Origin of the sequence: Labedaea rhizosphaerae, assembly GCF_004362825.1 — a bacterium.
Lineage (GTDB): Bacteria > Actinomycetota > Actinomycetes > Mycobacteriales > Pseudonocardiaceae > Labedaea > Labedaea rhizosphaerae.
In genome coordinates this window covers 1-50,541 of the sequence record NZ_SNXZ01000013.1, presented here as the reverse complement: position 1 = coordinate 50,541, position 50,541 = coordinate 1, and the positions used below count along the sequence as shown (strand labels likewise).

General features: G+C 70.9%; 49 protein-coding genes. 11 read left to right on the top strand and 38 right to left on the bottom strand.

What is annotated here, in order from left to right; translation table 11 throughout:
* Positions 1–539: 539 nt before the first annotated feature.
* The 12 genes from tyrS to EV186_RS37840 all read right to left on the bottom strand — a co-directional run bounded on the left by tyrS (position 540) and on the right by EV186_RS37840 (position 12,076).
* Positions 540–1,814: a tyrosine--tRNA ligase gene (gene tyrS, locus EV186_RS37895; protein ID WP_133854385.1), complete on the bottom strand. Its 1,275-nt coding sequence runs from the start codon at positions 1,812–1,814 to the stop codon at positions 540–542.
* A gap of 82 nt (positions 1,815–1,896) precedes the next feature.
* Positions 1,897–2,508 (bottom strand): DNA-3-methyladenine glycosylase, encoded by a 612-nt coding sequence (locus tag EV186_RS37890; RefSeq protein ID WP_133854390.1) that lies wholly within the window; start codon positions 2,506–2,508, stop codon positions 1,897–1,899.
* Between the two features lie 2 nt (positions 2,509–2,510).
* Complete coding sequence (locus EV186_RS37885) at positions 2,511–3,080, bottom strand: VOC family protein (RefSeq protein ID WP_133854384.1); 570 nt, start codon at positions 3,078–3,080, stop codon at positions 2,511–2,513.
* Between the two features lie 136 nt (positions 3,081–3,216).
* On the bottom strand, positions 3,217–4,683 hold the full coding sequence (gene argH, locus EV186_RS37880; protein WP_133854383.1) for an argininosuccinate lyase: 1,467 nt from the start codon (positions 4,681–4,683) through the stop codon (positions 3,217–3,219).
* The gene (locus EV186_RS37875; RefSeq protein ID WP_133854382.1) at positions 4,635–5,831 is read right to left on the bottom strand and encodes an argininosuccinate synthase; all 1,197 of its coding nucleotides are present in this window, start codon (positions 5,829–5,831) and stop codon (positions 4,635–4,637) included. Before EV186_RS37875 ends, argH begins: the two co-directional genes overlap by 49 nt.
* Positions 5,824–6,351: an arginine repressor gene (locus EV186_RS37870; protein ID WP_133854381.1), complete on the bottom strand. Its 528-nt coding sequence runs from the start codon at positions 6,349–6,351 to the stop codon at positions 5,824–5,826. The genes EV186_RS37875 and EV186_RS37870 overlap by 8 nt, the downstream gene beginning before the upstream one ends.
* Positions 6,348–7,271, bottom strand: coding sequence for an ornithine carbamoyltransferase (argF, locus tag EV186_RS37865; protein ID WP_133854380.1), 924 nt, complete (start codon positions 7,269–7,271; stop codon positions 6,348–6,350). Before argF ends, EV186_RS37870 begins: the two co-directional genes overlap by 4 nt.
* Entirely contained in the window at positions 7,271–8,404 is a 1,134-nt protein-coding gene (locus EV186_RS37860) for an acetylornithine transaminase (protein WP_243754536.1), read from the bottom strand. The genes argF and EV186_RS37860 overlap by 1 nt, the downstream gene beginning before the upstream one ends.
* A gap of 44 nt (positions 8,405–8,448) precedes the next feature.
* Positions 8,449–9,345 (bottom strand): acetylglutamate kinase, encoded by an 897-nt coding sequence (argB, locus tag EV186_RS37855; protein ID WP_133854378.1) that lies wholly within the window; start codon positions 9,343–9,345, stop codon positions 8,449–8,451.
* The gene (argJ, locus tag EV186_RS37850; protein ID WP_133854377.1) at positions 9,342–10,505 is read right to left on the bottom strand and encodes a bifunctional glutamate N-acetyltransferase/amino-acid acetyltransferase ArgJ; all 1,164 of its coding nucleotides are present in this window, start codon (positions 10,503–10,505) and stop codon (positions 9,342–9,344) included. Before argJ ends, argB begins: the two co-directional genes overlap by 4 nt.
* Positions 10,502–11,536: an N-acetyl-gamma-glutamyl-phosphate reductase gene (gene argC, locus EV186_RS37845; protein WP_133854376.1), complete on the bottom strand. Its 1,035-nt coding sequence runs from the start codon at positions 11,534–11,536 to the stop codon at positions 10,502–10,504. Before argC ends, argJ begins: the two co-directional genes overlap by 4 nt.
* A 51-nt stretch (positions 11,537–11,587) precedes the next feature.
* On the bottom strand, positions 11,588–12,076 hold the full coding sequence (locus EV186_RS37840) for a pyridoxamine 5'-phosphate oxidase family protein (RefSeq protein WP_243754535.1): 489 nt from the start codon (positions 12,074–12,076) through the stop codon (positions 11,588–11,590).
* A 62-nt stretch (positions 12,077–12,138) separates the two neighbouring features.
* Here EV186_RS37840 and EV186_RS37835 point away from each other — a divergent pair, with 62 nt between their 5' ends.
* The 3 genes from EV186_RS37835 to EV186_RS37825 are packed head-to-tail and all read left to right on the top strand — an operon-like array spanning position 12,139 to position 14,073.
* Positions 12,139–13,053: a phosphotransferase gene (locus tag EV186_RS37835; protein ID WP_166659529.1), complete on the top strand. Its 915-nt coding sequence runs from the start codon at positions 12,139–12,141 to the stop codon at positions 13,051–13,053.
* Positions 13,054–13,057: 4 nt separating this feature from the next.
* Positions 13,058–13,624, top strand: coding sequence for a GNAT family N-acetyltransferase (locus tag EV186_RS37830; protein ID WP_133854374.1), 567 nt, complete (start codon positions 13,058–13,060; stop codon positions 13,622–13,624).
* A complete protein-coding gene (locus EV186_RS37825) occupies positions 13,621–14,073 on the top strand; it encodes an NUDIX hydrolase (protein WP_133854373.1) in 453 nt (150 codons plus the stop codon). The genes EV186_RS37830 and EV186_RS37825 overlap by 4 nt, the downstream gene beginning before the upstream one ends.
* Positions 14,074–14,095: 22 nt before the next feature.
* Here EV186_RS37825 and EV186_RS37820 read toward each other — a convergent pair whose 3' ends face one another.
* On the bottom strand, positions 14,096–15,679 hold the full coding sequence (locus tag EV186_RS37820) for an alpha/beta hydrolase (RefSeq protein ID WP_166659528.1): 1,584 nt from the start codon (positions 15,677–15,679) through the stop codon (positions 14,096–14,098).
* Between the two features lie 141 nt (positions 15,680–15,820).
* Between EV186_RS37820 and EV186_RS37815 the strand changes: the two genes are divergently transcribed.
* Positions 15,821–16,528, top strand: a complete 708-nt coding sequence (locus EV186_RS37815) for a DNA alkylation repair protein (RefSeq protein WP_243754534.1) — start codon at positions 15,821–15,823, stop codon at positions 16,526–16,528.
* Positions 16,529–16,537: 9 nt separating this feature from the next.
* On the opposite strand, the gene pheT is transcribed toward EV186_RS37815, so the two are convergent.
* The 7 genes from pheT to EV186_RS37780 form a co-directional block, all read right to left on the bottom strand.
* Positions 16,538–19,063 (bottom strand): phenylalanine--tRNA ligase subunit beta, encoded by a 2,526-nt coding sequence (gene pheT / locus EV186_RS37810; protein WP_133854371.1) that lies wholly within the window; start codon positions 19,061–19,063, stop codon positions 16,538–16,540.
* Positions 19,060–20,130, bottom strand: coding sequence for a phenylalanine--tRNA ligase subunit alpha (gene pheS, locus EV186_RS37805; protein WP_133854370.1), 1,071 nt, complete (start codon positions 20,128–20,130; stop codon positions 19,060–19,062). Before pheS ends, pheT begins: the two co-directional genes overlap by 4 nt.
* Before the next feature lie 170 nt (positions 20,131–20,300).
* Positions 20,301–21,122 (bottom strand): TrmH family RNA methyltransferase, encoded by an 822-nt coding sequence (locus tag EV186_RS37800; RefSeq protein WP_133854369.1) that lies wholly within the window; start codon positions 21,120–21,122, stop codon positions 20,301–20,303.
* Entirely contained in the window at positions 21,119–21,511 is a 393-nt protein-coding gene (gene rplT / locus EV186_RS37795) for a 50S ribosomal protein L20 (protein ID WP_133854368.1), read from the bottom strand. The genes EV186_RS37800 and rplT overlap by 4 nt, the downstream gene beginning before the upstream one ends.
* A 68-nt stretch (positions 21,512–21,579) precedes the next feature.
* Positions 21,580–21,774 (bottom strand): 50S ribosomal protein L35, encoded by a 195-nt coding sequence (gene rpmI, locus EV186_RS37790; protein WP_133854367.1) that lies wholly within the window; start codon positions 21,772–21,774, stop codon positions 21,580–21,582.
* Positions 21,775–21,788: 14 nt separating this feature from the next.
* Positions 21,789–22,385, bottom strand: coding sequence for a translation initiation factor IF-3 (infC, locus tag EV186_RS37785; protein WP_166659527.1), 597 nt, complete (start codon positions 22,383–22,385; stop codon positions 21,789–21,791).
* A 291-nt stretch (positions 22,386–22,676) separates the two neighbouring features.
* On the bottom strand, positions 22,677–23,141 hold the full coding sequence (locus tag EV186_RS37780) for an SRPBCC family protein (protein WP_133854365.1): 465 nt from the start codon (positions 23,139–23,141) through the stop codon (positions 22,677–22,679).
* A 66-nt stretch (positions 23,142–23,207) separates the two neighbouring features.
* Between EV186_RS37780 and EV186_RS37775 the strand changes: the two genes are divergently transcribed.
* A complete protein-coding gene (locus tag EV186_RS37775) occupies positions 23,208–24,509 on the top strand; it encodes a hypothetical protein (protein WP_133854364.1) in 1,302 nt (433 codons plus the stop codon).
* Between the two features lie 373 nt (positions 24,510–24,882).
* Here EV186_RS37775 and uvrA read toward each other — a convergent pair whose 3' ends face one another.
* On the bottom strand, positions 24,883–27,762 hold the full coding sequence (gene uvrA, locus EV186_RS37770) for an excinuclease ABC subunit UvrA (RefSeq protein ID WP_133854363.1): 2,880 nt from the start codon (positions 27,760–27,762) through the stop codon (positions 24,883–24,885).
* Positions 27,763–28,045: 283 nt separating this feature from the next.
* Here uvrA and EV186_RS37765 point away from each other — a divergent pair, with 283 nt between their 5' ends.
* The 3 genes from EV186_RS37765 (at position 28,046) to cspE (ending at position 29,963) form a co-directional block, all read left to right on the top strand.
* Positions 28,046–28,831 (top strand): maleylpyruvate isomerase family mycothiol-dependent enzyme, encoded by a 786-nt coding sequence (locus EV186_RS37765; RefSeq protein WP_133854362.1) that lies wholly within the window; start codon positions 28,046–28,048, stop codon positions 28,829–28,831.
* Positions 28,832–28,841: 10 nt separating this feature from the next.
* Positions 28,842–29,519 carry an MBL fold metallo-hydrolase gene (locus EV186_RS37760; RefSeq protein ID WP_133854361.1) on the top strand — a complete coding sequence of 226 codons (678 nt, stop codon included), beginning with the start codon at positions 28,842–28,844 and terminating at the stop codon, positions 29,517–29,519.
* Positions 29,520–29,759: 240 nt separating this feature from the next.
* A complete protein-coding gene (gene cspE / locus EV186_RS37755; RefSeq protein WP_133854360.1) occupies positions 29,760–29,963 on the top strand; it encodes a transcription antiterminator/RNA stability regulator CspE in 204 nt (67 codons plus the stop codon).
* A gap of 22 nt (positions 29,964–29,985) precedes the next feature.
* Here the strand turns inward: cspE and EV186_RS37750 are convergent, their stop codons facing one another.
* From EV186_RS37750 to EV186_RS37715, 8 genes are all read right to left on the bottom strand, one after another.
* Entirely contained in the window at positions 29,986–31,239 is a 1,254-nt protein-coding gene (locus EV186_RS37750) for an MFS transporter (protein ID WP_133854359.1), read from the bottom strand.
* A complete protein-coding gene (locus tag EV186_RS37745) occupies positions 31,230–31,721 on the bottom strand; it encodes a MarR family winged helix-turn-helix transcriptional regulator (RefSeq protein ID WP_243754533.1) in 492 nt (163 codons plus the stop codon). The genes EV186_RS37750 and EV186_RS37745 overlap by 10 nt, the downstream gene beginning before the upstream one ends.
* A gap of 19 nt (positions 31,722–31,740) precedes the next feature.
* A complete protein-coding gene (locus EV186_RS37740) occupies positions 31,741–32,214 on the bottom strand; it encodes a GNAT family N-acetyltransferase (RefSeq protein WP_243754532.1) in 474 nt (157 codons plus the stop codon).
* Between the two features lie 42 nt (positions 32,215–32,256).
* Complete coding sequence (locus EV186_RS37735) at positions 32,257–33,783, bottom strand: FG-GAP-like repeat-containing protein (protein ID WP_166659526.1); 1,527 nt, start codon at positions 33,781–33,783, stop codon at positions 32,257–32,259.
* 69 nt (positions 33,784–33,852) lie between these two features.
* Positions 33,853–34,428: a TIGR03086 family metal-binding protein gene (locus EV186_RS37730; protein WP_133854357.1), complete on the bottom strand. Its 576-nt coding sequence runs from the start codon at positions 34,426–34,428 to the stop codon at positions 33,853–33,855.
* A complete protein-coding gene (locus EV186_RS37725) occupies positions 34,409–34,915 on the bottom strand; it encodes a maleylpyruvate isomerase family mycothiol-dependent enzyme (RefSeq protein WP_133854356.1) in 507 nt (168 codons plus the stop codon). Before EV186_RS37725 ends, EV186_RS37730 begins: the two co-directional genes overlap by 20 nt.
* Positions 34,912–35,841: a sigma-70 family RNA polymerase sigma factor gene (locus EV186_RS37720; RefSeq protein ID WP_133854355.1), complete on the bottom strand. Its 930-nt coding sequence runs from the start codon at positions 35,839–35,841 to the stop codon at positions 34,912–34,914. Before EV186_RS37720 ends, EV186_RS37725 begins: the two co-directional genes overlap by 4 nt.
* Before the next feature lie 10 nt (positions 35,842–35,851).
* Positions 35,852–36,235, bottom strand: a complete 384-nt coding sequence (locus EV186_RS37715; protein ID WP_133854354.1) for an SgcJ/EcaC family oxidoreductase — start codon at positions 36,233–36,235, stop codon at positions 35,852–35,854.
* Positions 36,236–36,327: 92 nt separating this feature from the next.
* Here EV186_RS37715 and ligD (EV186_RS37710) point away from each other — a divergent pair, with 92 nt between their 5' ends.
* On the top strand, positions 36,328–37,296 hold the full coding sequence (gene ligD, locus EV186_RS37710; RefSeq protein WP_133854353.1) for a non-homologous end-joining DNA ligase: 969 nt from the start codon (positions 36,328–36,330) through the stop codon (positions 37,294–37,296).
* 222 nt (positions 37,297–37,518) lie between these two features.
* Here ligD (EV186_RS37710) and ligD (EV186_RS37705) read toward each other — a convergent pair whose 3' ends face one another.
* Positions 37,519–38,469 (bottom strand): non-homologous end-joining DNA ligase, encoded by a 951-nt coding sequence (ligD, locus tag EV186_RS37705; RefSeq protein WP_133854352.1) that lies wholly within the window; start codon positions 38,467–38,469, stop codon positions 37,519–37,521.
* Between the two features lie 63 nt (positions 38,470–38,532).
* Between ligD (EV186_RS37705) and EV186_RS37700 the strand changes: the two genes are divergently transcribed.
* Entirely contained in the window at positions 38,533–39,039 is a 507-nt protein-coding gene (locus EV186_RS37700; protein WP_133854351.1) for a mycothiol transferase, read from the top strand.
* On the opposite strand, the gene EV186_RS37695 is transcribed toward EV186_RS37700, so the two are convergent.
* Genes EV186_RS37695 through EV186_RS37685 form a run of 3 tightly spaced genes read right to left on the bottom strand, consistent with a single transcriptional unit; the run spans position 39,036 to position 42,507 of the window.
* Positions 39,036–41,549: an ABC transporter permease gene (locus tag EV186_RS37695; protein ID WP_133854350.1), complete on the bottom strand. Its 2,514-nt coding sequence runs from the start codon at positions 41,547–41,549 to the stop codon at positions 39,036–39,038. The genes EV186_RS37700 and EV186_RS37695 overlap by 4 nt on opposite strands.
* Complete coding sequence (locus EV186_RS37690; RefSeq protein WP_133854349.1) at positions 41,546–42,289, bottom strand: ABC transporter ATP-binding protein; 744 nt, start codon at positions 42,287–42,289, stop codon at positions 41,546–41,548. Before EV186_RS37690 ends, EV186_RS37695 begins: the two co-directional genes overlap by 4 nt.
* Positions 42,286–42,507: a hypothetical protein gene (locus EV186_RS37685; RefSeq protein WP_133854348.1), complete on the bottom strand. Its 222-nt coding sequence runs from the start codon at positions 42,505–42,507 to the stop codon at positions 42,286–42,288. Before EV186_RS37685 ends, EV186_RS37690 begins: the two co-directional genes overlap by 4 nt.
* Before the next feature lie 168 nt (positions 42,508–42,675).
* Between EV186_RS37685 and EV186_RS37680 the strand changes: the two genes are divergently transcribed.
* Complete coding sequence (locus EV186_RS37680; RefSeq protein ID WP_243754531.1) at positions 42,676–43,404, top strand: TetR/AcrR family transcriptional regulator; 729 nt, start codon at positions 42,676–42,678, stop codon at positions 43,402–43,404.
* Between the two features lie 416 nt (positions 43,405–43,820).
* On the opposite strand, the gene EV186_RS37675 is transcribed toward EV186_RS37680, so the two are convergent.
* The 5 genes from EV186_RS37675 to EV186_RS37655 all read right to left on the bottom strand — a co-directional run bounded on the left by EV186_RS37675 (position 43,821) and on the right by EV186_RS37655 (position 50,453).
* Positions 43,821–44,345, bottom strand: a complete 525-nt coding sequence (locus EV186_RS37675; protein ID WP_133854346.1) for a snapalysin family zinc-dependent metalloprotease — start codon at positions 44,343–44,345, stop codon at positions 43,821–43,823.
* Positions 44,346–44,400: 55 nt separating this feature from the next.
* On the bottom strand, positions 44,401–45,558 hold the full coding sequence (locus EV186_RS37670) for a VWA domain-containing protein (protein ID WP_133854345.1): 1,158 nt from the start codon (positions 45,556–45,558) through the stop codon (positions 44,401–44,403).
* A 121-nt stretch (positions 45,559–45,679) separates the two neighbouring features.
* A complete protein-coding gene (locus EV186_RS37665; RefSeq protein WP_133854344.1) occupies positions 45,680–47,899 on the bottom strand; it encodes a DUF5682 family protein in 2,220 nt (739 codons plus the stop codon).
* Positions 47,899–48,987, bottom strand: a complete 1,089-nt coding sequence (locus tag EV186_RS37660; protein ID WP_133854343.1) for an ATP-binding protein — start codon at positions 48,985–48,987, stop codon at positions 47,899–47,901. The genes EV186_RS37665 and EV186_RS37660 overlap by 1 nt, the downstream gene beginning before the upstream one ends.
* Positions 48,984–50,453: a DUF5691 domain-containing protein gene (locus EV186_RS37655; RefSeq protein WP_133854342.1), complete on the bottom strand. Its 1,470-nt coding sequence runs from the start codon at positions 50,451–50,453 to the stop codon at positions 48,984–48,986. The genes EV186_RS37660 and EV186_RS37655 overlap by 4 nt, the downstream gene beginning before the upstream one ends.
* Positions 50,454–50,541 lie beyond the last annotated feature (88 nt).

Below are 50,541 nucleotides of genomic sequence, written 5' to 3'. Positions count from 1 at the left end.
CTCAAAGGAAACCCCTGACAGGGGGTTTCATACATAAGCTCTACTGGCTTAAGTTTATCGGCACACTGTTGAGTTCTCAAACAACACACGCGCAAACGTTCAACATCGATTGATGTATTCCGCAGGGCTTGTACTGCAGGTCTTCGGTTTTGGCGCGAACAGTACCGCATCTACTTCTCATCGAAGGATGTGGACCGCTCGTCCCGAGGTCACCCACTCTACCACGTCTGCGGGAGCTTGGTTCGTGACCCCTGTCGCGCCCGGTTCCGGTTTTCCCGGCCCCGTTCCGCGCTGACTTGGAATAAGTTACACGGGCGCGAACTGGAGGTCAAATCGACCCCCCTTAAGCCCGGCACAGGGTGAAACCGCAGGTCATCGCCCCTGTGTCGGGCTTAAGAACACCGTAGCGGACCCCGTGGCGCCGCGCGCTGTGACGGCCGTCACACCAAGAAGTTTCGACACCACGTTTGACCTGCGAAAACACGATGACCGCCGATCCGTGAGGACGGATCGGCGGCCATTAGCGCAGGTCAGAGGGGTCAGGGCGCGACTCGAACCCCGGCGGTGTTCCGCTTGCCCCGGCGCAGCACCAGCCAGCGACCGTGCAGGAGATCCTCCGGAGCCGGTGTCCACTCCTCGCTGCTGACCTTGGTGTTGTTCACGTAGGCGCCGCCTTCGTTGACCGTGCGCCGCGCCGCGCCCTTGCTGGGTGCGAGGCCGGCGGAGACCAGCAGGTCGACGATCGACGGCTTGTCGGCCAACCGCGCTTCCCCGGTCGGCGCCTGGGCCATGGCGGCGTCCAACGTCGCCTCGTCCAGCTCGCGCAGCTCTCCCCGGCCGAACAACGCCTCGCTCGCCGCGACCACCCGCCTGGTCTGCTCCTCGCCGTGCACCAGGTCGGTGAACTCCTGCGCGAGCCGGCGCTGGGCCGCACGCAGGTGCGGCCGTTCCTCGGTCTCGCGGGCGAGCTCGTCCACCTCCTCACGCGAGAGGAAGGTGAACATGCGCAGGTACTGCAACGCGTCCTGGTCGCCGGCGTTCAGGAAGTACTGGTACCAGGAGAACGGCGAGGTCATCTCCGGGTCGAGCCACACGTTCCCGCCACCGGTGGACTTGCCGAACTTGCGGCCCTCGGAGTCGGTCACCAGCGGCGCGGTGAGGGCGTGCGCCGAACCCCCGTCGACCCGCCGGATCAGCTCGACCCCGCCGACGATGTTGCCCCACTGGTCGGAGCCGCCGACCTGCAGCCGGCAGCCGTGCTGCCGGTAGAGCTGCAGGTAGTCGTTCGACTGCAACAGCAGGTAGCTGAACTCCGTGTAGGACATCCCGTCGCCGTCGAGACGTCGTTTGACGGTCTCGCGCGCGAGCATGACGTTGATCGAGAAGTGCTTCCCGACGTCACGCAGGAACTCCAGCACGCTGACTTCGCCGGTCCAGTCCAGGTTGTTGGCGACGATCGCGCCGGTCGGGCTGTCGTCGAAGTCGACGAACCGCTCGAGCTGGCCGCGGATGCGCTCGGCCCACTCCCCCACGAGCTCCAACGGGTTGAGCGACCGCTCGTCGGTGTCGCGCGGGTCGCCGATCATGCCCGTCGCGCCGCCTGCCAGCACGATCGGCCGGTGCCCGGCCTTCTGGAACCGGCGGAGCATGAGCAGCGGCACCATGTTGCCCGCGTGCAGGCTCGGCGCGGTCGGGTCGAACCCGGCATAGAGCGTGAGCGGGCCGGAGTCGAGGTCCTTGCGCAGGGCGTCGAGGTCGGTGGACTGCGCGATCAGGCCGCGCCACGACAGCTCATCGAGAATGTGTTCGCTCACGACGCCCAGTTTCGCGCACCCGGGCGAACGGTTTACGGCCAGGTCAGCTGGCCGGGCCCGTCGACCTCGATGCGCGGCTCGGTCAGCGGACGACGACGCGTTTCCCACCTCGGCGATAGGTGCTGACGGCCTTCGACCCGTCGATCCAGAACCGCCACGGGACGTCCATGGCCACCGCGACCCCGACGCGCGGGCCGCTGCGGATGGCGCCCTCGGGCACCGGATCACCCGCGAACAGCCGCACGGGCGAGCCCGGGTCGGTGAGGTCGATGCCGTTCTGCTCGCGGTCGAGGCCGAGCACGCCGGTCAGCCGGGCCGGTCCCTTGGCGAGCTCAGCGGTGCTGCGCGCGCTCGGCCTGCGGGCCTTGGCGAAGTCTTCGCCCTCGATGACCTCGCCCGCGCGCAACAACACCGCGCCCGGCACGCCGTCGACCAGCGAGACGACGTTCGCGCAGAAGTGCATGCCGTACACGAAGTACACGTACAAGTGGCCCGCCGGTCCGAACATCACGTCGTTGCGGGGCGTGCGGCCGCGGTAGCAGTGCGAGGCGGGGTCGTCGCCGCCGCGATAGGCCTCGACCTCGACCAGCTTGACCCGCACGACCTCACCGCCGAGCCGGGATTCCAGCACGCTGCCGAGCAGGACGTGCGCGGCGTCGACCGGGTCGATCGCCAGCTCGTCGCGGGTCAGCATCCTCATCGCAGGGTCACCTCGCCGCCGGGCGTCGCGATCACCGCGCGCAGCTGCACCGGGCCCGGAAGGACGTCGAGTTGGGCCCCGAGTCCCTCGATCTCCCTGGTCACGGCAGCCGGTTCCGGGTGCGTGGCTGTCAGGGCGATGAGCCGTGCGCCCTCGGCCGCGTCCGCGGACGGGTGTGGCGTGCGCCCCCAGTCGATCGTGAAGGGGACGACGCCGTCGCCGGACTCGGGGAAGGACAGCCGCCACCGCAGCACCACCCCGTCCGGGCGGGTGCGGCTCATGGCGACCGAGTCGGCCGGGTCGAGGTCGGCTTTGCGGATCGCCCACGTGACCAGGCGCGGCGCGGTGAGCATGTCGATGCCGAAGGGTCGCGCGACCTGCGGGCGCGGTTGGTCGGGATCAGGCCCGATCACCTCGAGGTAGCGGCCCAGACCGAGGCCGGCGAGCAGGTTGCGCGTGCCGAGACCCTGGTGTGGGCCGCCTTCGCTCAGCTTGAGGCCACGTGCGGCGAGGTCGGCCGCGGTCGCCGCGAGGTCGGGCGTCGCATAGACGAGGTGATCGAGCACGTGCCGCACCCTACTGGCGTCGGCCGACAAGACGCCGCGCCCGATCCTCGCCGACAATCACCCGATCGTGTTCGAACATCAGTTCGAATCCGTGGCACACTGGTCTCACCGCCGATCACGGCTCGCACATTGACAACTACACAGTGATACCAGACCGCACCCACGCCCGGTACTCGTCAGCCGTGGCGACGGCGCGGTCCAGCTGTTCGGCGACGCGGACCGGCGCGGTCCCGCCGTAGGCGTCGCGCGACGCGAGCGAACCCGCGACGGTCAGCACCTCACGTACCTGGGGCGTGAGGTGCGGGTCGATCGCGGCCAGCTCGTCGTCGGTCAGTTCGTCGAGGCCGACTCCCCGGGCCTCCGCGGCACGCACGCAGGCGCCGGCGGCCTCGTGCGCGCTGCGGAAGGGCACGCCTTGGCGCACGAGCCATTCCGCGATGTCCGTGGCGAGGGTGAACCCGGCGGGCGCGAGCTCGGCCATCCGGTCGGTGTGGAAGGTCAGCGTGCCCACCATGCCCGCGATCGCGGGGAGCAGGAGCTCGAGCTGGGCGACGGAGTCGAAGACCGGCTCCTTGTCCTCCTGCAGGTCACGGTTGTAGGCCAGCGGCTGCGCCTTCAACGTGGCGAGCAGGCCGGTCAGGTTGCCGATCAGACGTCCGGACTTGCCCCTGGTCAGCTCGGCCACGTCCGGGTTCTTCTTCTGCGGCATGATCGACGACCCGGTCGCCCAAGCGTCGTCGAGCGTGGCGTAACCGAACTCCGCGGTGGTCCAGAGGATCACCTCTTCGGCGATGCGCGACAAATTCACGCCGAGCATCGCCAGCACGAAAGCGATCTCGGCGGCGAAGTCGCGCGACGCGGTCCCGTCGATGGAGTTCTCCACCGGGGCGTCGAAGCCCAGCTCGCTCGCGATGGCCGCCGGGTCCAGGCCGAGCGACGACCCGGCGAGCGCACCGGACCCGTATGGCGACACGGCGGTGCGGTCGTCCCAGTCGCGCAACCGGTCCACGTCCCGCAGCAACGACTGGACGTGGGCGAGCAGGTGGTGCGCCAGCAGCACGGGCTGGGCGTGCTGCAGGTGGGTGCGGCCCGGCATGGCCGCGTTCGGGTGCTGCTTCGCCTGCGCGATCAGCGCGTCGATCACCGCCAGCACGCCGTTGCCGACCCGGCGGGCGGCATCGCGCAGCCACATCCGGAACAAGGTGGCGACCTGGTCGTTGCGGGAGCGGCCCGCGCGGAGCTTGCCGCCGAGCTCCGCGCCGGCCCGCTCGATCAGGCCGCGTTCCAGCGCGGTGTGTACGTCCTCGTCGGCGGGCACGGGCGTGAACGCGCCGGACGCGACGTCGTCGTCCAGCTGGTCCAACGCGGCCAGCATGGCGTCGAGCTCGTCGTCGGTGAGCAGGCCCGCGGACCGCAGCACCCGGGCGTGCGCGCGGGAACCCGCGATGTCGTAGGGCGCGAGCACCCAGTCGAAGTGGGTGGACAGGCTGAGGGCGGCCATCGCCTCGGCGGGACCCGAGGCGAACCGGCCGCCCCACAGCTGGACGGGCTGACTCACGAGTGCAGGTCCCGCTTGGCCGCGATCTTCGACGGCAGGCCCCACAGCTGCACGAAGCCCTTGGCCAGCGACTGGTCGAACGAGTCGCCCTCGTCGTAGGTGGCGAGATTGAAGTCGTACAGCGACTGCTCGCTGCGCCGGCCGGTGACGACGGCCCGGCCGCCGTGCAAGGTCATCCGGATCTCGCCGGAGACGTGCTCCTGGGTCTTCGCGATGAAGGTGTCCAGCGCGTCCTTGAGCGGGGAGAACCAGAGGCCGTCGTAGACCAGCTCGCCCCAGCGCTGCTCGGCGGTCTTCTTGAACCGGGCCAGGTCGCGCTCGACGGTGACGTTCTCCAGCTCCTGGTGCGCGGTGATCAGCGCGATCGCGCCAGGAGCCTCGTACACCTCACGCGACTTGATGCCGACGAGCCGGTCCTCGACCAGGTCGAGCCGTCCGACGCCCTGGCCGCCCGCACGCTGGTTGAGCTGCTGGATGGCCTGCAGCACGGTGACGGTCTCGCCGTCGATCGCGACCGGGACACCCTTGTCGAAGGTGATGACGACCTCGTCCGGGTCGCGCTGCTCAGCCGGGTTCTGCGTGTAGGAGTAGACGTCCTCGATCGGGGCGTTCCAGATGTCCTCGAGGAAGCCCGTTTCCACGGCGCGGCCCCAGACGTTCTGGTCGATCGAGTACGGCGACTTCTTGTTCACGTCGATCGGGAGGTTGCGTTCCTCGGCCCAGGCGATGGCCTTCTCCCGGGTCCAGGCGAAGTCGCGGACGGGGGCGATCACCTTGAGGTCGGGCGCGAGCGCGCCGATGCCGACCTCGAACCGCACCTGGTCGTTGCCCTTGCCGGTGCAACCGTGCGCGACGGTGGTGGCGCCGTGGTACTTGGCGGCCTCGGCGAGGTGCTTGACGATCACCGGCCGGGAGATCGCCGACACGAGCGGGTAGCGATCCATGTAGAGCGCGTTGGCCTGCAGCGCGGGCAGGCAGTACTCGTCGGCGAACTCGTCACGTGCGTCGGCGACCACGGCCTCGACGGCGCCGCAGTCCAGCGCCCGCTTGCGGATGGTGTCGAGGTCTTCGCCGCCCTGGCCCACGTCCACCGCAACGGCGACCACCTCGGCGCCGGTCTCCTCGCCGATCCAGCCGATCGCGACCGAGGTGTCCAGCCCACCGGAGTAGGCCAGCACGATCCGCTCACTCATCACTTTCTCCTTGCTCTGTCGTGAAGTCTGTCGGGTCGCCGGCGGCAAGGGCGGAGAACCGCCGCGCCAGCTCGAGTCCGGTGATCGGTTCGCGTGCGATCACCATCAGGGTGTCGTCGCCGGCGATGGTGCCGACGACCACGTGCAGGGCCGCCCGGTCGATCGCGCTTGCCAGGAACTGCGCGGCACCGGGCGGGGTTCGCAACACCGCGAGGTTGGCCGAACTGTCGGCGGACACGAGCAGCTCGGCGAGTAACCGGGCGAGGCGGGACGTGCCACCCTGGACGCCGCGCACCGGGCTGCCGTCCTCGGGGATGACGTAGATCGCGGCGCCGCCGTCCGGGCCGCGGAGCTTGACCGCGCCGAGTTCGTCGAGGTCACGCGACAAGGTGGCCTGGGTGACGTCGACGCCTTCTGCGGCAAGGAGTTTCGCCAACTCCGTCTGGCTGCGGATGGCCACGGTGGAGACCAGTTCGACGATTCGGGCCTGGCGGGCAACGCGGGTGATGGCGGTGGTCATGATTGATCTTCCACCAGCCACGCGAGCAACGCTTTCTGGGCGTGCAGGCGGTTCTCCGCCTCGTCCCAGACAGCGCTCGCCGGACCGTCGAGCACCTCGTCGGTGACCTCCCAGCCGCGGTGGGCGGGCAGGCAGTGCAGCACGATCGCGCCGGGGGCGGCCCGGCCGAGCAGGTCGGCGTTCACCTGCAGCTTGCGGAACGGGCCGACCCGGTCGCGGCCGTCGTTCTCCTGGCCCATCGACGTCCAGGTGTCGGTGGCGAGCACGTCCGCGCCGTCGACGGCCTCGTACGGGTCGGCCAGCACGGCCACCGAACCACCGGTCTCCTCGGCGCGCTTCTTGGCGTCGAGCAGGATCTCCGGCATCGGGTCGAAACCGTCGGGCGCGACCACCCGCACGTTCATCCCGGCGGTGGTGCCACCGAGCAGCAGCGAGTGCGCCATGTTGTTCGCGCCGTCGCCGAGGTAGGTCAGGGTGAGCCCGGCCAGCTTGCCGTGCCGTTCCTCGACGGTCTGCAGGTCGGCGAGCACCTGGCAGGGGTGGAACTCGTCGGTCAGCGCGTTGATCACCGGCACCGCGGAGACCGACGCCATGGCCTCGATCCGCTTCTGCGCATAGGTCCGCCAGACCACGGCGTGGACGTAACGGGACAGCACGCGCGAGGTGTCCTCGATGGTCTCCTCGCGGCCGAGCTGCATGGTGCGCCCGTCGACGATGATCGGCTGGCCACCGAGCTGGCTGATGCCGACCTCGAAGGAAAGCCTTGTCCGCGTGGAGTTCTTCTCGAAGATCGCCGCGACCGAACGACCGCGCAGCGCCGGGGTGCCGAGCGGGTCGGCCTTGAACCGCTTGGCCAGGTCGAGCACGGCCCGCTGCTCGGCAGGGGTCAGGTCGTCGTCGCGCAAAAAGTGCCGCACCATCACGTACCCGCCTCGTCGAGGATGCCGGGCAGGGCATCGACGAACCCGTTCGCCTGCTCCTGGTCGAGGATCAGCGGCGGGGCCAGCCGGACGGTGTCGGGTCGCACCGGGTTGACCAGGTAGCCGGCCTTCTCGGCGGCGGCGGCCACCGCCCCGGACGCCACGCCGGACAGGCCGACGCCGAGCAGCAGCCCGCTCCCCCGCACCTCGCTGACCGACGGGTGGTGCAGGTTCTCGATGCCATGCGTGAGGTCCTTGCCCAGCGCCGACACGTGGTCGAGCAGGCCGTCCTTGGCGATCGTGCGGAGCACCGCGAGCCCGGCGGCGCACGCGATCGGGTTGCCGCCGAACGTCGTGCCGTGCTGACCGGGCTGCAGCAGGTCGGCCGCCGCGCCCACGCCGATGACCGCGCCGATGGGCAGCCCGCCACCGAGCCCCTTGGCCAGGGTGATCACGTCGGGGGTGACGCCGGCCTGCTGGAAGGCGAACCAGCTGCCGACCCGGCCGATGCCGGTCTGCACCTCGTCGAGCACGAGCAAGGCACCGGCTTTGGTGGTGATCTCCCGGGCCGCCTGCAGGTAGCCGTCCGGCGCCGGGACGACACCGCCCTCGCCGAGCACCGGCTCGAGGAACACCGCGGCCGTCTCACCGTCCACGGCGGACTCCAGGGCGGCGACGTCGCCGAAGGGCACGTGCGTCACGCCGGGCAACAGCGGTTCGAACGGCGCCCGCTTGGGCTGCTGTCCGGTGACCGTCAGCGCGCCCATGGTGCGGCCGTGGAACGCGCCCTCGCAGGCGACGATCTTGGTGCGGCCGGTCAGCCTGGTCAGCTTGACCGCGCCCTCCACCGCCTCGGCGCCGGAGTTGCAGAACAGCACCTTGCCGGTGACACCCGCGACATCCAGCAGGGCCTCGGCCAGCTCGACCGTGACCGGGTTGACGTAGAGGTTCGAGGTGTGGCCGAGGGTGGCGACCTGCTCGGTCACTGCCGCGACGACGGCCGGGTGGGCGTGGCCGAGGGCGTTCACCGCGATGCCGCCGACCAGGTCGAGGTAGCGGTTGCCGTCGGCGTCGAAGACATAGGCGCCCTCGCCGCGCACCAGGGCCAGCCCGGGCGTGCCGTAGTTGTTCATCAGCGCCGCTTCCCAGCGCCGCTTGCCGTCCTGATTGGACTCGATCACGATTCCTCCTCCGGCACGACCATGGTGCCCACGCCGCTGGACGTGAACACTTCGAGCAACACGGAATGGGCCAGCCTGCCGTCGATGACGTGCGCACGCCGGACACCGCCGCGAACGGCCCGCAGGCAGGCCTCCATCTTCGGGATCATCCCGCTGGCGAGGCCTGGCAACAGCTTCTCGAGGTGATCCGCGGTCACCTGGTTGAGCAGCGAGGTCCGGTCCGGCCAGTCCGCGTACAGGCCTTCGACGTCGGTCAGCACGACCAGCTTCTCGGCGTCGAGGGCCACGGCGAGCGCACCGGCCGCCGTGTCGGCGTTGACGTTGTGCGTCACGCCGTCCGGGTCGGCGGCCACAGTGGACACGACGGGGATGCGACCAGCGCGCACGATGTCCAGCACCGCGTCCGGGTTGACGGCGGCGATGTCACCGACCTGGCCGAGGTCCACCTCCTGACCGTCGACCACGGCGCCGCGACGGCGGGCGGTGAACAGGTGGGCGTCCTCGCCGGAGATGCCGACCGCATAGGGACCGTGCGCGTTGATCAGGCCGACCAGTTCGCGGCTGACCTGGCCGGTGAGCACCATCCGCACCACGTCCATGGTCTCGGCGTCGGTGACCCGGAGGCCGGCCTTGAACTCGCCGGGGATGCCGAGCCGGTCGAGCATCGAACTGATCTGCGGGCCACCGCCGTGCACCACCACCGGGTGCACACCCGCGAGCCGCAGGAACACCATGTCCTGGGCGAAGGCGCGCTTGAGCTCGTCGTCGACCATGGCGTTGCCGCCGTACTTCACCACCACGGTGGCGCCGTGGAAGCGTTGCAGCCAGGGCAATGCCTCGATCAGCACGGCGGCCTTCGTCGCCGCGAGCTCCATGCTCGTCACGATGGTCATGACGAGTACGCGCTGTTCTCTTCGACGTAGGCGTGCGAGAGGTCGGTGGTCAGGATCGTGCCCTCGGCGTCGCCCGCGTGCAGGTCGATCTCGACGACGATGTCGGTGCCCGACAGATCAGCCTTCTCACGGTCCTCGCCACGACCGCCCGCGCGGCAGACGGTCACGCCGTTGAGCGTGATGTCCAGCCGCTGCTGGTCGAACTCGGTGGGCGCGTTGCCGACGGCCATGGCGATCCGGCCCCAGTTCGGGTCGCTGGCGAAGAAGGCGGTCTTGCAGAGGTTGTCGTCGGCGACCGTCCGGGCGGTGGCCAGCGCTTCGGCCTCGGTTGCCGCGCCGCGCACGGTGATGCTGATGTGCTTGGTCACGCCTTCGGCGTCGGCCTGGAGCTGAGCGACCAGATCGGCGCAGACCTCGGTGAGGGCGGCGGTGAACTCGCCCGCGTCGGCCTCGTGCATGCCGGAGCACAGGAGAAGGACGGTGTCGTTGGTGGAGGTGCCACCGTCGACGTCGAACCGGTTGAACGTCTGGTCGACGGCCTTGCGCAGGGCCGCGTCGGCATCGGCCTTGGAGAGGGCCGCGTCGGTGGTGACGACGGCGAGCATCGTGGCCATGTTGGGCGCGCACATCCCGGCGCCCTTGGCGAAGCCGCCGATCGTCCAGGTCGACGTGGTCTTGGCGACCTGCTTGGGCACGGAGTCGGTGGTCATGACCGCGGTGGCCGCGGCCAGGTCGGCCTCGGAACCGCTGTCAAGCATCGTGGCCAGACTGTCCACACCGGACAACACCTTGGGCATCGGCAGGCGCTCGCCGATGAGACCGGTCGAGCAGACGGCGACCTCGATGGCGCCGATGCCGAGCCGCTCGGCGACGCGCTCAGCGGTGGCGTGCGTGTCCTGGAAGCCTTCGGGACCGGTGCAGGCGTTGGCGCCACCCGAGTTCAGCACCACCGCGCGCAGCGACTGCTCGGTCAGCACCTGCTGCGACCACAGCACCGGCGCGGCCTTCACCTTGTTGCGGGTGAACACCCCGGCCGCGACGGTCGACGGGCCGTCGTTCACGAGCAGCGTCATGTCCGGCGTGCCGGTCGGCTTGATGCCCGCGGCCAGGCCCGCGGCGCGGAATCCGGCAGGGGCGGTGACACCGGCAGACCGGTTCACGGGGCGACTCCCACGGTGCTCAGGCCGGTGGTCTCCGGCAGTCCCAGTGCGATGTTCATCGACTGCACCGCCGCGCCCGCGGTGCCCTTGGTCAGGTTGTCCACGGCGGCGACGACGACCAGCCGGCCGGCGTCGTGGTCGGTCGCGACCTGCAGGTGCACGGCGTTGCTGCCCAGTGTCGCGGCGGTGGCCGGCCAGGTCCCCTCGGGCAGCACGTGCACGAACGGTTCGTCGGTGTAGGCCTTGAGGTAGACCTCGCGGGCGTCCACATCGGACACCAGCGGCGCCGAGCAGGTGGCCAGGATGCCCCGTGGCATGGGCGCGAGCACCGGGGTGAACGACACGGTGACCGGGGTTCCCGCGACGGCGCTCAGGTTCTGCGTGATCTCGGGGGTGTGCCGGTGCACGCCGCCGACGCCGTACGCGCTGGCCGAGCCCATCACCTCGGACCCGAGCAGGTGCGGCTTGAGGCTCTTGCCCGCACCGGAGGTCCCGCTGACCGCGACCACCACGACGTCGGGCGCGACCAGCCCGGCGGCGAGCGCCGGCGCCAGCGCCAACGAGGCGGCCGTCGGGTAGCAGCCGGGGACGGCGATCCGCCTGGTGCCCGCAAGCGCGGCGCGGGCACCAGGAAGTTCAGGCAGGCCGTAAGGCCAGTGGCCGGCGTGTTCGCCGCCGTACCAGCGGTCCCAGGCGGCCGCGTCGGTGAGCCGGTGGTCGGCGCCGCAGTCGACGACCAGCACGTCGCCGCCCAGCCCATCCTTGTTCAGCTCTGCGGCGAGGGCGGCGGACTTGCCGTGCGGCAGGGCGAGGAAGACGACGTCGTGTCCGGCCAGGGCCTCGGCGGTGGTGTCGGCGAGGACGCGGTCGGCCAGCGGGAGCAGGTGGGGTTGGTGCTGCGCGAGCGGCGTACCGGCGTTGCTCGCCGCGGTCAGCGTGCCGATCTCGACCTCGGGGTGCGCGAGCAGCAGCCGGAGGAGTTCACCCCCGGCATAGCCACTGGCGCCCGCTACGGCGACCCGGATCGTCATGCGAATGATTATGCATGGTCATGCAAGATCACTCAACCGACGTGCTCGACCTCACTTGCGCACGACACGCTCGGCCTCGCCGTCGCGCCAGGAGGTGACCTCCACTCCGTCGACGACCCGCACGGACGAAGCTCCACGGATGTCCGCCACGTAGAACTCGGAGAACTTCCGGCCACGCAGGTCGAGGCCGATCTCCTCGAACACCCGCTGGGCGAACCGCTGGTGGAACTCCTCGTCCCGCAGGTCCGCCACCACGCCCCAGAGTTTCGCGTCGCCCTCCGTGACCTGGGGATCGACCGTCGCGGTGTGCAGGCTGAACCGCGGATCGCGGGCGAGGTCGCGGAACTTCCGGGTGCCCGGCATGCCCACCAGGCAGAGCCGGTCCTCGAACAGGCGCGGCTCCATCGGGCTGATCCTCGGGTATCCGTCCGCACGCAGCGTTCCCAGCATGCAGAGGTTGTGCGCCGCCGCGTGCCTGCGTGCGAACACCTCGGCAATTCGCGGGGCCGCCTCGGCGAACGCCGCCCATGACGTGGTCACAACGTCTCCTTCCTGCGGGAATCGGTTCGCCGATGGTAGGGACGGGCACCGACAATGAGCCCATGGTCTCGCTCCCGTTCCCCCGCAGGCGGCTCTACTCGAGCCCCGGATCACGGGTGCGCCGGATCCGCTTCCACGGCACGCGCGCCGTGGCCAAGCAACTGATCGGCGCCCATGCCGGGGCGCGCTTCCGGCGGGAGCTGACCGCGCTCACCGCGGCGGCGGGACGGGACCTCGTGCCCGCGGTGCTCAAGGCGGACAGCCAGCGCAACCTGCTGATCATGGAGTACGTCGACGTCACCGACGGCATGCCACCCTGGCCGGAGTGGGCGGAGGCGCTCGCCCGGCTGCACGCCGTGCCACCGGCCGGGCTGCCCGGCGTGACCGGGCCGTCGGCCACGGACCTCGACGCGTTCCTGCGCCTGTGCCACACGCTCGGCGCACCCGCAGACCGGGCGGCCGAGGCGGAGTTCGGCCAGGTGCTGGACGTGCTGGCCGCCGAACCCGCGGAGAACCTGGTGCACGGCGACCCGTGCCTGGGCAACGTGCTGGTCGGCGCGGCCGGGGTGCGGTTCGTCGACTTCGAGCAGGCCGGCGCCGGTTGCGGGCTGGCCGAGCTGGCCTACCTGCGCATCGGGTTCCCGACGTGCGGCGTGCCGTACCGGCTGACCGAGACCGAGATCGCCGAGGCGGAGGCGGCGTACCTCGGCGTTCGCGGGATTCGCACGGACACCTTGCGCGAGCACTGCGTCGGCTGGCTGATCCGCGGCGACATGCTGGTGCAACGCCGGCTGCGGGGCCAGCGCGACCAGTTCGCGCGGTTGCTCACCGAGGACTGGTCCTGGGGACCGGAAACCGCACGGCAACGGCTGGTCCACCGGCTGCGCGTGGTGGCCGGCTTCACCGACCCGCTGCCCGCCATCGCCGCGTTGTGCGGCAAAACAGCGGACAGGATCGAGGCGATCACGTCAGACTGAGGTCGTGCCCTCATTGATCGAACCAGTGGTCCCCGCCGGAACCCTGCGCCGCATGGGCGGCCAGCCCACCTTGCACGTCGACGAACTGACGCTGCGCCCGTGGCAGCCCGAGGACGCCCCCGCCGTGGTCGCCGCCTACCGCGATCCCGACATCCAGCAATGGCATGCGCGCACCGTGGACGAGACCGAGGTCGCCGTCTGGATCGAGGACGCCCACCTGCGCTGGTTGGACGAGCGTGGCGCACTCTGGGCCGTGGAAGCCGATGGCGAGGTGGTCGGCCGGGCGGGGTTGCGCACGATCGGGCTTTTCGAGGGCAGCGGCGAATTCGCTTACTGGGTGACGAAAGCCGGGCGTGGCCGCAATGTCGCCGCGCGTGCCGTGACAGCGGTGACCGAGTGGGCGCTGGCGCTCGGCCTGCACCGCCTGACGATCGTGCACTCGGTGGCCAACGTGGCGTCGTGCCGGGTCGCGGAGAAGGCCGGTTTCCCCTTGGAGTCAACGGAACGGAGCTCCGTGCTGCACCCCGACGGATGGCACGACATGCACGTCCACGTCCGGATCGCCGAATGACGACTTGGACGCACCGCATCGGTGCCTATGTGGTCTGCGTCGAGGACGAACGCGTGTTGCTCGTGCGGCTGATCAACAACAGCGGCCTGGCCGAATGGACGTTGCCGGGCGGTGGCGTCGACCCGGGCGAGGATCCCTACGACACGGCTATCCGCGAGTTCCACGAGGAAACCGGGCACACCGTGGTGATCGATCGGCTGCTCGGTGTGGACAGCACCGTGCAGGAACGCAACCGTTCAGATGGCAATTCGGTGCTGTGGCACGGTATCCGGATCGTCTACACGGGACGGATCACCGGCGGCGAGCTGCGTGACGAGGTGGGCGGCAGCACCGACACGGCCCAGTGGTTCCCACTGGCGGAGATCGGCGCGCTGCCCACCGTCACCCTGGTGGACGGCGCGCTTCGGCTCTACCGCGAGCAGCCGGCCGACGGCCACTGCGGGCACTGACCGGCAGCGGTATCCCTCGACCTCACGGGTGTCCGCCCATGCCGAACAGCTGCTTGCGCAGTTGCGGGCTCATCACCGGGGTGCCGTTCGCCGACCTCGGAGTGAGCGCGGTCGGATCCGGTTGCCGCAGCGGCGCGCACTTCTTGTCCGAACCGCGGCCCCGCTGGCGATCCGGCTGCGCTCCGGTGGCCAGGTAGTCGGCGATCGCGTTGTCCACGCAGGCGTCGCCGAACAACGAGCCGGCGTGGGTGGTGCCGTCGACGCCTTCGACCAGGGTCGACTTCGGGAACAGGGTGCGCACTTCGAGGCTGCCCGCGAACGGGGTCGCCGCGTCGAACGTCTCGCTGATCAACAGGATGCCGGGCGCCTTGCTGCCGTCGACCCGCACCGGTTCTCCCGGCCGCACAGGCCAGGAGGCGCACGGGGCGTTGTACCAGGCGTTGCCCCACGTCTCGAACGGCGCGTGGAAGAAGGTCCACCAGTTGTCCAGCCGCCATCGGTGCCAGTTGGTCGGCCACGGCGCGTCCGAGCACTGCGTGGCGCTGTAGACGGCGTAGGAGTTGTCCTCGCCTTGCGGGTTCACCCCGGCGTACAAGTCCCGCAACGGCTTCCAGTCGCCGTGGTTCACATAGGCGGAGAACGCTTCGGCGATGTCTTCCCAGCCGAAGACGTAGTACGCCGCGGCGACGAACACCTCGGTCAGCTCGTCCGGCCCCACCAGGCCGCCTGCCGGGTGGTGGATCAGCTTCTCCTGCGTCGCGTAGAACCGGTGCTCGACCTGCCAGCCGCGGGTGCCGAGGTGGTAGACGGCGTCATGCTTGGCGATCCAGTCGAAGTAGATCTCGATGTTGCGTTCCATGGCCGGGTCCTGGTTGAGGTTCGCCTGGTACCAGACGTCCTTCGGGTCGACGTTGCCGTCGAGCACCATGCGGTGCACCCGGTCGGGGTGCAGGGTCGCGTAGACCTGGCCGAGGTAGGTGCCGTAAGAGAACCCGTAGTAGCTGAGCTGGTTCGCGCCCAGCAGGGTGCGCAGGGATTCCATGTCCTGCACCGAATCCGTGGTCCGCATGTGGTGCAGGAGTTCGCCGTTGCGCTTGCAGTCGTGCGCGTAGCCTGCCGCGCGGGTCCGCCAGGTCCACTCGAGCCGAGGGCCGATCGGCACGTAGTACGGCCGGTCGAAGCCGAAGTAGTCGGGATCGCAGGTCAACGCGGGCACGCTGGAGCCGACGCCACGCGGGTCGAAGCCGATCCAGTCGTACGCTGCGCCGGCGCCATTCGGCACGTACTGGCCGAGCACCGACAGCTCCAGCCCGGGTGAGCCCGGGCCGCCGGGATTGACCAGCATGACGCCCTGGTATTTCGAGTCCGGCACCGTGTGCTTCACCCGGGACACGGCGAGCTTGATCCGTGCGCCGTCGGGGTGGCGGTAGTCCAGCGGCACGGACACCATCGCGCACTGGGCGCCCGCCTGCGTCAGCGTCCGCGAGGCGCACGGCCCCCACTGGATGGCCGACCGGACGGGTGCGGGTGCGGCCGCCGCCGACGGGGCCGCCAGCACGGCGACCGTCATGATCGTCGCGACGGCCGCGGACACCAGCTTCTTCACGTCGTCCCCTTCGTAGCTCGGCCCCACCGACTCTGCTAGTCCTTGCGACGAAAGAAAATGGCACCATCGAGCGAACCTCGGTGCCCTAAGGTCGGTCCCGGATGGACCATCCGGCACGACGAACACAGACGGAGAGTCGCGGTGGAGGATGACGCCTGCGGCGACCGAGCGTTGATCGCCGCCGCTCGGAGCAGCCTCGCCGAAGCGGCCGATCCGGCGAAGGCGCCGGACATGCAGCGCTACATGCGTTCGGACATGCCATTCCGCGGTGTGGCCAAGCCGGAGCGCGCGGTCATCGCGCGCAACGTGTTCGCGGACTTCCCGCTGCCCTCACCGCAAGCGCTGGTCGCGACCGCGCGGATGCTCTGGGACGAGGCCGAATTCCGCGAGGAGCGCTACCTGGCCGTCGACCTGACCGGCTACCGCGCCTACCGCGCCTACCGCGACTGGCAGCGCCCGGACCTGGTGCCGCTCTACGAGCACATGATCGTGACCGGTGCGTGGTGGGACCACGTCGACGAGATCGCGTCCCGCCGGATCGGGCCGCTGCTGCTGGCCTTCCCCGAGGAGATCGCGCCGGTGATGCGTGCGTGGTCCCGTGATCCCGACCTCTGGCGTCGTCGTACGTCGATCATCTGCCAGCTCGCCGCCAAGGAACGCACCGACGTCCCACTGCTGGCCGAGTGCCTGGAGGCGGGCATCGGTGACAAGGACTTCTTCATCCGCAAGGCCATCGGCTGGGCCCTGCGCCAGCACGCCCGCATCGACCCGGACTGGGTCCGCGCCTTCGTCGCCTCCCACCCCGACCTGTCGCCGTTGTCGGTGCGGGAAGCGACGAAACACCTCTAGCCCGAAGGCTCAGCGCAGGGTCGCCTCGTAGCGTTCGGCCACCGCGGCCAGCGCCGCGTCCTTGGCCTCGGTCGCCTCTTCGACGGTGAGCGTCCGGTCGGCCGCACGCAGCCGCAACGAGTACGCCAGTGAACGCTTGCCCTCCGGCACCTGGTCACCCGTGTACACGTCGAAGAGCTGCAGGTCCTCGAGCAGCTCGCCGCCACCGGAACGCAGTGTCTCGGTCACCTCGGCCACGGGGGTGCTCGCGTCCACGACGATCGCCATGTCCAGCAGCACCGGCGGGTACGGCGACACGCGCGGCGCCGGCCGGTGCTCCAGCAGTGGCAGCTTGTCGAGGTCCAGCTCCATCGCGCAGGTGCGCTTCGGCAGGCCCAGCGCCTCGATCACCTTGGGGTGCAACTCGCCCGCGTGCCCGATAGGCCAGTCGCCGACCCGCAGCTGCGCGCACCGGCCGGGGTGCCACGGCGCGAGATCGGCGGCGACCACGCGCAGCGGAACGCCGGCCGCGGCGCCGACCTGGCGGGCCGCCTCGATCGCGTCGGCCCAGGACACCGGTTCGCCCTTGCCCCACCAGCCGGCGGGCTCACGGTGTCCGGCGAGGACCACGGCCACGTGCTGGGGCTGCTGCGGCAACGCCGCCTGCAGCGCCGCCACGTCCTCGTCGGTCGGCCGCTGCGCGACACCGATCGACGGCATCGGCACCTGCTCCGCCCGGGGCAGGGTGACCTGTCCGATGTGGAACAACGCGAGGTCGCGGGCGCCGCGTGCCACGTTGCGGATCAGCGTGTCCAGCAAGCCGGGCAGCAACGTCGTCGTCATCTGGTCGCGGTCGGACTCGAGCGGGTTGAGCAACCCGACGGTCTTGCGCCGCACGTCGTCCTCGGCGAGGCCGAGGTCGTCCCAGGTCTTCGGCGACACGAACGGGAACGGGATCACCTCGACGTAACCGGCCTCGGCCAGGGCCCGCGACACCGTCCGGCGCCGGCGCTGCGCGGCGGTGAGGCCACGACCAGCGGGCGCCGCGGGGAGCACCGACGGGATGGTGTCGTAGCCCTCGAGCCGCAACACCTCCTCGACCAGGTCCGCGGGCTGGGTGAGGTCCGCGCGCCAGGTCGGCGGGGTCGCGGTCACGATCGGGATGCCTGCGTCGTCCGCGCCGACCTCGACGGTGCAGCCGACCTGCTGCAGCCGCTGCGCGGTCACGCCACGCGCGTACTGCACGCCGGCGACCTTGTCCGGCAGGTTGATCGGCATGGACACCGGGCCGGGCAGCAGCGGACGACCGGCGTCCGTGCGGCCCGGGTGGATACGGCCGTCGCCGTGGTCGCGCAACAGCCGGGCGGCACGCTCGAGCGCGGCGGGCGGCAGGGCCGGGTCGACGAAACGCTCGAACCGCTTCGACGCTTCGCTGGGCAGCTTGTGCCGTCGCACAGCGCGGGCGATCGACGCCGGGTCCCAGATCGCGGCCTCGAGCGTGATGTCGGTGGAGTCGTCGCGCACCTCGGTGCTCGCGCCACCCATCACACCGGCCAGGGACACCGGGCCGGTCTCGTCGCACACGACGATGTCGTCGGGGTCGAGCTTGCGCTCCACGTCGTCCAGGGTCACCAGGGTCTCCCCCGCGGTGGCCCGGCGGACCGTGATGTCGCCCTTGAGCGCGCCACTGTCGAAGGCGTGCATGGGCTGGCCCATCTCGAGCATCACGTAGTTGGTGATGTCGACGGCGAGGGAGATCGAGCGGATCCCGGCGAGCATCAGCCTGCGCCGGATCGCCCACGGCGTCGGCGCGGTCGGGTCGACGCCCATCACGCGGCGCACGACGAACCGCGGGCACGCCTGCTCATCTTCGACGTGCACGCCGATGACTTCGCCTTCGGCACCCGGCACGTCCATGGCGGCGGGGTCGACCAGCCGCACGCCGAGCGCGCAGGCCAGCTCGCGGGCGAGGCCACGCACGGAGAAGCAGTAACCGCGGTCGGGCGTGATGGCCAGCTCGATCACCGTGTCGGTGAGGCCGAGCAGGTCGATCGCGTCGTCGCCGGGGTCGGCCTCACCGCTGGGCAGGACCATGATCCCGGCGTGGTCCTCGCCGAGGCCCAGTTCGCGCGCCGAGCAGATCATGCCGTCGCTGACGTGGCCGTAGGTCTTGCGTGCCGCGATCTCGAACCCGCCGGGCAGCACGGCGCCGGGCAGGGCGACCACGACGAGGTCGCCCTCGACGAAGTTGGTGGCGCCGCAGACGATGCCGCGGGTGCGGGGCTTCGGCTCGGTCTCGGCGTCGTCGTCGGCCACGAAGTCGGGGCTCTCGACCTCGACCAGGCAGTACCGGATCGGCTTCTTGAAGCCGGTGAGCTCCTCGATCTCCATGACCCGGCCGACCACGAGCGGACCCGTGACGTCACCGAGCTCGGTGATCTCCTCGACCTCGAGACCCACGCGCACGAACGCGTCGGCGTACTCCTGCGCGCTCAGCGGAGCGGTCTCGCCGGTGAAGTCCAGGTGCTCGGTCAGCCAGCTGACGGGGACCCTCATTCTGCCTCCGTTCCGAACGGCACCGTGAACCTGACGTCGCCTTCGACCATGTCCCGCATGTCCGGGATCCCGTTGCGGAACTGCAGCGTGCGTTCGAGGCCCATGCCGAAGGCGAAGCCGGAGTACACGTCGGGGTCGACGCCGCAGGCACGCAACACGTTCGGGTGGACCATGCCGCAGCCGCCCCACTCGATCCAGCCGCCACCGCCCTTCTTCTCGTCGAACCACACGTCCATCTCCGCGGACGGCTCGGTGAACGGGAAGAACGACGGGCGCAGCCGGACCTTGGCCTTCTCGCCGAACATGGCGCGGGCGAAGGCGTCGAGGGTGCCCTTGAGGTGGGCCATCGTGATGCCCTTGTCCACGGCCAGGCCCTCGACCTGCGAGAACACCGGGGTGTGGGTGGCGTCGAGCTCGTCGGTGCGGAACGTGCGACCCGGGCACACGACGTAGACCGGCAGCTCACGCTCGAGCAGCGAGCGGATCTGCACCGGCGAGGTGTGCGAGCGCAGCACCAGCCCGGAGTCCTCGGGCGCGACGTAGAAGGTGTCCTGCATCGTGCGCGCGGGGTGGTCCGGCTTGAAGTTCAACGCGTCGTAGTTGAACCACTCGGCCTCGACCTCGGGACCCTCGGCGACCTCGTAGCCCATGCCGACGAACACGTCGGCGACCCGCTCGGACAGCGTGGTCAACGGGTGGCGGGCGCCCCGCGGACGGCGGTTCCACGGCAAGGTGACGTCGACGGACTCCTCGCGCAGCACGCGCTCGTCACGCTCGGCCTGCAGCTGTCCGCGCCGTTCCTCGAAGGCGGCCTTGACCTGGGACTGCGCTTCGTTGACCCGCTTGCCCGCGTCGGAGCGCGCCTTGGGTGGCAGCGCACCAATCTCTCGCCGGGCGACGAGCAGTGGTGCCTTGTCGCCGAGGTGCGAAGGTTTGACCTTTGCGAGCTCGTCGAGGTCGCTCGCGGCGGCGAACTGCTCGCGCGCCGCGTCGACGGCGGCTTGCAACGTCTCCGGCGCGAGCGCGGCGACCTGCTTCGGGTCGTACGGGTCGTTGGCTCCGGACATGGTTGGTGGACAGCTCCCGGGGTCCGAGACGACAGTCGGAGCCCGCTCCAGCGCCGAACGCCCGGGCGAGCAGTCCGATCTTAGGCGATCAGGGAGAGCGCTCCTTCACCGCGTTGCCGGTAGCGGAGACCGGGCACCGCGGGACACAGCGGTCGTTCGTGCACCGGCGGCTACCGGCGGCGTTGCACCCGCGCGCTCGCGTAGAGGCACACGGCGGCGGCCGTCGCCAGGTTCAGGCTCTCGGCCCTGCCGTACAAGGGAACGCGCATGACGGCGTCGGTCGCGGCCAGCACGGCATCGGGCAAGCCGTGCGCCTCCGAGCCGAACACCCAGGCGGTCGGCCGGACCAGTTCGTCCTCGGCCTCGTCGAGATCGACGGGCGCGTACCCATCGGCGGCGATTAGTCGCAACCCCGCCGCACGGCACGCGTCCAGCACCGCCTCGACCGATCGGTCTCGTGCGATCGGAAGGTGGAACAGGCTGCCGGTCGATGCGCGCACGGCCTTGCCGTTGTGCGGGTCGACGGTGTCACCGGCGAAGAGGACGGCGTCGGCCCCGGCGGCGTCGGCGACCCTGGTCACGGTGCCCGCGTTGCCGGGGTCGGTCACGCCGACCAGGACGGCCACCAAGCGGGGCGTGCCGTCCAGCGCGGTGGCCAGCGGCTGGTCGAGCAGGTCGCAGACGGCGACAACACCCTGCGGCGTCACCGTCTCGGAGAGCCCGGCGGCGGCCTTGTCGGTGATCACCGAGACCGGGACACCGCGGTCCTCGGCGTCGGCCACGAGTTCCGGGTTCCGTTCCGCGGCCGCCACGGTGACGAACAACTCGTGCACCCGGCCGAACCGCAACGCCTCACGCGCCGCCTGGGCGCCCTCGGCGAGAAACCGGCCTGCCTTGTCCCGGCCCGCACGCCGCGTCAGGTGCCGGGCAGCAGCGACCCGGGGCGTCCGCTCGGTGAACGGATCGACCCCGGGTCGGGTGTGCTTGCTCAGGAAGCCGCCTCGCCGCGCGCCGATTCGCCCTGGGCGTCGGCGTTCGCCTTGGCCACCTCGGCCAGCGCGGTGAACGCGGCCGGGTCGCTCACGGCGAGCTCAGCGAGGATCTTGCGGTCCACCTCGACACCCGCGACACGCAGGCCCTGGATGAACCGGTTGTACGTGATGCCGTTCTGGCGAGCGGCCGCGTTGATGCGGGTGATCCACAGCTGGCGGAAGTCACCCTTGCGGGCGCGACGGTCCCGGTAGGCGTAGTTGAGCGAGTGGAGCATCTGCTCCTTGGCCTTGCGGTACAGCCGCGAGCGCTGACCGCGGTAGCCGCTGGCCAGTTCGAGGGTGGAGCGGCGCTTCTTCTGGGCGTTGACTGCCCGCTTGACGCGTGCCACTGGTCCGTCCTGTCGATCTAGCGGGCGGCGGACCGCCCGGTGTGGTCAGAGAAAACTGAGTGCGAGGCTCAGCGGCCCAGCAGGCGCTTCAAGCGCTTGACGTCGGGAGCGGCCACCTCGGTGGTGCCCTCCAACCGGCGGGTCAGCGAGCTCGGCTTGACCTCGAGGCGGTGGCGGCGCCCGGTCATCTGCCGGCGCAGCTTGCCCTTACCGGTGACCCTGACGCGCTTGGCGGTGCCCTTGTGGGTCTTGTTCTTCGGCATCTCGTCCTCGTCCGTCACTCTTCTTCGGCCGGCACGTCATCGCCGGCCGGCTTGCCCTTGGTGGGCTTCACTTGCTTGTGCGGTGCCAGCACCATGATCATGTTGCGGCCGTCCTGCTTCGGCGACGACTCGACGTAACCGAGCTCGGTCACGTCCTCGGCCAGTCGCTGCAACAGCCGGAAGCCGAGCTCCGGGCGCGACTGCTCGCGGCCACGGAACATGATGGTGACCTTGACCTTGTTGCCCGCCTTGAGGAAGCGGCTGACGTGCCCCTTCTTCGTCTCGTAGTCGTGCGGGTCGATCTTCGGCCGGAGCTTCTGCTCCTTGATCACGGTCAGGTGCTGGTTGCGGCGCGACTCGCGAGCCTTCTGGTCGCTCTCGTACTTGAACTTGCCGTAGTCCATGAGCTTGCAGACCGGCGGGCGCGCCTGCGGGGCGACCTCCACGAGGTCCAGGTCCGCTTCCACGGCAAGCCTGAGGGCGTCCTCTATGCGGACGATCCCGACCTGCTCGCCATTCGGTCCGACAAGCCGGACCTCAGGCACGCGGATGCGGTCGTTGATGCGTGTCTCCGTGCTGATGGGGCCTCCTCCATCCGAGGTTTGCTGCACGTGCTGCCTACGCCACCACCTCTGCCGAAGCGGCGGCGGCTGTGCCAGCCCCGTAACGCACTACGGCCCCGTCGCCTTCCGGCGTACGGGGCCCACACCAAACCGGTCGACGGCGCAACGTGCGCCGCGACGCCCCGGCGCCGCGCACGGGGCGCTTTGCCGAGGGACCGGAACCCTGGTCACCGGGGTGACGTGGGTGGGAGCGGGGGCTCCACTTGCCGCCCCCGCAGCAACAGGGGGCTGGTCGCGCGTTACAGGGTAACAGAGAGTGGAACGCGCCCGAATCGCCGGCTATTCCGGGGCCGGCCGGGCCGCGGCCGCCAGGTGTTTGCGCAGGCCACGCTGGCCGCGCCACATCATCGCACCGTGGTTGGCGACGAACAGCGGGCGGGCGACCGGTCCCATCAGGCGCAGCAGCGGCCTGGTCACCACGACCTCCTGGGCGATCTTCAACCGGGTGCGGCCCTGGTCGGTGTCGACCAGGGCGCCGATGTATCCGACCAGGTCACCGGTGAGGTCGACGCGAAGCCTGCCGTTCGGCGCGTCCTGCACGACCCGGCGCATGTGCAGCCTCAGCCGGTAGGGCAGCACCGCCTGGCACACCACCGCGGCCGTGTCCTCGTCCACTTCGGACACCGAGCGGACGTCCGGCCACCAGGCCGGGTAGCCGGCGAGGTCGACGAGCGCGTCGAACACCGCGCCCGGGGCCGCGGCGATCGACCACACGCTGCGGAAGCGGTACTCGTTGACCGGCACGCTCGCCAGGTTACAGACCGGCAACACCTCTGCGCGCGCGGTGATCGTTGCCTTACCGTGCGCGCGGTGACCGCTCCCTCCCCCACCGCGCGGCCCGCTCCCGGACCGGTGCTCGCCGCCGCGGTCGCCGGAATCGTCGTGCTCGCGTTCGTCGGCGCGCCGCAGTCGGTGAACCTCGTGCTGCTGGTGGGCTTCGACGACCCGCGCGTGGCCGGCAGCCAGTTGCTGATCGGGCTCGCGGGCGCCGTGGGCACCGGGCTCGCGGTGCTGCTGGTGCGGCAGTGGACCTTGGTCGTCGTGTTCGGCGGCCTGCTGGTGACGTTGGCGTACCTGGTGCACCCCGTTGCGCAGCAAGGGCTTCACGTCGAGGTGGTGACCCCGGACCGGCCGGCCAGGACGCCGGACCTCGTGGCGAACTCCGGTTGGGTGGCCTTGCTGGTCGGCGGCGCGGCGATGGTGCTGGTCGGTGTGCTCGGCGCGGCGAGCCAGCTGATGCGCTCGGGCAGCCGGCGCACCGGCGTCGCCGTCGCGGGCATGGCCGCGGCGTCGGGGTACCTGGGATCGCTGCTGGTCGGCTGGCTGCCGACGGGCTCACCGCGGGTCGTGGTGCTGGTCCTCGCGCTGCTCGTGATGGCGGCCGGGGTGGTGGTCGGCCGGGCGAGCGCCGGGCCCGGCTTGCCGCCGCGGACGGTCGTGCTGGCCTGGGTGGCCGCGGTGCTGCCCGTGGTGCCGACGATCACGGTGGCGATCACCGGGGTGACGACGTACCAGTCGGTGGCCGGGATGGTGGTGTGCCTGCTGGTGCTGGCCGGCGCGGTGGCAGCGTGCTTGCTGGCCGGGATGGCGGTGCTGCGGGCCGCGGTGGGAGCCGGGTTGGTGCTGGCGGCACCGGTCCCGTTGCTGGTGCTGATCCTGGCCGGGACCGCCGAGACGACGCCCTTGTGGGCGGCCGCGGTGCCGGCGTTCGTCGTGATGGCGGTGGTCGGGGCAGTGATGCCCCGGCCTGGGGTTTTAGCGGGCGTGATCTTGGAGGCCGCGGTAATCGCCTACCTCGCGGTGGCCGGGATCGACAGCGAGGTCGGCGCCTGGGTGGTCTACGCGCTGGCCGCCGTGGCCGTGACCGCGGCGGTGGCCGCCGGGGCCGGGGTGGCGGATGCGACGTTGCTGCCCGTCTTGCTGCCGATGGTGACGGCGGTGGGCGTGGGGCTGCGGGTGGTGCTGGATTCCATCCAGCTGGACCCGAGCATCAGCGGGTTGAACGCGCTCTTCGGGTCCGGCTCGCTGTGGCTGAGCGTGGCGATGCTGGTGGTGGGGGCTGGATTGCTTGTGGCGCCACGGAGTCGGCGAGTGGCCGTCGCCCGGGTGTGACGGATCCCCGACTCGGCCAACCTGCCGAGCGGATGGACCGGTCATGATCGTCTGGTCGCCGCCATCGCCGGGTGCGACGGAGGCAGTGCCGTCCAGCGGCCGGCACCATCGCCGCACGCTCACCGCCCAGGCGCGCGGACGGCGACTCCACCGTCAGGGGTACTGCGCACGACGCGGATCATCCACAGTGACGTCACGGAATCGACGAAGAACCGGCCCACCGTGTGGCCACTGTGGACCGAATCGTCAGGCTCGGCGCCGGACGGCGCGTAGGTCACTCGCCAACGCCCGGTCACGCAGGCCAGTGCACGACCGTGTGAACAAGGCGGGCCGGCCACAGCCTGGGTGGCCATGGCCGGCGCATGAGTCGACGTCAGGCGGTCGCCGTCACCGGCGCCTCGTCCAGGACCTGGCGGAGGAACTGGCCGGTGTAGCTCTCGTCGAACTCGGCCACGTCTTCCGGGGTGCCTTCGGCGATGACGATGCCGCCGCCGGAGCCGCCCTCGGGGCCCATGTCGATGATCCAGTCCGAGGTCTTGATCACGTCGAGGTTGTGCTCGATGACGATCACGGTGTTGCCCTTGTCGACCAGACCGTTGATCACCAGCAGGAGCTTGCGGATGTCCTCGAAGTGCAGGCCGGTGGTGGGCTCGTCGAGGACGTACACGGTCTTGCCGGTGGAGCGCTTCTGCAGCTCGCTCGCCAGCTTCACGCGCTGCGCCTCACCACCGGACAGCGTCGGCGCCGGCTGGCCCAGCCGCACGTAACCCAGACCCACGTCCACCAGCGTCGCCAGGTGGCGGTGGATGGCCTTGATCGGCTCGAAGAACTCGGCGGCCTCCTCGATCGGCATGTCGAGGACCTCGGAGATCGTCTTGCCCTTGTAGTGGACCTCCAGCGTCTCCCGGTTGTACCGGGCGCCCTTGCAGACCTCGCACGGCACGTAGACGTCCGGCAGGAAGTTCATCTCGATCTTGATCGTGCCGTCGCCCGCGCACGCCTCGCAGCGCCCGCCCTTGACGTTGAACGAGAAGCGACCCGGCTGGTAGCCGCGCACCTTCGCCTCGGTGGTCGACGCGAAGAGCTTGCGGATGTTGTCGAACACGCCCGTGTACGTCGCCGGGTTGGACCGCGGGGTGCGGCCGATCGGCGACTGGTCCACCCGCACCAGCTTGTCGACGTTGCTCAGCCCGTTGACCCGGGTGTGCCGGCCCGGCACCTGACGCGCGCCGTTCAGCTTGTTGGCCAGCACGGTCGCCAGGATGTCGTTGACCAGCGTCGACTTGCCCGACCCGGACACGCCGGTGACCGACACCAGGCAGCCCAGCGGGAACGCCACGTCGATGCCGCGCAGGTTGTGCTCGCGGGCGCCCACGACGGTCAGCAGCCGCTTGCGGTCGACCGGCCGGCGGATGGCGGGCACCGGGATCTGCTTCTTGCGCGACAGGTACTGCCCGGTCATGGACTGCTTGTTGGTCAGCAGCTTCTTCACCGGGCCGCTGTGCACGACCTTGCCGCCGTGCTCGCCCGCACCCGGCCCGATGTCGACCACCCAGTCCGACGCGCGGATGGTGTCCTCGTCGTGCTCGACCACGATCAGCGTGTTGCCCAGGTCGCGCAGCCGGGTCAGCGTCTCGATCAGCCGGTGGTTGTCGCGCTGGTGCAGCCCGATCGACGGCTCGTCCAGCACGTACAGGACGCCGACCAACCCAGACCCGATCTGCGTCGCAAGGCGGATGCGCTGCGCCTCACCGCCGGACAGGGTCGCCGACGCCCGGTCCAGCGACAGGTAGTCCAGGCCCACGTCGAGCAGGAACCGAAGGCGCGCCTGGATTTCCTTGAGCACCGCACCGGCGATCATCGTCTCGCGCTTGCCGAGCCGCAGGCCCTCGAGGAACTCCGAGCACTCGCGGATGGACAGCCCCGACACGTCGGCGATCGACCGCTCGTCCTGGTCCTTGTGCGCGAGCGTGACCGCGAGGATCTCCGGCTTGAGGCGGGTGCCCTGGCAGGCCGGGCACGGCACCTCGCGCATGTAGCCCTCGTACTTGTCCCGCGCGAAGTCGGAGTCGGTCTGCTCGTGGCGCCGCTCGAGGAACGGGATCACGCCCTCGAAGTTGGCGTAGTACGACCGTTCGCGCCCGTAGCGGTTCTTGTAGCGGACGTGGATCTGGTCGTTGACGCCGTGCAGCACGGCCTTCTGCGCCTTGGCCGGCAGCCGCCGCCACGGTGTGTCCATCCGGAAGCCGACCGCCTCGGACAGCGAGCTGAGCAACCGGATGAAGTACTCCGCGGTCTGCCCGCCGGCCCACGGGGCGATCGCGCCGTCGGCCAGCGACAGCTCGTCGTCGGGAACGACCAGCTCGGGGTCGACTTCCTTGCGGATGCCGAGGCCGGTGCAGACCGTGCAGGCGCCGTAGGGCGAGTTGAACGAGAACGACCGGGGCTCGAGGTCCTCGATGGCGAGCGGGTGACCGTTGGGGCAGGCCAGGTTCTCGGAGAAGCCGCGAAACCGGCCCGGGTCGTTCTCGGGCAGGTCGACGAACTCCAGCTCGACCAGGCCGTCGGCCAGGCGCAGCGCGGTCTCCACCGAGTCGGTGAGCCGTTGCTTGGCCGACGACTTCACGGTGAGCCGGTCGATCACGACCGCGATGTCGTGCTTCTCCTGCTTCTTCAGCGTCGGCGGGTCGGTCAGCGAGTGGACCACGCCGTCGACCATCGCGCGCGAATAACCCTGCGACTGCAGCGACGAGAACAGGTCGACGTACTCGCCCTTGCGCCCGCGCACCACCGGCGCGAGCACCTGGAAGCGGACGCCGTCCTCCATGGCGAGGACCTGGTCGACGATCTGCTGCGGCGTCTGCTTGCTGATCGCCTCGCCGCACGTGGGGCAGTGCGGCTTGCCCGCGCGCGCGTAGAGCAGACGCAGGTAGTCGTAGACCTCGGTGATCGTGCCGACGGTGGAGCGCGGGTTGCGGCTGGTCGACTTCTGGTCGATCGACACGGCCGGCGAAAGGCCCTCGATGAAGTCGACGTCGGGCTTGTCCATCTGCCCGAGGAATTGGCGCGCGTACGCGGAGAGCGACTCGACATAGCGGCGCTGGCCCTCGGCGAAGATCGTGTCGAACGCAAGGCTGGACTTGCCGGAGCCCGAGAGGCCGGTGAACACGATCATGCTTTCGCGAGGCAGCTCGATGTCGACGCCACGCAGGTTGTGCTCACGGGCGCCGCGAACGACGAGGCGGTCGGCCACGAGGGTCCCTTCCTTTGATGCGATGTCTGCTATGTCACTGTGCTGATCTTGCAAGGTCCTTGGGGTCGGACGGCCGTTCGCGGCAGCGCGCTGACCAGCCCACGCCCACTGTAGAACCGCCCACCGACAATTCTGTTCCGCTCCCCCGGCGGCCTCGCCCCGACAGGAGGTTTCGGCCGGTAGTGAGATGCGCCTAGGCTGGCTGGTGGGCAGCACGAGGGCAGCACCTCGGTGGGCCGTCCCACCACCATCATGACCACCACGTCGGGGAAGGGTTCAGTTGATGGCTGGTTCCAGCATTTCACCGGGTACGACGCAGCGCCAAAGCGAGATCCCGCCGCAGCGCACGCCGCCCGGCGGTCAGGTCGCCGTGGCCATGAAGGCCGTGCGGATGGGCACGGAACTGCTCACCGACGCGGTGGCCGGCCTCGACGAGGACAGCGGCAAGGCGCCCAGCCTGCTGCCCGGCTGGACCAGAGCGCACGTCATGAGCCACCTCGCCCGCAACGCCGACGCGCTGGTGAACCTGCTGACCTGGGCGCGGACCGGGATCGAACACCAGATGTACGCCAGCAAGGCCGACCGCGACGCCGACATCGAGGAAGGCGCGCAACGGCTCGTGCAGGTGATCAAGGAGGACCTGCTCGCGGCCGGCCAGCGCTTCGAGTTCGCCGTCGGTGCGCTGAGCGACTCCGAGTGGAGCGCGTCCGTCGGGCACCACGCGCTGGGCCAGATCAGCGTGGCCATGGTGCCGATGATGCGGCAGTTCGAGGTCTGCGTGCACATGGTCGACCTCGATCTCGGCATCGGCTTCGACGACCTGCCGCCGGCGCTGGTCGAACCGCTGCTCGGCGCGGCCGCGCGGCCGAACCTCGCCGTCGGCGGTGGTCCGGTGACCACGCTGCGGGTCGAGCTCGCCGACGGCGGGCAGCGCACGTTCGAGTTGATGGCGACCGACCGGGACGGTGAGGTCAGCGGTCCGGCCGGGGCGGCGGTCGGCTGGCTGACCGGGCGCACCAACGGGGCCGGGCTGACCGGGGAACTGCCGGATCTCGCGCCGTGGCGTTAATGTCCGGGGCGTGGACGTAGTCGAGGATTACAACGGTCACGTCGAGCCGGGCGCCGCCGCCGCGCGACGGGTGCTGGACGCGCTGACCATCACGAAGGTGTCCGTCGGGCCGATGGACAACAACGCTTACCTGCTGGTGTGCCGCGAAACCAACGAGGCCCTGCTGATCGACGCGGCGAACGAGCCGCAGCGCCTCTCGGATCTGGTCGGCCACGACCGCCAGCGCCCGGACCTGCGCACGATCGTGACGACGCACCAGCACGCCGACCACTGGCAGGCCCTCGGTGCGGTCGCCGGCCAGTACGGCGCGAACACGATCGCGCACGCCGAAGACGCCGCACCACTGCCCGTTCCGCCGGATCGCCTTGTGGCGCACGGGGATTCGGTGTCGGTCGGGGCGTGCGAGCTGTCGGTGATCCACCTGCGCGGGCACACGCCGGGCTCGATCGCGTTGGTGTACCACGATTCGGGCGGGCACCCGCACCTGTTCACCGGGGATTCGCTGTTCCCGGGCGGGCCGGGAAAGACGTCGGGCCCGGCGAACTTCGCTTCGCTGATGGACGACCTCGAGGCGCGGGTGTTCGGCGAACTGCCGGACGAGACGTGGTTCTACCCGGGCCACGGCGACGACTCGACGCTGGGCGCGGAGCGTCCCAAGCTCGCCGAGTGGCGCGCCCGCGGCTGGTGACCGCGCGCAGGTCAACGAGGTGTTCGCCCGGGTGCCGGGGCGCGCCCGGGCGGCCATCGACCCAGACGTGCTACGCTGACAGCGGTCGTTAGTTTTGTGTTCGTGTTTCAGGCGCGCTCGCGAAACATGTTGCGGGCGTTCGCTGTTCCTCCTGACAGGGTGGGATTGCGACCCCTCGTCGCAAGACCTTGGTTGGCCACGATCCGTGGCGAGCCTGCAGAATCTGTTACAGGAGAAGATATGGCAACCGGCACCGTGAAGTGGTTCAACTCCGAAAAGGGCTTCGGCTTCATCGCGCCCGAGGACGGTAGCGCCGACGTGTTCGTGCACTACTCGGAGATCCAGGGCAACGGCTTCAAGTCGCTCGAGGAGAACCAGCGCGTGCAGTTCGACATCGGCCAGGGCCAGAAGGGCCCGCAGGCCACCGGCGTCAGCATCATCTGACACCGCCAAGAACGACGGCGAGTCACGCCCCCGCGGCGTGGCTCGCCGTTTCTTTTGTGGACGGTTCGCGCAACGGGCGCGTCCCCGCGGCGACCGCCGCCACGGCGAGCACGCACAGCGCACCACCCGAGATCAGCGAGAATGCGCCCGAGGTGGCCCCGGCGACCAGGCCGGCGCGCATGTTCCCGAGGTCGGGACCGGCCTGACCGACGATCTGTTCGGCGGCCACCACCCGGCCCAGCATGGCGTTCGGCGTGTGGTGCTGGACGATGGTGCCCCGCGCGACCACGGCGACCGTGTCGGCGGCACCGGCCAGCACCAGGCAGGCCAGGCACAGCCAGGCGCTCGGCGCCACACCCAGCAACACCATGGACAAGCCCCACGTCGCCGAGCCGGCCAGCATGAACACGCCCGGCCGCGCCGAGCGGGTGAACGTCCCCGAGAACACCGACGCGACGAAGCCGCCGACGGCGATCGCGCTCAGGAACAGCCCCAGCGTCCGCGGGTTCCCGCCGAAGCGTTCCTCGTTGATCAGCGGGAACAGGCTGAGGGGGAACGACAACACCGTCGCGGCCAGATCGGTCAGCAACGCGCCGCGCACAGACGAATGCGAGACCAGGAATCGCAGCCCGTCGCCGATGCCCCGCAGCCCGGGCCGGGACGGCTCGCCCTCGGGACGCATCGACGGCAGGCTGAACGCGCCGTAGAAGGCCATCACGAACGTCAGCGCGTCGACCAGGTAGCAGCCACCCACGCCGAACCAGCCGATGAGCAGGCCACCCACGGCCGGCCCGGCCAGCATCGACGCCTGGAACATGATGCGCTGCAACACCAAGCCGGCGGCCACCTGCTCACGCGGCAGCAGCTTGCTGATGAACGTGCGCGCCGCCGGGCCCGCACCAGCCCAGAAACACGACTGGGCAGCCAGCACGACCAGCAACCCGGCCATCGGCAACGGGCCGAACACCCCTTGCACAGCAAGGACAACCGACCCGGCCGTCATGCCGGTCAACGCGATCAGGTAGACCCGGCGGCGATCCGACCGGTCGACCAGCGACCCGGCGAACAGTCCGAAGGCGACCAGCGGGATCGCCTGCGCCAGGCCCACCGCGCCGGTCCACACCGTGCTGCCGGTCGCCTCCCACACCTGGTACATCACGGCGACCAGCGCGATCTGGCTGCCGAAGCCGGAGAGCGCACGCCCGATCCACAAGCGGCGGAACGGTTTCGAGGTGCGCAGTGGCGTGGTGTCGAGCAGCGCCTTCCTCACTGCCACGCCTCGTCAGCGGCCAGCCGGGCCAGGATGCGGTCGTGGAAGCTCTTGCGCCGCAACGCTTCCTCGATGTCCGCCACGACTCGGGTGAGCGGGTACGGCAGCTCCGCCTCGAGCTCGGCGATGGCGGCCTCGGTCGCCCGCCACTCCGCGGCGAGCCGGTCGATGATCGCGCGCGCCCGGTCGGTGAGCACGACCTCCTTGCTGCGCGCGTCCTTCCCGGCGGTCGTCGCGACGAAACCGGCCTTGCGCATGGCGGCGACCTTCTGGCTGAGCGCGGAATGCGTGCGCCCCACCGACTCGGCCAGCTCCTTGATCGTCATCTGGCCGTGCACGCCGAGCTTGAGCAGCTCCATGACGTAGCTCGGCTTGAGGCCCTCGATCTCGGCCTCTTCGTAGATGCGGGCGATGTCGTTGTCCATGGCGTCCAGCAGCAGGCGCAGTGGTCGCCAGTTGCTCACGTCGGTCGGGTCGGTGAACGTCACAGAGCTAATATAACAGCGCTTACGTATTGCGTGTCCAGCGGAGCTCGCCGTCCTGCCAGACGTCGGTCGGGGCGAGTCCCGCGGCCGCGGCAACGGCGGCGGACGCCTTGTGCTCCGGGTGGATGTGCGCGACGACGGTGCGCACGGGCAGCCACTCGACCAGCGCCGAAGCCGCCTCACCGGCGATGCCGCGCCCCTGCCACGCCGTGCCGACCACCCACGCGATCTCCGCCGTGTCGCCGGAAACCGTCGCCTGGACGTACCCGGTCAAGCAGTCCTCGTCGCGAAGCCGGATGACCCAGTTCAGCCAGGACTCGCCCGGCGTGGAGGGGCCCGCGATCACCCGCTCGTACCGCGAACGCAGTTGTCCGGCCGTGGCCGGCACCCCGCCGATGAACGCGTGCAGCGACGGATCCGCCAGCACCTGGGCCATCTCGTCCGCGTGCTCGACCTGGAGCGGAACCAGGTCGAGCCGCGGAGTCTCGATGAGCACGTGCCGAGTATGGCTCAGTGGCAGGTGATCAGGGCCAGGTGATCAGCGGCAGCTGACGAGCACCACGCTGAGCACGCTGCACGTGCGGCTCGCCGCATCGTTGCCCGCGTTGGGATCGACCGGCGTGCTCGCCGTCCGCTTCGCGGTCACCTGCACGGTGCCGATCGTGAGCCCCACCGGGATCACGAACGTCCTGGTCGCGCTCGCGCCGACGGCGAGCGAGCCGATCGTGCACGTCACCGGGCCGCGCCCCGTGCACCCGGCCCCCGGGTTGGCGGTCATCCCACGCGGCAGCGTCGCGGTCACGGTCGCCGACTGCAGCGGGCCCGGTCCGGCGTTCCGCACGGTCACCGCGTAGTTCAGCGTGGACGACAGCAGCCCGATCTTGGGTGACGCGGTCATCGACACCGCCAGGTCGGCGGCCGGTGGCACCGGCGGCTCGGTCGTGTTGATCAGCACGGAAAGGCCGTTGGCGTCGCGGTTGGTGGTGATCAGGTCCGGGCGGTGGTCGCCGTCGAGGTCGACGGCGTGCACCTCGGTCGGCCGCGCGCCGGTGGGCAGCGTCGCGGCGGTCGTGAACGTGCCGTCGCCATTGCCCAGCACGGCGACGGTGTTGTCGTCGGACGCCGACACCGCGAGGTCGAGGTCGGTGTCGCCGTCGAAGTCGGCCACGGCGACGCCGAACGGCTTCGAGCCGACCGTGCGCGGGATCGACGCGCCGAACGCGCCACCGGCGAGGCCGGGGAGCACGGCGACGGTGCCGTCGCCCCAGTTCGCGGTGGCCAGGTCGACGCGGCCGTCACCGGTGAAGTCACCCGCCGCGATGTCGATCGGGTTGGCGCCGGTCGAGTAGGCGGTCGGCGCGGCGAAGTCGCCGTTGCCAGTCCCTGCGAACACGTACACGGAACTCGTGGCGAAACCGCCGATCGCGATGTCGACGTGGCCGTCGCCATCGAAATCGCGCAGCACGACGCCACGCGAGTAGCTGCCGGTGGACGAGTACTCGGCGTGGACGGCAAGCGATCCGTCCGCCGCGGCCAGCAGCACGGAGATCCCCGCCGAACCACTCGTCACGACATCGGCCCGGCCGTCGCCGTCGACGTCGCCGGCCGCGATCCCCTCGGCGCCACCGGTGACCGAAGTGGACACTGCAGCGGCCAGCGTGCCGTCACCGTTGCCCCGCAACTCGAGCACGGGACCGGCTGTCGCGACCGCCACGTCGACCTTGCCGTCCTTGTCGAAATCGGCCGCGGCGACACCGGTCACCTCCTGGCCGAGGTAGATCCGGACCCGCGTGCCGAGGGATCCGTCGCCGTTGCCGAGGAACACGCTGAGCGCGCTCTCGAAACGGTCGGCGGTGATCACGTCGAGCTTGCCGTCGCCGTTGAGATCCGCGGTCGCGACGGCCTCGGGGTGGTCACCGGTCGGATAGGACACCGCGGGCGCGAAGGTGATGTCCCCGGGCGCTGCGGTCGCGGTCACGGTCGTCGAGACGGAGAGCGCGAGCGCCGCCGCGACCACCGCCCCGGCGCCAACCCACCTGCCGAACCGATCGAATCGCGTTGTCACCCCAGCCATAACGCACCTCCACGCCTGCCGATTACCAACAGGCATCGCCGCGGTGACGGTATTTGTTTCTCAGCCGACGTCGCGGCCGAGCAGTGCGGCGAGCCGGTCCAGCGCCGAAGCCCCTGCTGGAGCGGGCCTCGGCGGAGCGAAAGACCTCCTGCCTTCAGGCACGTCCGCGAGCTTGGCTTCGGTGAACGCATACGCTTGCGCGGCGGTGTCTTCGTCGAAAGCGGGCTGTTGACCCGTTGCCCGTGCCAGGTCCCAGCCGTGCACCAGGAGTTCCACGATCCGCAGGTGCAGCGCGACAATCCCCGGCACGGAGCCGATACCGACGGTCACGATCCGCTCGAGCGCACCCGGCTGTCCGAATGCGACAAGCATGGCGTCGGCCAGGTCGCGGAACGCGGCCACCGGCTTGTCGCCGAGCAGGTCGTCGTCGGCTTCCTTGCGCCACGGGCCCTCCGGCGTCCCGGCGACCGCCGCGGCGAACTGCCGGTTGCCGAACTGCACGTGGTTCGCCACCTGGCGCACCGTCCACTCGGAACACGGCGATGGCAGGGCCCACTGGTCGGCGCCGATCCCAGCAAGCAGTTTCTCGAAATCGCCGACGGCGTCGGTCAGCTGGTCAAGCGGCGGATTCGGCATGGTCGTCCCTTCCCAAGGAGCTGAGCAACCGCCCGGCCGCGGTCGCGGTCGGCGGCGGGGTGGTGGCCGGGGCGAACTCCGGCCGGTCGACCGGCAACCCGGCCGAAAGCAATTGCAGCGCAAGGGTTTCCGGAATCGGATCGATCCGGCCCAGCGCGGTGTTGAGGTCCCAGCCGTGCACGGCGAGCTCCAGCGCCCCGGCCGCGTCGAGCAGGTCGCCGTCGAGCTCGCGGTCGCCGATGCGCACCGGCCCGCGCGGCACGCCACCGGCGGCCAGCAGCCGGGCCCGCGCGAGCACCGGCCCACCGAAGCGCGGCTCGACGTCGACGGCGCCGTCCGCGGCCTCCAGCAACACCGCCGTCGCGTCGCCGAGGTGGGCGAGCAGGTCGCGCACTGTCCACTCGGTACACGGCGTCGGCGCGTCGAGGTCGGCCGGGCGCACGTGTTCGAGGGCCTCGGCCAGGTACTTCGCGGCGGTCTCGATCACGCCAGCACCTCGGCCAGGCCGAACTTGCGGTGCACGGCCGGGTCGGCGAACACGGCGTTGTGCGCGATGCCGCCCGGGGTCACGGTGAACACGTGCAGCGTGTGCATGTGGTAGCGCCCGTCGTCCGTGCGCACGTACGCGGCGAGCGCGGGCTGACCGTTGGCGGCGGCCGGCAGCACGCGCCAGTCCGTGCCCCGCATCGTGAAGACCCGGCGCATGAACCGGCCGTAGTCGACCCGGCCACCGAACCACAGCGGGACCGGCGGCATCTCCATGACCACGTCCTCGGTGAGCAACGCGACCAGCGCGTCCACGTCGGCGCGCTCGAACGCCCGCGCGTAGCGGTCGACGAGGTCGCGGACCTTGGCGTCGTCGGGCTCGGCGGCCTCGTCGGTGATCGGTGTGCCCGCGAGCGTGGCCCGCGCGCGTTGCAGCGCGCTGTTCACCGACGCCGTGCTCGTGTCGAGCAACTCGGCGACCTCGGCCGCGCTGAACTCCAGCACCTCGCGCAGCACCAGCACGGCCCGCTGCTTCGGCGGCAGCAACTGCAGCGCCGCGACCAGCGCGATGCGCAGCGTGCCGCGCCGGACCGCCCGCGCCGCCGGGTCGATCACCGCGTCCGGGATCGGCTCGAGCCACGGGATCTCGAAGTTGGGCACGAGCGGGGTCTCCGGGTCGTCGCCGGGGCCGCCGAGCCCAGTCGGCAGCGGCCGCCGAGCCCGGCCCTCCAACGCCGTCAGGCAGGCGTTCGTGGCGATCTTGTACAGCCAGGTCCGCACGGACGCGCGCTGCTCGTCGTAGCGCTCGCGGTTGCGCCACGCCCGCACCATGGTCTCCTGCACGAGGTCCTCGGCCTCGTGCACCGAGCCGAGCATCCGGTAGCAGTGCGCGGTCAGCTCGGTGCGGTACTCGTCGAGATCCTGCACAGGATTCCCCTCAGCCCAGCGGGGTGTTGGTGTACGCGGCGATGAGCCACTGGCCGTCGTCCTTGGACAGTACCCAGGTCGCCCGCACGGTGCGGCCGGGCGGAACCTCGTCCTGACCGGCCGGGATGATGCCCGCCTCGCTGACCACGATGGCCGTGTGCCCGTCGATCACCCGGATGTCCTGGGGCGTGTCGACGCCCTTGGACCCGGCCAGCGGTCCGGCGAACCCGGCGGCCATGTGCGCGCGGACCGCGTCGCGGCCCTGGTTGAACACGCCGGGCATGACGACGGTGGCGTCCTCGGTGTAGAGCTTCGCGAACGCGTCCGCGTCGCCGTCGGCCCACGCCTGGTAGACGCCGTCGAACACGGTCTGGATGTCCTGCACGTCGCTCATGGTGCTGTCCTCTCGTCCGGTGTCGTGGGTATGTACCGGCGTGGTGGCGCGAACTCATCGGTCCGCGGGAAAACTCGCGTAAGTTGGCCTCCATGGCGACCAAGGCGGCCGCGGTCGAGCTGGAGGTCGAGCCGTACACGGTGCGGATCTCGAGCCCCGACCGCGTCTACTTCGCGGCGCGCGGCGAGACGAAGCTGGACCTCGCGCGGTACTACCTGAGCGTCGGCGACGGCATCGTGCGGGCGCTGCGGGAGCGGCCGTGCATGCTGCACCGCTTCCCCGACGGGGTCGCGGGCCCGAAGGTGCACCAGAAGCGGGTGCCGCACGGCGCGCCGCCGTGGCTGGAGACGGTGCGCGTGACGTTCCCGCGTTACGGCCGGCACGCCGACGAGCTGTGCGTGACCAAGCTGGCCGACGTGATCTGGGCCGTGCAGATGTCCACAGTGGAGTTCCACCCGTGGAACTCGCGCCGGGCCGACACGGAGAAGCCCGACGAGTGGCGCATCGACCTCGACCCGATGCCCGAGTGCGGGTTCGACCGGGTCCAGCGGGTCGCGCACGTGGCCCGTTCGGTGCTGGAGGACCTGGGGATCACCGGCTACCCGAAGACCTCCGGTGGCCGCGGCATGCACATCTACATCCGGATCCGGCCCGACTGGGGGTTCAAGGACGTGCGGCGGGCGGCGCTGGCGTTCGCGCGCGAGGTCGAGCGGCGCGCACCGTCGGACGTGACGACCACCTGGTGGCGCCGCGACCGCGACCCGAAGCTCCTCTTCGTCGACTACAACCAGAACGCCCGCGACCACACGATCGCCGCCGCCTACTCGGTCCGCGGCAACGCCATCGGCACCGTGTCCGCGCCGATCCGCTGGGACGAGATCGACGACGTGCACCCGGACGACTTCACCATCGCCACCATGCCGGCCCGGTTCGCTTCGCTGGGTGATCTGCACGCGGGCATCGACGACGAGGCGTTCGGCATCGAGCAGCTGCTGGAGTGGGCCGAACGCGACGAGAAGGCCGGCGAATCCGGCCCGGAGGACCCGGACGAGGAAGAGTGATCCGCTGCTTGGGGTGACCTACTCACTCTGGCGGCGGTCGCTCGCCTTCCGGCTGGTTCGGCGCAGGAGTGGCGGGCTGGCTGAGCTCACCGACCCGGTCCTCAGTGCCGAAGAACTCGTCGATATCAGCGCGCAATCTGCTCGGCATCGACATGGGGCAGCCGCTTGTGCCGGCCGACCAGGGCCTTGGCAGTCAGCCGAGGACGGGGAGTCATTCGCGGATCACTCACTTCGTTTGGCGCGCGCTCGGCGCTTGCCTTCGTGCATGGCCGCCACCCTGGCGATGGGAATCGTGTGGCCTTCGTCGATGAGGTCCTGGGGCAGGGCTTGCGGTGACGGCAGCAGTTCGGTCCACGGGTCGCGGTCGCCGAGCCGGTCGAGCGCGGTCTTGAGGGTGAAATCCGACGGCTTCACGCGTTCCAGCTCCGACCAGTCCACCGGGAACGACACCGGCGTGCCCGGGCGCAGCCGCGGGCTGTAGGCGGCCACGACCGTGGCGCCGCCGGACCGGGTGGAGTCGAGGAAGACCTTGCCGCCGCGGTCGTCCTTGATGTACTGGGTGGTGGCGATCGCCGGGTCGAGGCGTTCGGCCCGCACGGCGATCGCCCGGGTCGCGGCGGCCGAGTCCATCAAGGTGACGCCCTCGGCGAGCGGCACGAACACGTGCACACCCTTGGCGCCGCTCGTCTTGACCGCACTGTCGAGGCCCGCGTCGGCGAGGGCCTGGCGGACGAGCAACGCCGCGGCCACCGCCTGGTCGAACGCCTCCGGCGACGGCGGGTCGAGGTCCATCACCAGGTGCGTCGGGTGGTCCCAGTCCGCGGCGGTCATCAGCGGCACGTGGTACTCGATGGCCCGCTGGTTGGCGAACCACAGCAGCGTCCGCCGGTCCTCGCAGAGCGCGTAGTGGACGTCCCGGTGCGACGCCTCCGCCCACACCGACACCGTCTTCACGAACTCCGGCGTGTACTTCGGGATGTTCTTCTGCATGAACGGCTTCTGCCCGCGCAACGACCTGATCACCGACAACGGCCGTCCGGCCAGGCGCGGCAGCAGACGATCACGCACGGCGTCCAGGTAGTCGATCAGGTCGCGCTTGGTGGCGTCCGCGCCGTCGAACAACGGCTGGTCCACATTGGTCAGCTTGACCCCGTCGCGCTCCTCGTCGGGCATGTCCGCCACCTTGCCACAACCGCTAGTAGCGTGGGACGCATCGACGTGAAGGGGTGCATTGACTTGTCCAGTGCGGACGTCTTGGTGGACGGGTTCGACCGGATCCGCGAGGAGGTACGGGCCGTCGTCGACGGACTGAGCGAGGACCAGCTGGCCTGGCGCGCCGACGAGGCGGCCAACTCGATCGCGTGGCTCGTCTGGCACCTGAGCCGGGTCCAGGACGACCACATCGCGGGGGTCGCCGGGCACGAGCAGGTGTGGACCGCGGACGGCTGGGCCGAGCGGTTCGGCCTGCCGTTCGAGCTCGACGAGACCGGTTACGGCGCCAGCGCGGACGACGTCGCCGCCGTCCGCGCCGACGCCGACCTGCTGGTCGCCTACCACGAGGCCGTGCACCAGAAGACCGTCGGCTACGTCAAGACCGTCACCGACGACGACCTCGCGGTCGTGGTCGACGAGAACTGGAACCCACCGGTCACCCTCGGCGTGCGGCTGGTCAGCGTGATCTCCGACGACCTGCAGCACGTGGGGCAGGCCGCCTTCGTGCGCGGCCTGCTCACCCGTCGTTAGGGCGCCACCACCGCGTCGATCGGCTTCTCGGACATCGCCTTGCGCGCGGTCGCGACCGTGACCGGCCAGACGATCAGTGCCACGGCGGCGATCACCGCCGGGTACACCCACAGCGGGCCCGAGGGGATAATCGCGCCGCTGGCGAGCGCCATCGGCAGCACGGTGAACGCGGCGATCACCGTGCCCAGCACGAGCGCGGCGACCGCGATGAACCCGCTTTCCAGGCACAGCATGCGGGTCACGTGCTTGCGCGTCGCCCCGGCCAGGCGCTGCACGGCGAACTCACGGCGCCGGGCGAGCACCGCGACCGCGAGCGTGTTCACCGACGCGATGGCCGCGTAGGCGATCGCGAGCCCCGCCAGCAGGTAGTTGATCCACGCCTGCATGTTCATGTCCGCGGTGTAGAGCGCGCGCAACGTGTCCTGGTCGCCGACGGTCGCGCCCGGCCACGTCGCCACCCGTCCGGCGATGGCGCTCGCCAGGTCGTCGGGGTCCTGCCCATCGGCGCCGCGCACCAGCACATGCGACGGGAGCCCGGCGGTGGTGTGCGCGACGAGCAGGTCCGCGGGCAGCACGAGGCTGCCGTAGTCCGACAGCGCGTCCAGCAGGGCCACCACCTTGACCCGTACCTGCGTCCCGTCGCCGAGCCGCAGCGTGACGGCCGAGCCGACGCCGAGGTCCAGGTCGTCGGCCTGGTCCTCGGGCATGGCGACCGCGTTGCCACGCAGATCGCGCAGTGAGCCGGCCTCGACCTCGGTGGCCAGCACGCCGCTGTCCTCGAGGCCGAGCAGCGGCCACCGGTCGCTGCCGTGCGAGTCGTCGTAGGGGTCCTCGATCCAGCCCTGGCTGGACACGAACGGCGACGCGGCCGCGACCCCCGGCGTCTTGCGCACGGCGTCGAGCAGGCCGGGCGCGATGCCGCCGCTCACGGAGGTGACCACGGCGTCGGCCTGGAGCTGGTCGGCGTGCGCGTCGATCGCGGCGTCGGACTGGGTGGTCTGCGAGTAGACGTTGCCGACGGCGATGGCGGTGGCCAGCGTGAGCGGGGTCAGCACGGCGGCGAACATGACCGCGCGCGACCGGGTGTTGGTGGCGGCGAGCAGGCCGTTCGCCCCGAAGCGGCGGCGCAGCCACGGCTCGGCGTACTCGGCCAGGCGCACCATGGCCTCCGGGCCGATCAACGCGACCGCGATGGCCCCGGTGAGCACGGCGGGACCGCCGACCGCGGACGCCGTCTCGGCGTCGAGGAACGGCGTCGCCAGCGCGAGCCCGACCGTCGCGACGCCGAAGACCATGGCCAGCGTGCGGCGCAGCGGGGCGACCGACACGGCCGGGATGGCCGCCTCGGCGAGCGCCTCGATCGGCCGGGCCTTGGCGGCGGGCCGCGCGGCGAACGCCGATGCGAGCAACGGCATGCCGATGCCCACCACCAGCCCGGCGGCGAACGGGATCGGTCCCTGGCGGAACTCCAGCGCGTCCGGCGCGATGCCCCTCGACGTGCACAACGCGAAGATCATCGAGCCGAAGGGCGCGCCGAGGGCGAGGCCGCCGAGGGAGCCGAGCGCCGCGATGGCGAGCGTCTCCCCCACGACCATGCGGTGCACCTGCTTCGGCGTGGCCCCACTGGCCCGCAGCAGGGCGAGCTCACGCATCCGTTGGCGCACCGACAACCCGACGGTCGCGGCCACGACGATGCCCATCACCACGACGACCATGGCGCCGAAGATGCTGGCCATGAGGATCATCGGCAGCTGACCGACCGCGACGCCCGGGAACTCGGCGAGCCCGCGGTCGTCGCCGGACACCACGGACAGCCCGGGCAAGGCGGCGCTGAGGCGACCGGCAAGCGTGTCCGCGTCCACGCCGTCCTTGGGGAACACGCCGACCAGGTCGATCCGGCCGTGGTGCGGCGCGTAGGTGGCGAGGTCGGCGTCGGCGACGAACACCGCGGGTCCGGCGTCGCCGGCGACCACGCCGGCGAGCACGAACTTGTGCGGCGCGCCGTCGACGGCGACCGTCACCGTCGCCCCCGGCGCGACCCCCAGCCGCGCCGCGGTGTCCTGGTCGATGGCCACCTGACCCGCTGCGGGTGCGCCGCCTTTGACCAGGTTGTACGGGGTGAGGGCCGCGGAAGCCCAGCCGTGGCCGTTCAGGCCGGGCGTGTCGAGCTGTCCGTCCTTGCCGAGCACGGCGGCCGGGAACGAGACGTCCGGCACGGCGGTCCGCACACCGTCCACACCGGACACCTTGGTCAGCACCGCGGCGTCCACACCGGAGCGTTCGGTGTACGGGACGGTCTCGGACTCCTCGTCGGGCAGCTTGAACGCGTCCGAGCCGGAGATCAGGACGGGCGCGGCCGCGAGCCGGTGGGGCGGCGTGTCCAGGCGCATCGCGGACTCGAAGAGACCGCCGCAGGCCACCAGGATCGCGCAGCCCAGCAGGACGGCGATGAACGTCGCCAGGAAGGCCGCCATGCGGTGGCGCAGGCCGGCCAGCCCGATCTTGATCATGAGACGGCCTGCCTCGCGCGCGCCCCGAGGTGAGCGAGCCGGGCAGCGACGGCATCGGCGTCCGGCGCGTCCATCCGGCCGGCCAGCTGTCCGTCCACAATGAACAGGACGGTGTCCGCATAGGACGCGGCGACCGGGTCGTGGGTGACCATGATGACCGTCTGCCCGGCCGCGGCGACCTCACGCAGCAACGCGAGGACGTCCAGCGCGGTCTGGCTGTCCAGCGCGCCGGTCGGTTCGTCGGCGAAGGTCACCACCGAGCGGCTGGCCAGCGCCCGCGCGATGGCCACGCGCTGCTGCTGCCCGCCGGACAACTCCGCGGGCCTGCGTCCGGCCTTGTCGCCGAGCCCGACGCGGCGCAGCACCTCGGTCGCCCAGGCCCGGTCAGGCTCGCGCCCGGCGAGCAGCGACGGCAGCACGGTGTTGTCCCACACGGTCAGCGCGGGCATGAGGTTGTAGCTCTGGAAGACGAACGAGACGTGGTCGCGGCGCAGTTCGGTCAACTGCGTCTCGTTCAGCCCGCCGATCTCCCGCCCGACCAGGGTGACCGTGCCCGCCGTCGGCAGGTCGAGCCCGGCCGCGCAGTGCAGCAGGGTGCTCTTGCCCGAACCGGACGGGCCCATCACGGCGGTGACCCGGCCGGCGGGGAACACGACGCTCACCCCGGCCAGGGCGGTGACCGCCGCGGCGCCGCTGCCGTAGGTCTTGCGCACGGCGTCGAGGCGGACCGGGGCGGTCATGCGGCACGCTCGCCGCGGGCGCGCTGGGTGGCGAGCCAGAGGGCGCTGACCACGAGGCCGCCGCCGATGGCGGTCCAGAGCCACCACATGGCGGGGGCGAAGCCGCCGCTGACCAGGCACATGATCAGCCAGATCGTGAACTGGACACCGGAGACGGCAGCCCAGAGCAGGGTTACCGCGCGGCACAGGGCGGTCAGTTTCGTCGAACGGGTGGTCATGGCGGTCGTCATCTCTTCCCCCAGGTTCGGAGTGTGTCTAGAATCAGTGTAAGCCATGAACTGTTCATGGGTCTAGCAGATACTCACACCGATGAGGAGTACGAGAGAATGCGACCCTCCCTTTCCTCGCACCACGAGATCGGCGGAGAAATCCGGAGAGGCGCAACAGTGACCGACGAGCTACTCCCGCCCGGCCTCGTCCTGGCCTGGGACGGGGCCGAACAGGGTGTGCGCCGCGGGCCGAAGCCCGCCCACAGCGTCGACTCCGTGGTGGCCGCGGCGATCGCGGTGGCCGACGCCGAGGGCTATGCGGCGCTGTCCATGCCGCGGATCGCGCGGCAACTCAAGATCACCGCCAACGCGCTGTACCGGTACGTGGCGAGCCGGGACGAACTGATCGTGCTCATGGTCGACGCGGCGTGGGGCCTGCCGCCGGACGACATCGAGGCGAGCACGGACTGGCGGGAGGCGTGCACGCGGTGGGTGCAGGCGATGCTCGCCCGGATGCGCGCACGGCCGTGGCTGGTGGACGCACCCGTACGTGGCGCACCGTCGACGCCGAACCTCTTGCGCTGGCTGGAGGTCTTCTTGTCCGCAATGGACGGTTGCGGGCTCACTCCCGGCGACGTCCTGGGGTGCGCGATGTTGCTGGACGGGTACGCCCGCAGCACCGCGCAACTGGACCGCGACCTGACCGATCGCACGGAACCCGCAGTGGATCCCGCGCGGCTCGCCGGGTTCCTGGTGCCGCGGTTGATCGAACGCGGCTACCCGCGGCTCGCCCAGGTGATGACCGGCGGCGGTTACTCCGATGGTCCCATCGAGGACGACGATGTGGACTTCGGGCTCGGCCGGATTCTGGACGGGATCGACGTGCTGATCTCCCGGAAGCCCTAGGCATGCCGGGCAGCCTCGCTGCCCGAAGTCCGAAAGCTAGCACCGCTAGGAATCGGGCTGCGCCAAGGAAACAAGCGGTGCTAGATCTAGCAACGCTAGAAATGACCGCCAGCAAGCAGACGGACCAGGGGCGCCGCCAAAAGCTAGCGGCGCTAGGAAACCGCACGCAGGTGGCACTCACAGGCACGGGTAACAGGACGGAAGCCCCAGACTACATCGGGCAACCGCGTCGCCGGCTCCCCCAGGCCAACTAGCAATGCTAGATCTAGCAACGCTAGGAATGGCCGGCACCAGCAAGCAGGCGAACCAGCGGCGCCGTCGAAAGCTAGCGGTGCTAGGAAAACTAGCGCTGCTAGGAAGCTGGCTATCCCGTCATCGGCGGGCGATTGCGGGCGGCTGACGAATGGACGGAAGGTTCAGGCGGCTTTGTGGCGAGGCGTGGCGGCGAGCAGGCCGTTGGCGAAGTTCTCGTCTACCTGGGCCACCTCGTTGGCGTCCGGGATCGCGTTGGTGCACGAGGTGCCCGGGCCGTGGCCGGACATGACTTCGCTGCACGGGCCGGTGTAGTCGTCCGGCAGGCCCATGTTGTGACCCAGTTCGTGCGCGGCGATGCGGGTCGGGTCGAATCCTTCGGCCACTTGCTGCTTGTCGATGTAGATGTCGCCGTGGCCGTGCCCGTCGGTCTGGGTGTACGAGCCCTGGCCGTCGTCGGTTTCGTGGATGGTGATCGTCGCGCCGGCGCCGGCTTGGAGCTTCACGTTCGTGGTCAGGCCGTTCCAGTTGGCGGCGGCCTGGTCGATCTGCGCGGCGTAGTCCGGCGCATCGGAGGCGTCGTAGTAGAGGGTGACGGTCTGCAACCGCGGCGCGGCGTCCGCGGTTCCGGCGAGAATTCCGCTCAACGGTGCGATCAGTGCCACCACGACCGCGATCGACCTGCGCATGGTTCCTCCTACCCCGACGGGACCAAAGCCTCCTTCACGCTAGGTGCCCGCCCCGTCACCGAACACCGTCGATCGTCGGGTTCTGCGCTCCTGCCCACTCGGCGAGGTCGGCTCGCCGGATCGCCGCGGCCATGAGGTCCGGGAACTGGTCGGGCGTGCACGCGAACGCCGGCACACCGAGCGCGGCGAGCGCCGCCGCGTTGTCGTGGTCGTAGGACGGCGCGCCGGAATCGGACAACGCCAGCAACGTCACTACCTGCACGCCCGCACCGACGAAACCGCCGATGCGGCGCAGCATCTCCTCACGGTTGCCGCCCTCGTAGAGGTCGGTGATCAGCACGAGCAGGGTCTCGGGCGGCCGGGTGATCAGGCTCTGGCAGTAGGTCAACGCGCGGTTGATGTCGGTGCCACCGCCGAGCTGCGTGCCGAACAGGACGTCGACCGGGTCGTCGAGCTGCTCGGTCAGGTCGATCACGGAGGTGTCGAACACGACCATGTGGGTGCGCAGCGACGGCATCGAGGCCAGCACCGCGCCGAAGATGCCCGCGTACACAACGGATTCCGCCATCGAACCGGACTGGTCTACGGCCAGGATCACCTCGCGTTGCACGCTCTGGCCGCGCCTTCCGTTGCCCACCAGGCGTTCGGGCAGGATCGTGCCGAGCTCCGGCGAGAAGTGCTTGAGGTTGGCGCGGATCGTGCGGTTCCAGTCGATGTCGGCGTGGCGCGGGCGGTGGGTGCGGTTGGCACGGTCGAGCGCGCCGCGGACGGCCGAGCGGGTCTTCTCGGCCAGGCGTTCCTCGAGCTGCTTGACCACCTTGGCCACGACTTGGCGCGCGGTTTCCTTGGTGCGCGCGGGAAGCACGCCACCCAGCGACAACAGGGTGCCGACCAGGTGCACATCCGGTTCGACCGCGCCGAGCAGTTCGGGTTCCAGCAGCATCTGGGTCAGGCCCAGGCGGTCGACGGCGTCGCGCTGCATGACCTGCACGACGCTGCTGGGGAAGTACTCGCGGATGTCGCCCAGCCAGCGGGCCACGCGCGGGGCCGACGAGCCCAGGCCGCCGGAGCGGGGGCCGTTGTCGCGTTCGGCGTCGTAGAGGGCAGCCAGGGCCTGGTCTAGTTGTTGATCGGCCTTGTCCAATGTGGAGCTGCTGTCGGCCGGGTCGCCCAAGACGAGGCGCCAACGTCGCATCCGCTCATCGTCGGTCATGGGGTCCGCCTGGGTTCAGGGCCGGTGGCTCCGGGCTGGTGGGCTTGCGGCTTTGGTCGCGGGGTTATGGCGGGAGTGGCGGAGTATGGGTCGGCTTGGGTTCGGCGGGCGGCCGGCTTGGTCATCTTGCTCCTCCGCTCGCGCGCAGAAGCCTTGATATCACTGGGAGAACCGCGCGGCCGCGGTCGTCGTCGACGGGGTTCTCGGTGTTCGCCGGTCGGGCGCCGGGACGGTCCAGGGCGGCGGCGCGTTCGCCGATCGACCTTCGTTCCGGCCACGCGAAGGCGCCGAACGTCCTGCGCAGCAAGGGAAGCACCTCGACGAACGCCTCCGGCGGGACCGCCGTCAGCCACTCGTCGACCACGCGCAACAGGCGTTCGTCGTGCACCAGGACCAGGGCACCGCCGGCGAAGAAGCCCTCGATGTAACCGGCCGCGGCGGCCGGGGTCACGCCGGGGGTCAGCGCCCGGCCCAGGCGCAGGGCCACCTCGACCGAGTCCAGTCGCTGGGCGTCGTTCAGCAGGCGGACGACCTTGCCCGCCAGCAAAGGCGGAACGCCATCACGGTTGGCCAGGGCGGTCAACGCGCCCAGCCAGGGCTCGGTCGCGCCTTCGAGCAGGCCGACGGCACCGTGCACGCCTTCGACCAGGCGGCTCATCTCGATCGCCGCTTCCTCGTCGATGCCTTGGGCCGCACGGACAAGACCCGCGCACACCCGGGCCAGCATGCGTTGCGCCACCTCGCGCAACTGGCCGGTGTCGGTCTCGCGGACGTCGCCGTAGCGCGCGGCCCGGGCCAGGGCAGGCAATGCGGCCATCAAGTGCGTCGCGTCGGTGTCGGCGGCGGCTCGGGTGTCCAAAGCGGACAACACGTCGGGCAGGGCATCGGCCAGGCCGGCCAGCAGGCAATCCTCGACCGCGGTGGTGATCACCGCCAAGGGCGCGTCGTCGCTGATCTCGTCGCGCAGGGTGTTGGCGGCGGCGCCGGGCACCGTGGTGCCGTGCACGCCAGCGGCGATCAGGTCGACCTCGAACTCCGGCTGCCAGCACAAGGTCCACGTCTCGCGGAACGTGCCGGTGCCACGGCGCGCCGACATCGACGGCACACCCCAGTCGATGCCGAGCAGCCGCAACTGGTGCAGCAACTGGGATTTCGCCGTGCCGTTCGGCGCACGCAGGTCGATGTCGATCTCGCGTTCCAGCGCGTCGCGGCGCAACCGCAACGACTTGGCCCGCGCCGTCAGGTCGGCGGCGACCGGCGCTTGCGGGGTCTCGTCGGGCACGGCGCCCAGCAGCTCCCCCACCACGAGGCGGCGGGTGACCAGGTCGAGCTGCACGTCGTTGCCACCGCACAGCACCGAGCGGGTCGCCTCGGTGACCTCGGCGAGCCCGGCGAGGCCGCGCTCACGCAGCACGGCGAGCGTGTCGGCGAGCCGGACGGCTTCGATCACGTGCGCGCTGGAGACGGGTAGGTCCTCGGCCCGCAGCACCCGCGCCACCTGGGTCAGCCAGCTCGCGGTGACGTTCTCCGTGGTGGTGAACAGGTGGTGGTACCAGCCGGGCGAGGTGATGCCCGCGCCGTAGCCGCTGGTGCTGGCGAGCCGGCCGTGCGTCCACGGCACCCACGTGCACGTGACCTTGCGCTTCGGCAGGCCGGTCAACAGCTTGCGGTCGTGTGTCGCCGGGGGCAGTGGCTCGCGCAGCGCGGGCACGTGCCACGCCCCGCACACCACGGCGATCCGTTCGAAGCCCTCCTTACGCGCGGCGCGGATCCCGTTGCGCATGGACGCTTCCCGGCGCTGCTCACGAATCCCCTGCGCGGCGCGGTCTTCCCGCAAGGCCGTCATGGCGTCGGCGATGGCTTCGAAGGGCGATTCGTCGCCGCGGCGGTGTTCGACGACCTCGTCCCACCAGCGCTCCGGGTCGTCGTAGCCGGCAGCGGCGGCCAGCTCGGCGAGCGGGTCGCCCGAGCCGCCGCGATCGGGCGACTTGTCGGCGAACTGGACGGCCACCGACAGGTCGCAGAACCGGACCGGCACGTTCTCGGCGAGCGCGTGCTGGATCGCCTGCCACTCGGGGCTGAACACGGCGAACGGCCAGAACGCGGCCGCCGTCGCGTCGTCGACCGCGTGTGCGAGCAGCGCCACCGGTGGCCGCATGCCGGGGTCGGCGGCGAGGTGGACGATGCCGTCGGCCTCGGGCGGCCCCTCGATCAGGACGATGTCCGGCCGGTACTCGGCCAGCTCGGCCGCCACGGCCCGCGCCGAACCGGGGCCGTGGTGGCGGATGCCGAGCAGCCGGACCTCGGCCGGTTCGGCTCGGACGGGGGTCGCGACCGGCATCAGGTCAGTTCCCGGCAGGCCCGGTAGAAGTCGGCCCAGCCCTCGCGCTCGCGGACCACGGTCTCCAGGTACTCGGTCCACACCACGCGATCGGCCGTCGGGTCCTTGACCACCGCGCCGAGGATGCCCGCGGCCACGTCGTGGGCCCGCAGCACGCCGTCGCCGAAGTGCGCGCAGAGTGCGAGCCCACCGGTCAGCACACTGATCGCCTCGGCCGTGGACAACGTGCCCGACGGCGACTTCACCGCGGTGCGGCCGTCCTCCGTGCGCCCGGACCGCAGCTCGCGGAACACCGTCACGACGCGCCGGATCTCGGCGAGCTCGGCGTCCTTGGCGGGCAGTTCGAGCGCGGCGCCGAGTTGCTGGACGCGCCTGCTGACGATCTCGACCTCGGCCTCGGGGGTATCGGGCAGCGGCAGGACCACCGTGTTGAACCGGCGGCGCAGAGCGCTGGAGAGCTCGTTCACGCCGCGGTCGCGGTTGTTGGCGGTGGCGATCACGTTGAAACCCTTGCGCGCCTGAACTTCGGTGTTCAGTTCGGGCACCGGCAGGGTCTTCTCGGACAGGATCGTGATCAACGTGTCCTGCACGTCGGCCGGGATGCGGGTGAGCTCTTCGAGGCGGGCGATCTTGCCGTCGGCCATCGCGCGCATCACCGGGCTCGACACCATGGCCTGCTCGGTCGGACCTTCGGCGATGAGGCGGGCGTAGTTCCAGCCGTAGCGGATGGCTTCCTCGGCGGTGCCCGCCGTGCCCTGGACCATCAGCGTGGAGTCGCCGCTGATCGCTGCGGCGAGGTGCTCGGACACCCACGTCTTCGCCGTGCCGGGCACGCCGAGCAGGAGCAGCGCGCGGTCGGTGGCCAGCGTGGCCACGGCCACCTCGACCAGCCGCTTCGGCCCGATGTACTTCGGGGAGATCACGGTGCCGTCGCGCAGTTCGCCACCCAGCAAGTACGTGACGACCGCCCACGGCGACATCAGCCAGGACGGCGGCCGGTCGCGGTCGTCGGCGGCCCGCAGCGCGGTCAGCTCGTCGGCGTAGTCCTGCTCGGCGTGCGGGCGCAGGACCTGCTGGGGCACGGTCACGACAACTCCTCGTGGAGACGACGGCGGAACAGAAGGGTCTGGACCAGCTGCACCCGCCACGGTGCGGCCGCCGGCTGACCCTCCCTGGTGATCATGGGGTGGTCGAGGCATTCCTTGGGCACGGCCCGCGCGGCCACCCCGGCCGCCCAGGCGACGGCGCGTTCGTTGGGTCGCCCGTCGAGCCAGTCGAGCACGACCTTGCCCAGCGACACTGGCCAGGGGCGCGGCAGGGACACGGTCAGCTCGGCGAACTGGGCCGCGGTGACCCGGGTCGCGATGCCCGAGATGATCGCGGTCCACTCGTCCGTGGGCAGCACGGCGACCAGGTCGGCGACGTGCGGGCCGGCCGGGTCGGCCTCGAGCAGTGCCCGCGCCCAGGCGGGATCGTGCTGGCGGGCGGCCGCACCGGCGAGCCCGGCCAGCACGACCGCGTCGTCGGTATCGCCGTCGGCGCCGGTGAACGGCATGCGCAACAGGTCGGCCGGGCTGTCGGCGTACTGGTCCCAAAAGGACAGTGGGGTGGCGGCCAGCAACTGGCGCAGCCACCACGCCCGCTGCCCGGTGCCCTTGGGCGGGGACGCGACGATGCCGTCGCGTTTCATGGCGTCGTCGCACTCGGTGGGCAGCTCGAAGACCAGCACGCCGCGCCGGCCGAGCGAGCGGCGGCGCACGGAGACGAGCGCGGCCATGCGCTCGGCCATCCGGCGCCCCAACTCGGAGCCAGGCAGGCAGGACAGAAGTTCGCCCGCGAGCCTGCGGACGTCCTGGGCGCGGTCGTCGAGGGCCCGTTCGAGGAACGCGGCGTCCTCGGGTTTCAAGGCGGCACCCAGCACCTCGAGCAGGTCGACGCGGGACTCGGCCGGTTCGGCCGACCAGGTCTCCTGGAGGGCCTTGCGGGCGGCCTCGGGCTCGGTGCGCAGCGCGCCGGCGAGCCAGGCGCGGCGCTGGGCCGGGCTGCCGAAGCGCCAGGCGTCGTCGGTGTCGGTGGTCGCGTGGGTGCCGAGGAAGGCCCAGTCGGGCCGGATCGCGCCGAGCCAGGCGGCCTCGGTGCCCGCGGCCGCGGCGACCAGCGGACGCAGGGCGGATTTGGCGCGCGCGGCGTCGGCCAGGGCGGGCAGGTGCTCGGGCGGTGGGCGGTAGCCGGCGGCCGCGGCGGCGGTGAGCCACTCGCCGAGCAGATCCGCGTGGTCACCGTTGAGGATGCGCCCGAGGCGGGTGGCAGCCGCGTCGCGGACCACCGGGCGCGGATCGGGTTCGGCGGCGGGCACCGGCGTGCTGTCGGTGACGGCTCTCGTACCTGCTTTGCGGTAGCCGCCGAGGAGCGCGGCGGCGGCGAGGAGGTCGTGGGCCGGGTCGCCGGTGGGGTCGAGGTGCTCCCGGATGGGGCCCGGGAGCGTGTCGACCGGCGCGGGGCGGCGAGCGGTGCCCAGCATGGCGGTGGCCACGAGGTCATCCCAGCCGGTCACTAGTGCACCCTCTTCCGTGCGGGCCCTTGGATGGGGCTTGTGGTAGGAACTAGGCGGAAGCCGGGGTGACGGCCCGAGTCGGTAGCCC

Excerpts from the sequence above, each read along its gene's own strand:
- EV186_RS37890 (WP_133854390.1), bottom strand. The coding sequence starts at position 2,508 with ATGCTGACCCGCGACGAGCTGGCGATCGACCCGGTCGACGCCGCGCAC.
- EV186_RS37875 (WP_133854382.1), bottom strand. The coding sequence starts at position 5,831 with ATGAGTGAGCGGATCGTGCTGGCCTACTCCGGTGGGCTGGACACCTCG.
- EV186_RS37870 (WP_133854381.1), bottom strand. The coding sequence starts at position 6,351 with ATGACCACCGCCATCACCCGCGTTGCCCGCCAGGCCCGAATCGTCGAA.
- argF (WP_133854380.1), bottom strand. The coding sequence starts at position 7,271 with ATGGTGCGGCACTTTTTGCGCGACGACGACCTGACCCCTGCCGAGCAG.
- EV186_RS37860 (WP_243754536.1), bottom strand. The coding sequence starts at position 8,404 with ATGAACAACTACGGCACGCCCGGGCTGGCCCTGGTGCGCGGCGAGGGC.
- argB (WP_133854378.1), bottom strand. The coding sequence starts at position 9,345 with ATGACCATCGTGACGAGCATGGAGCTCGCGGCGACGAAGGCCGCCGTG.
- argC (WP_133854376.1), bottom strand. The coding sequence starts at position 11,536 with ATGACGATCCGGGTCGCCGTAGCGGGCGCCAGTGGCTATGCCGGGGGT.
- EV186_RS37835 (WP_166659529.1), top strand. The coding sequence starts at position 12,139 with ATGGTCTCGCTCCCGTTCCCCCGCAGGCGGCTCTACTCGAGCCCCGGA.
- EV186_RS37825 (WP_133854373.1), top strand. The coding sequence starts at position 13,621 with ATGACGACTTGGACGCACCGCATCGGTGCCTATGTGGTCTGCGTCGAG.
- pheT (WP_133854371.1), bottom strand. The coding sequence starts at position 19,063 with ATGAGGGTCCCCGTCAGCTGGCTGACCGAGCACCTGGACTTCACCGGC.
- pheS (WP_133854370.1), bottom strand. The coding sequence starts at position 20,130 with ATGTCCGGAGCCAACGACCCGTACGACCCGAAGCAGGTCGCCGCGCTC.
- rpmI (WP_133854367.1), bottom strand. The coding sequence starts at position 21,774 with ATGCCGAAGAACAAGACCCACAAGGGCACCGCCAAGCGCGTCAGGGTC.
- EV186_RS37765 (WP_133854362.1), top strand. The coding sequence starts at position 28,046 with ATGGCTGGTTCCAGCATTTCACCGGGTACGACGCAGCGCCAAAGCGAG.
- cspE (WP_133854360.1), top strand. The coding sequence starts at position 29,760 with ATGGCAACCGGCACCGTGAAGTGGTTCAACTCCGAAAAGGGCTTCGGC.
- EV186_RS37730 (WP_133854357.1), bottom strand. The coding sequence starts at position 34,428 with ATGCCGAATCCGCCGCTTGACCAGCTGACCGACGCCGTCGGCGATTTC.
- EV186_RS37715 (WP_133854354.1), bottom strand. The coding sequence starts at position 36,235 with ATGAGCGACGTGCAGGACATCCAGACCGTGTTCGACGGCGTCTACCAG.
- ligD (WP_133854353.1), top strand. The coding sequence starts at position 36,328 with ATGGCGACCAAGGCGGCCGCGGTCGAGCTGGAGGTCGAGCCGTACACG.
- ligD (WP_133854352.1), bottom strand. The coding sequence starts at position 38,469 with ATGCCCGACGAGGAGCGCGACGGGGTCAAGCTGACCAATGTGGACCAG.
- EV186_RS37695 (WP_133854350.1), bottom strand. The coding sequence starts at position 41,549 with ATGATCAAGATCGGGCTGGCCGGCCTGCGCCACCGCATGGCGGCCTTC.
- EV186_RS37690 (WP_133854349.1), bottom strand. The coding sequence starts at position 42,289 with ATGACCGCCCCGGTCCGCCTCGACGCCGTGCGCAAGACCTACGGCAGC.
- EV186_RS37685 (WP_133854348.1), bottom strand. The coding sequence starts at position 42,507 with ATGACCACCCGTTCGACGAAACTGACCGCCCTGTGCCGCGCGGTAACC.
- EV186_RS37675 (WP_133854346.1), bottom strand. The coding sequence starts at position 44,345 with ATGCGCAGGTCGATCGCGGTCGTGGTGGCACTGATCGCACCGTTGAGC.
- EV186_RS37670 (WP_133854345.1), bottom strand. The coding sequence starts at position 45,558 with ATGACCGACGATGAGCGGATGCGACGTTGGCGCCTCGTCTTGGGCGAC.
- EV186_RS37665 (WP_133854344.1), bottom strand. The coding sequence starts at position 47,899 with ATGCCGGTCGCGACCCCCGTCCGAGCCGAACCGGCCGAGGTCCGGCTG.